This is a genomic window from Flavobacterium sp. JLP (genome assembly GCF_015350755.1).
Taxonomy (GTDB): Bacteria; Bacteroidota; Bacteroidia; order Flavobacteriales; family Flavobacteriaceae; genus Flavobacterium.
Genome location: NZ_JADKPS010000001.1, coordinates 519,042 through 576,712 on the forward strand (window position 1 = coordinate 519,042; position 57,671 = coordinate 576,712).

General features: G+C 32.5%; 54 protein-coding genes (2 of these 54 cut by a window edge). 18 read left to right on the plus strand and 36 right to left on the minus strand.

Features of this window, described 5'->3' with window-relative positions; genetic code table 11:
- The 3 genes from IRZ83_RS02365 to clpB all read right to left on the minus strand — a co-directional run.
- On the minus strand, positions 1–284 hold the 5' portion of the coding sequence (locus IRZ83_RS02365; RefSeq protein WP_194566575.1) for a DUF808 domain-containing protein. It extends 601 nt beyond the left edge of the window; only the first 284 of its 885 coding nucleotides appear in the window; the start codon lies at positions 282–284; the stop codon falls past the left edge of the window.
- Positions 285–338: 54 nt separating this feature from the next.
- On the minus strand, positions 339–461 hold the full coding sequence (locus tag IRZ83_RS19580; RefSeq protein WP_255526291.1) for a hypothetical protein: 123 nt from the start codon (positions 459–461) through the stop codon (positions 339–341).
- 177 nt (positions 462–638) lie between these two features.
- A complete protein-coding gene (clpB, locus tag IRZ83_RS02370; protein ID WP_029269677.1) occupies positions 639–3,242 on the minus strand; it encodes an ATP-dependent chaperone ClpB in 2,604 nt (867 codons plus the stop codon).
- Between the two features lie 207 nt (positions 3,243–3,449).
- Between clpB and ytxJ the strand changes: the two genes are divergently transcribed.
- Positions 3,450–3,839 carry a bacillithiol system redox-active protein YtxJ gene (gene ytxJ / locus IRZ83_RS02375; protein WP_194566577.1) on the plus strand — a complete coding sequence of 130 codons (390 nt, stop codon included), beginning with the start codon at positions 3,450–3,452 and terminating at the stop codon, positions 3,837–3,839.
- A 123-nt stretch (positions 3,840–3,962) separates the two neighbouring features.
- On the opposite strand, the gene IRZ83_RS02380 is transcribed toward ytxJ, so the two are convergent.
- Both IRZ83_RS02380 and IRZ83_RS02385 read right to left on the minus strand, forming a co-directional pair.
- The gene (locus tag IRZ83_RS02380; protein WP_194566579.1) at positions 3,963–5,129 is read right to left on the minus strand and encodes a hypothetical protein; all 1,167 of its coding nucleotides are present in this window, start codon (positions 5,127–5,129) and stop codon (positions 3,963–3,965) included.
- On the minus strand, positions 5,129–6,124 hold the full coding sequence (locus IRZ83_RS02385) for a DUF2157 domain-containing protein (protein ID WP_194566581.1): 996 nt from the start codon (positions 6,122–6,124) through the stop codon (positions 5,129–5,131). Before IRZ83_RS02385 ends, IRZ83_RS02380 begins: the two co-directional genes overlap by 1 nt.
- Positions 6,125–6,435: 311 nt before the next feature.
- On the opposite strand from IRZ83_RS02385, the gene IRZ83_RS02390 reads away from it, so the two are divergent.
- Positions 6,436–7,722, plus strand: coding sequence for a T9SS type A sorting domain-containing protein (locus IRZ83_RS02390; RefSeq protein WP_228520651.1), 1,287 nt, complete (start codon positions 6,436–6,438; stop codon positions 7,720–7,722).
- Positions 7,723–7,803: 81 nt separating this feature from the next.
- Here IRZ83_RS02390 and argH read toward each other — a convergent pair whose 3' ends face one another.
- From argH to IRZ83_RS02450, 12 genes are all read right to left on the minus strand, one after another.
- Complete coding sequence (gene argH / locus IRZ83_RS02395; RefSeq protein ID WP_194566586.1) at positions 7,804–9,084, minus strand: argininosuccinate lyase; 1,281 nt, start codon at positions 9,082–9,084, stop codon at positions 7,804–7,806.
- A 170-nt stretch (positions 9,085–9,254) separates the two neighbouring features.
- Positions 9,255–10,325, minus strand: coding sequence for a M20 family metallo-hydrolase (locus tag IRZ83_RS02400; protein WP_194566588.1), 1,071 nt, complete (start codon positions 10,323–10,325; stop codon positions 9,255–9,257).
- Between the two features lie 190 nt (positions 10,326–10,515).
- The gene (gene argB, locus IRZ83_RS02405) at positions 10,516–11,289 is read right to left on the minus strand and encodes an acetylglutamate kinase (protein ID WP_194566590.1); all 774 of its coding nucleotides are present in this window, start codon (positions 11,287–11,289) and stop codon (positions 10,516–10,518) included.
- A 98-nt stretch (positions 11,290–11,387) separates the two neighbouring features.
- Positions 11,388–12,335: an N-acetylornithine carbamoyltransferase gene (locus tag IRZ83_RS02410; RefSeq protein WP_194566593.1), complete on the minus strand. Its 948-nt coding sequence runs from the start codon at positions 12,333–12,335 to the stop codon at positions 11,388–11,390.
- A gap of 73 nt (positions 12,336–12,408) precedes the next feature.
- Positions 12,409–12,756 (minus strand): GxxExxY protein, encoded by a 348-nt coding sequence (locus tag IRZ83_RS02415; protein ID WP_317174543.1) that lies wholly within the window; start codon positions 12,754–12,756, stop codon positions 12,409–12,411.
- Between the two features lie 124 nt (positions 12,757–12,880).
- Complete coding sequence (gene proB / locus IRZ83_RS02420; protein WP_194566595.1) at positions 12,881–13,642, minus strand: glutamate 5-kinase; 762 nt, start codon at positions 13,640–13,642, stop codon at positions 12,881–12,883.
- A gap of 191 nt (positions 13,643–13,833) precedes the next feature.
- A complete protein-coding gene (locus tag IRZ83_RS02425) occupies positions 13,834–15,027 on the minus strand; it encodes a glutamate-5-semialdehyde dehydrogenase (protein WP_194566597.1) in 1,194 nt (397 codons plus the stop codon).
- A gap of 132 nt (positions 15,028–15,159) precedes the next feature.
- On the minus strand, positions 15,160–16,299 hold the full coding sequence (locus IRZ83_RS02430) for an aspartate aminotransferase family protein (protein WP_194566599.1): 1,140 nt from the start codon (positions 16,297–16,299) through the stop codon (positions 15,160–15,162).
- A gap of 89 nt (positions 16,300–16,388) precedes the next feature.
- A complete protein-coding gene (gene argC, locus IRZ83_RS02435; protein ID WP_194566601.1) occupies positions 16,389–17,366 on the minus strand; it encodes an N-acetyl-gamma-glutamyl-phosphate reductase in 978 nt (325 codons plus the stop codon).
- Entirely contained in the window at positions 17,359–18,552 is a 1,194-nt protein-coding gene (locus IRZ83_RS02440) for an argininosuccinate synthase (protein ID WP_029269650.1), read from the minus strand. Before IRZ83_RS02440 ends, argC begins: the two co-directional genes overlap by 8 nt.
- A 64-nt stretch (positions 18,553–18,616) precedes the next feature.
- Positions 18,617–19,258 carry a GNAT family N-acetyltransferase gene (locus tag IRZ83_RS02445; RefSeq protein WP_029269649.1) on the minus strand — a complete coding sequence of 214 codons (642 nt, stop codon included), beginning with the start codon at positions 19,256–19,258 and terminating at the stop codon, positions 18,617–18,619.
- A gap of 595 nt (positions 19,259–19,853) precedes the next feature.
- Positions 19,854–22,124, minus strand: a complete 2,271-nt coding sequence (locus IRZ83_RS02450; RefSeq protein ID WP_194566603.1) for a M1 family metallopeptidase — start codon at positions 22,122–22,124, stop codon at positions 19,854–19,856.
- A 186-nt stretch (positions 22,125–22,310) separates the two neighbouring features.
- Between IRZ83_RS02450 and IRZ83_RS02455 the strand changes: the two genes are divergently transcribed.
- From IRZ83_RS02455 to IRZ83_RS02465, 3 genes are all read left to right on the plus strand, one after another.
- Entirely contained in the window at positions 22,311–23,162 is an 852-nt protein-coding gene (locus IRZ83_RS02455; protein ID WP_194566605.1) for an aldose 1-epimerase family protein, read from the plus strand.
- An 8-nt stretch (positions 23,163–23,170) separates the two neighbouring features.
- Positions 23,171–23,722 (plus strand): GNAT family N-acetyltransferase, encoded by a 552-nt coding sequence (locus tag IRZ83_RS02460; protein WP_029269644.1) that lies wholly within the window; start codon positions 23,171–23,173, stop codon positions 23,720–23,722.
- Positions 23,723–23,857: 135 nt separating this feature from the next.
- On the plus strand, positions 23,858–24,412 hold the full coding sequence (locus tag IRZ83_RS02465; protein WP_194566607.1) for a DUF3575 domain-containing protein: 555 nt from the start codon (positions 23,858–23,860) through the stop codon (positions 24,410–24,412).
- Here the strand turns inward: IRZ83_RS02465 and IRZ83_RS02470 are convergent, their stop codons facing one another.
- The gene (locus IRZ83_RS02470; protein ID WP_029269640.1) at positions 24,413–24,640 is read right to left on the minus strand and encodes a VF530 family DNA-binding protein; all 228 of its coding nucleotides are present in this window, start codon (positions 24,638–24,640) and stop codon (positions 24,413–24,415) included.
- Positions 24,641–24,817: 177 nt separating this feature from the next.
- Here IRZ83_RS02470 and smpB point away from each other — a divergent pair, with 177 nt between their 5' ends.
- The 3 genes from smpB to IRZ83_RS02485 all read left to right on the plus strand — a co-directional run bounded on the left by smpB (position 24,818) and on the right by IRZ83_RS02485 (position 27,086).
- Positions 24,818–25,273 carry an SsrA-binding protein SmpB gene (smpB, locus tag IRZ83_RS02475; RefSeq protein WP_029269638.1) on the plus strand — a complete coding sequence of 152 codons (456 nt, stop codon included), beginning with the start codon at positions 24,818–24,820 and terminating at the stop codon, positions 25,271–25,273.
- A 79-nt stretch (positions 25,274–25,352) separates the two neighbouring features.
- Positions 25,353–25,994 (plus strand): hypothetical protein, encoded by a 642-nt coding sequence (locus IRZ83_RS02480; RefSeq protein ID WP_194566609.1) that lies wholly within the window; start codon positions 25,353–25,355, stop codon positions 25,992–25,994.
- Positions 25,995–26,078: 84 nt separating this feature from the next.
- Complete coding sequence (locus IRZ83_RS02485; protein WP_194566611.1) at positions 26,079–27,086, plus strand: helix-turn-helix domain-containing protein; 1,008 nt, start codon at positions 26,079–26,081, stop codon at positions 27,084–27,086.
- A 24-nt stretch (positions 27,087–27,110) separates the two neighbouring features.
- Here the strand turns inward: IRZ83_RS02485 and IRZ83_RS02490 are convergent, their stop codons facing one another.
- Positions 27,111–27,752 (minus strand): protein-L-isoaspartate(D-aspartate) O-methyltransferase, encoded by a 642-nt coding sequence (locus tag IRZ83_RS02490; RefSeq protein WP_029269632.1) that lies wholly within the window; start codon positions 27,750–27,752, stop codon positions 27,111–27,113.
- 211 nt (positions 27,753–27,963) lie between these two features.
- Between IRZ83_RS02490 and IRZ83_RS02495 the strand changes: the two genes are divergently transcribed.
- The 8 genes from IRZ83_RS02495 (at position 27,964) to IRZ83_RS02530 (ending at position 35,471) form a co-directional block, all read left to right on the plus strand.
- Complete coding sequence (locus IRZ83_RS02495) at positions 27,964–28,929, plus strand: Gfo/Idh/MocA family protein (RefSeq protein ID WP_029269628.1); 966 nt, start codon at positions 27,964–27,966, stop codon at positions 28,927–28,929.
- A 91-nt stretch (positions 28,930–29,020) separates the two neighbouring features.
- Positions 29,021–29,908 (plus strand): 3-hydroxyacyl-CoA dehydrogenase family protein, encoded by an 888-nt coding sequence (locus tag IRZ83_RS02500; RefSeq protein WP_194566613.1) that lies wholly within the window; start codon positions 29,021–29,023, stop codon positions 29,906–29,908.
- 15 nt (positions 29,909–29,923) lie between these two features.
- On the plus strand, positions 29,924–30,418 hold the full coding sequence (locus IRZ83_RS02505; RefSeq protein WP_194566615.1) for a hypothetical protein: 495 nt from the start codon (positions 29,924–29,926) through the stop codon (positions 30,416–30,418).
- Between the two features lie 7 nt (positions 30,419–30,425).
- On the plus strand, positions 30,426–31,085 hold the full coding sequence (locus tag IRZ83_RS02510) for a YggS family pyridoxal phosphate-dependent enzyme (protein ID WP_194566617.1): 660 nt from the start codon (positions 30,426–30,428) through the stop codon (positions 31,083–31,085).
- A gap of 63 nt (positions 31,086–31,148) precedes the next feature.
- Positions 31,149–32,510 (plus strand): exonuclease domain-containing protein, encoded by a 1,362-nt coding sequence (locus tag IRZ83_RS02515; protein ID WP_029269619.1) that lies wholly within the window; start codon positions 31,149–31,151, stop codon positions 32,508–32,510.
- A gap of 30 nt (positions 32,511–32,540) precedes the next feature.
- Complete coding sequence (locus IRZ83_RS02520) at positions 32,541–33,380, plus strand: ion transporter (RefSeq protein WP_194566619.1); 840 nt, start codon at positions 32,541–32,543, stop codon at positions 33,378–33,380.
- A 154-nt stretch (positions 33,381–33,534) separates the two neighbouring features.
- Positions 33,535–34,455, plus strand: coding sequence for a tRNA (adenosine(37)-N6)-dimethylallyltransferase MiaA (gene miaA / locus IRZ83_RS02525; RefSeq protein ID WP_194566621.1), 921 nt, complete (start codon positions 33,535–33,537; stop codon positions 34,453–34,455).
- A gap of 269 nt (positions 34,456–34,724) precedes the next feature.
- Positions 34,725–35,471: an acyl-[acyl-carrier-protein] thioesterase gene (locus IRZ83_RS02530; RefSeq protein ID WP_194566623.1), complete on the plus strand. Its 747-nt coding sequence runs from the start codon at positions 34,725–34,727 to the stop codon at positions 35,469–35,471.
- A gap of 238 nt (positions 35,472–35,709) precedes the next feature.
- On the opposite strand, the gene IRZ83_RS02535 is transcribed toward IRZ83_RS02530, so the two are convergent.
- The 12 genes from IRZ83_RS02535 to IRZ83_RS02590 all read right to left on the minus strand — a co-directional run bounded on the left by IRZ83_RS02535 (position 35,710) and on the right by IRZ83_RS02590 (position 47,637).
- The gene (locus IRZ83_RS02535) at positions 35,710–36,426 is read right to left on the minus strand and encodes a response regulator transcription factor (protein WP_029269611.1); all 717 of its coding nucleotides are present in this window, start codon (positions 36,424–36,426) and stop codon (positions 35,710–35,712) included.
- Positions 36,427–36,429: 3 nt separating this feature from the next.
- Entirely contained in the window at positions 36,430–38,016 is a 1,587-nt protein-coding gene (locus tag IRZ83_RS02540; protein WP_194566625.1) for a sensor histidine kinase, read from the minus strand.
- 59 nt (positions 38,017–38,075) lie between these two features.
- The gene (coaE, locus tag IRZ83_RS02545; protein ID WP_194566627.1) at positions 38,076–38,672 is read right to left on the minus strand and encodes a dephospho-CoA kinase; all 597 of its coding nucleotides are present in this window, start codon (positions 38,670–38,672) and stop codon (positions 38,076–38,078) included.
- 1 nt (position 38,673) lies between these two features.
- Positions 38,674–39,672 carry a glycosyltransferase gene (locus tag IRZ83_RS02550; protein WP_194566629.1) on the minus strand — a complete coding sequence of 333 codons (999 nt, stop codon included), beginning with the start codon at positions 39,670–39,672 and terminating at the stop codon, positions 38,674–38,676.
- A 120-nt stretch (positions 39,673–39,792) separates the two neighbouring features.
- Positions 39,793–40,983 (minus strand): enoyl-ACP reductase FabV, encoded by a 1,191-nt coding sequence (gene fabV, locus IRZ83_RS02555; protein WP_194566631.1) that lies wholly within the window; start codon positions 40,981–40,983, stop codon positions 39,793–39,795.
- A 105-nt stretch (positions 40,984–41,088) separates the two neighbouring features.
- A complete protein-coding gene (gene recN / locus IRZ83_RS02560) occupies positions 41,089–42,741 on the minus strand; it encodes a DNA repair protein RecN (protein ID WP_194566633.1) in 1,653 nt (550 codons plus the stop codon).
- 52 nt (positions 42,742–42,793) lie between these two features.
- Positions 42,794–43,678 carry a DUF4835 family protein gene (locus IRZ83_RS02565; RefSeq protein WP_194566635.1) on the minus strand — a complete coding sequence of 295 codons (885 nt, stop codon included), beginning with the start codon at positions 43,676–43,678 and terminating at the stop codon, positions 42,794–42,796.
- Positions 43,679–43,744: 66 nt separating this feature from the next.
- A complete protein-coding gene (coaBC, locus tag IRZ83_RS02570; protein WP_194566637.1) occupies positions 43,745–44,959 on the minus strand; it encodes a bifunctional phosphopantothenoylcysteine decarboxylase/phosphopantothenate--cysteine ligase CoaBC in 1,215 nt (404 codons plus the stop codon).
- Positions 44,960–44,968: 9 nt separating this feature from the next.
- Entirely contained in the window at positions 44,969–45,286 is a 318-nt protein-coding gene (locus tag IRZ83_RS02575) for a DNA-directed RNA polymerase subunit omega (protein ID WP_007807938.1), read from the minus strand.
- Positions 45,287–45,295: 9 nt separating this feature from the next.
- Positions 45,296–46,090, minus strand: coding sequence for an outer membrane protein assembly factor BamD (locus IRZ83_RS02580; RefSeq protein WP_194566639.1), 795 nt, complete (start codon positions 46,088–46,090; stop codon positions 45,296–45,298).
- 131 nt (positions 46,091–46,221) lie between these two features.
- The gene (gene dapA / locus IRZ83_RS02585) at positions 46,222–47,109 is read right to left on the minus strand and encodes a 4-hydroxy-tetrahydrodipicolinate synthase (RefSeq protein WP_194566641.1); all 888 of its coding nucleotides are present in this window, start codon (positions 47,107–47,109) and stop codon (positions 46,222–46,224) included.
- Between the two features lie 15 nt (positions 47,110–47,124).
- Positions 47,125–47,637: a DUF6913 domain-containing protein gene (locus IRZ83_RS02590; protein WP_194566643.1), complete on the minus strand. Its 513-nt coding sequence runs from the start codon at positions 47,635–47,637 to the stop codon at positions 47,125–47,127.
- Between the two features lie 47 nt (positions 47,638–47,684).
- Here IRZ83_RS02590 and IRZ83_RS02595 point away from each other — a divergent pair, with 47 nt between their 5' ends.
- Together IRZ83_RS02595 and IRZ83_RS02600 are read left to right on the plus strand one after the other, a co-directional pair.
- Positions 47,685–48,464 carry a 5'-nucleotidase C-terminal domain-containing protein gene (locus IRZ83_RS02595; RefSeq protein WP_194566645.1) on the plus strand — a complete coding sequence of 260 codons (780 nt, stop codon included), beginning with the start codon at positions 47,685–47,687 and terminating at the stop codon, positions 48,462–48,464.
- 53 nt (positions 48,465–48,517) lie between these two features.
- Positions 48,518–49,429 (plus strand): bifunctional metallophosphatase/5'-nucleotidase, encoded by a 912-nt coding sequence (locus IRZ83_RS02600; protein WP_194566647.1) that lies wholly within the window; start codon positions 48,518–48,520, stop codon positions 49,427–49,429.
- Here IRZ83_RS02600 and IRZ83_RS02605 read toward each other — a convergent pair.
- The 5 genes from IRZ83_RS02605 to IRZ83_RS02625 all read right to left on the minus strand — a co-directional run.
- A complete protein-coding gene (locus tag IRZ83_RS02605; protein WP_194566649.1) occupies positions 49,415–50,110 on the minus strand; it encodes a lysoplasmalogenase family protein in 696 nt (231 codons plus the stop codon). The genes IRZ83_RS02600 and IRZ83_RS02605 overlap by 15 nt on opposite strands.
- On the minus strand, positions 50,097–52,103 hold the full coding sequence (gene ligA, locus IRZ83_RS02610) for an NAD-dependent DNA ligase LigA (RefSeq protein ID WP_194566651.1): 2,007 nt from the start codon (positions 52,101–52,103) through the stop codon (positions 50,097–50,099). Before ligA ends, IRZ83_RS02605 begins: the two co-directional genes overlap by 14 nt.
- 244 nt (positions 52,104–52,347) lie before the next feature.
- Entirely contained in the window at positions 52,348–54,282 is a 1,935-nt protein-coding gene (locus tag IRZ83_RS02615) for an OmpA family protein (protein WP_029269579.1), read from the minus strand.
- Between the two features lie 11 nt (positions 54,283–54,293).
- The gene (locus IRZ83_RS02620) at positions 54,294–55,226 is read right to left on the minus strand and encodes a type IX secretion system membrane protein PorP/SprF (protein ID WP_029269577.1); all 933 of its coding nucleotides are present in this window, start codon (positions 55,224–55,226) and stop codon (positions 54,294–54,296) included.
- 47 nt (positions 55,227–55,273) lie between these two features.
- Positions 55,274–57,671, minus strand: partial view of a gliding motility-associated C-terminal domain-containing protein gene (locus IRZ83_RS02625; RefSeq protein WP_194566653.1) — the end only. Its footprint extends 7,286 nt past the window's final position; 2,398 of the gene's 9,684 nt are visible here — the last part of the coding sequence; its start codon lies off the right edge, out of view; its stop codon occupies positions 55,274–55,276.

Sequence of the window (57,671 nt, forward strand, 5' to 3'; positions counted from 1 at the left end):
AAGCCTCCTAAAACCAGAATTACTATTATTGCAATTGGTAAAAAGGCACTTAAAAGAAAAGCGATTGGCAAAATAATTATTTTATTAAGAAGCGAGCCTTTGCTAATTGCCCAAAGCACCGGAAGTTCTCTAGATGAAGCAAATCCTGAAGCTTTTTCGGCATTTACTGCCAAATCATCACCCAAAATACCTGCTGTTTTTTTTGCTGCAACTTTGCTCATTACTGCAACATCATCCATGATTGCAGCAATATCATCTAATAGTACGAAAAACCCTGATGCCATTATATTTTTTATTTGTGCGAATTTAATACTTTTTATTTAATTCATCCTTTAGAATTAACGGCTGCATTGCCCTAAAAGTACCCAAATGATTATAAAAACCAATACAGTTCCAAAGCATCCGCCTCCTAATTTTTTTGCACCGTAACCTGCTAATAATCCTCTAAATAAGTTGTTCATAGTATTTTTTTTTTATGTTATTATTTTTTAATTGTTTAAGTAAAGGTCAGAATTTAGCAAGAAAATCTTTTTATATTAATTTTATAAAAAGTTTCATGATTCACGGATTTTGTATATTTTAAAAAAAAACACCAGCCTTTCGACTAGTGCTTTTACCTCAAAAAAATAACCTAAGAATTATACGACAGGCTGTGTTTGATTTCTAAAAACCAATTTTCCGTCGAAAGCATCTAATAAAATAATACTGTCTGTAGTAATGTTTCCTGCCAAAATTTCTTTAGACAATTGATTTAATACTTCTCTTTGAACCACACGTTTTACTGGCCTTGCACCAAACTGCGGATCATATCCTTTGTCAGACAAATACTGAATAGCTTCTGGTGTTGCATCCATAGCAATACCTTGCAGTGCCAGCATTTTTGTAACACTTTTTAGTTGCAAGCCAACAATTCTCGAAATATTTTCGACTGTTAATGGCGTAAACATTACGATTTCGTCGATACGGTTTATAAATTCCGGACGGACAGTTTGTTTTAATAATCCCAAAACTTCAGTTTTTGCGGCTTCTGTTGCTGCTTCTACTCCACCTTTAAGATTTTCAAACTTTTCTTGTATAATCTGACTTCCCATATTAGAAGTCATAATTATAATTGTATTTTTAAAATCAGCCAAACGACCTTTATTATCTGTCAATCGGCCTTCGTCTAATACCTGCAATAAAATATTAAAAGTGTCTGGATGCGCTTTTTCGATCTCGTCCAGCAAAATCACAGAATACGGTTTTCTACGAACAGCTTCTGTCAATTGACCACCTTCATCATAACCAACATATCCCGGAGGTGCACCAACCAAACGGCTCACACTGTGGCGTTCCTGGTACTCACTCATATCAATTCTTGTCATCGCATTTTCGTCATCAAAAAGATATTCTGCTAAAGCTTTTGCCAGCTCTGTTTTACCAACCCCGGTTGTTCCTAAGAATAAGAATGTTCCAACTGGTTTTTTCATATCCTGCAAACCTGCACGACTTCTTCGAACAGCATCGCTAACTGCTTCAATTGCTTCTTCCTGACCTACCACACGTTTGTGCAATTCATCTTCAAGATGCAGCAGTTTTTCTCTCTCAGTCTGAAGCATTTTCATAACCGGAATTCCAGTCCATTTTGCAACAACTTCGGCAATATCTTCACGAGTAACTTCTTCTTTAATTAATGAATTACCTGATTGATATTCTTGTAATTGTTTCTGTAAAACATCAAGACGTTCTTGCGCTTCTTTAATTTTTCCGTAACGAATTTCAGCTACTTTTCCGTAATCGCCATCACGTTCTGCACGTTCTGCTTCGTATTTAAAATCTTCAATTTCTAATTTTACAGCCTGAATTCCGTCAACAACATCTTTTTCAGATTTCCATTTTGCATAGATTTCGTTTCGCTCTTCTTTTAAATTCGCCAAATCCATGCGTAAGATTTTAAGCTTGCTTTCTTCTTTTTCGCGTTTTATGGCTTCAATTTCAATTTCAAGCTGCATTATTTTACGATCCAAAACATCTAACTCTTCTGGTTTTGAATTGATTTCCATACGAAGTTTAGAAGCTGCTTCATCCATCAAATCGATCGCTTTATCTGGTAAGAAACGATTTGTAATATAACGTTGCGAAAGTTCGACTGCGGCAATAATTGCTTCATCTTTAATTTGAACTTTATGATGCGTTTCGTATTTTTCTTTAATTCCACGCAATATTGAAATCGCACTTTCCGTATCTGGCTCATCAATCAAAACCTTTTGAAAACGTCTTTCTAAAGCTTTATCCTTTTCAAAGTATTTTTGATATTCATCTAAAGTCGTTGCTCCAATTGCTCTTAATTCACCGCGAGCCAAAGCTGGCTTTAAAATATTAGCTGCGTCCATTGCACCTTCGCCTCCACCCGCACCTACAAGCGTGTGAATCTCATCAATGAATAAAACAATATCCCCTTCTGCTGCCGTAACTTCTTTAACAACTGATTTTAAGCGTTCTTCAAATTCTCCTTTGAATTTTGCTCCAGCAATCAGAGCTCCCATATCTAATGAGAAAACGATTTTATCTTTTAAATTTTCCGGAACGTCTCCATCAACAATTCTGTGTGCTAAACCTTCAGCAATTGCAGTTTTACCCACTCCAGGTTCCCCAACCAACATTGGGTTATTTTTGGTTCTTCTAGTCAGAATCTGCAGTACACGGCGAATTTCTTCATCACGTCCAATAACTGGATCTAATTTTCCTGTACGCGCTAATTCGTTTAAATTTTTAGCGTATTTGTTTAATGCGTTATATGTTTCTTCTGCAGAAGCAGATGTTACTCTTTCTCCTTTTCGAAGCTCTTCGATTGCTGCTTTAAGACCCTTTCCGGTTACACCTTGATCTTTCAGAATTTGAGAAACTTTGCTTTTAGAATCGAAAATTGCCAGAATCAAATGTTCGATCGAAACGTATTCGTCATTCATTTTTTGAGCAATAATTTCAGCTTCATTCAGTGCTTTATTTGCATCTCTGGAAAGTAAAATATCGCCTCCAGAAACTTTTGGAAAACTCTGAATTGTACTGTCTAATATTTGTAAAAACAACGGCACATTTACATTGAGTTTCTTCAAAATAAAAGGCGCTACATTTTCATCTACTTCAAAAATAGCTTTAAAAATGTGTTCGTTTTCTATTTGTTGCTGTCCGTTGCGTTGCGCCAATTGCTGTGAAAGCTGAATGGCTTCTTGCGACTTAATAGTAAATTTATTTATGTTCATATTTATTTGATTTGATTGATTTTTATTTGTTTGCTATTCAATAAGATTAAAGTTACAATTTATTGAGATAAAATTTTTGCTTCAAATAAGCTAACTTTGTACTCGGATAGACAAATTATATTCCATAGTAAAAATAAAGACAAAATGACGCTTAAAAAATGATTTATATCATATTTTAATGTCAAAAAGTCATAAAACAAGTCAAATATGAGTTTTTTAAATTCAATCTTCGGAAATTCAGAGAATACAGATTCTCCACAAAACAAAGTTAATTGGACCGAATTAACTGATATTCATCAATTAATGGAAATCGAAACCATATCAAATGAAAAGCCAGTTGTTATATTTAAACACAGCACAAGATGCAGTATCAGCCGTATGGCACTAAAACAATTTGAAAGAGAATTTGATTTGAACAATGTAGTTGATGCTTATTTTCTAGATTTAATAGCATATAGAGATATCTCAAATGAAATTGCTGATAGATTCAATGTTTATCATGAATCACCGCAACTTATCTTAATTAAAAATGGAAAAGCTGTTTACAACGTTTCACACAGCGATATTGATGCTGAAGCATTAAAAAGTAAAGTATAATTTTTTTTGTTGTGAAATGTGAAATGTAAGATGTGAGACTGTGAAGCAATACCTAGTTATTACTTCTCACATTTCACATTTCACATTTCACACTTCACATCTTACATTTCACATTTCACATTTCTAAAAACTTCCTCCAGAACCGCCTCCGCTAAATCCTCCACCTCCAAAATCCATTGGAGAACTTTGAGGTTTTACTTCTGGTTTTAATCCAAACGTCGATGCTACAATTAGAGCTTCGGCATTTAAAAAGGCGCTAGAATTATTGATTCTATCTGGTCTAAAGGTTAAACCGCTATCTTTCTCTTTCAATTTTTTGATTGAAAAATACGCTATTGCAAATAATATTGCTCCTCCAAGCGTCAACGCAACTTCAATTGGCAAAACTGAATAATAAAAACGGATCGTGTAAATTGAAAAACCTATGGCAAGAAAACTTATCCAAAGCATGATTCTGTCTTTTGTTTTTAAAGCCTGAACCAAATAAACAATCGGCACAATAAGTGTAAAGGCATAAAAGAAAACAGCAAAAGGAATATCAGTTCCTGGAAGTATTTCGTTTCCTAATAATAATACAGAAAGCTCTCTGACTACTAAGTAATTACAAGAAAGATAAAACAGAATTAAGCAAAAACTGTTCACTAACAAAAGACCGTTATAATAGTAGATTTCAGTCAAATTATGGATTGTTTTTTTAGTAAAGAAATAAAACACAGCCGAAAATAGCATCGTAACAAAAGGTAAAATGGTTTTTCCGATTGCGCCAAATTCAAAAAGACCATAAAATAAAATTGCTGAAGACGCTAAGCAAAAAACCGCCAAGGCCATTATATGCAAGTATCTTCTGTACATAAAAAAAGAGGCAACTGCAACAAAAACAGCAATTACTAATTCGTAACCATCTGTTGTAAAAGCAACAGCAAATCCTAAATTTAGAATAGCCCCCAGGATAAAAGCATCATCTAGCCCATGGTTTCTATAATTTTGATTTGCCAATAACTCTGCACCTCCAAAACCAACAGCGGCAAAAATATAACAGCATATTTTAAAATAAAAATCTTCTCCGGCCATTCCAATTAATGAAAATGCACCACAAATAGAGGAATATAAAAATGATCCTAATAAAAAGAATCCAAATCGTACCAAAATATTACCTTGACTTCTAAAAGCGGGTAACTCTTTTTTGATTAAATTATTTTGTTCCTTACTTATAAATCCACCGCTTTGCAAAGAGTTTGCTTCTTCTAGTAAAGCTTCATTATCTAATAAATTTTTATCGTGTACTATCATTATGCGATTTCTTTATTGAAGTTTTTAATCAGTTTAATAAATAATATAATTGAGCCAATGAAATAAGCTGGTAATATTAAAACAAACAAGGCCCAAACATCTGAAAAATCAATAAATTCAAAAATTCTAAATAAAAAGATATTTACGCCTATATAGGCGTAAATTATCATAAAAACATACAGGGAAATTGCTCTGATTTCATGACTGATTTTATAAAAATAATAAGATGAACCCGCTAATACAATTGCAAAAAGAAACCAAATACCGTCTTCATTATAGTCAACTAAATTACTGATCGATGCTATGCTTATTAAATGCAGGGCAAAAGTTAGATAGATGAGATTAAAATGAATTTTTAAATTTATTCGCAAGTTGTAAATAGTCCATAAAATAAGCAAACCACCCAGCAAGACAGCAGAATAACTTAAGTTTTGATGGCCATAAAAATCATTATTTAATAAATCCTGAGGCGTTACAGAAAGTCCGATATATGCTGCCAAACCCGTAATTGCAATCGTTAAAACACTTTTATTGTCGAAGTAATAGGCACAAATAAAACTGACTATTGTTGGAACTAAAGTAGCTAATCCGTAATGTGTACCAAAAGGTTTATATTGAAATTGAAGATAACCTATAAAAATACATGTCAAAATATTAGCCGCTAAAACCAAATATTCTATAACTGGGTTTTCAAAAGCAGTTTCTGTTTTTTGAAATCCTTTTGAATGTTTGAAACAATAATAAAAACACACTACAATAATGATAAGTAATATTGAAAGAATGGCAATATGGCCAATGGTATCTATATTCTGATATATTAATACTCCAATACCAGACGTGAAAAGCAAAACAGATAAGTATAGAAAGAATTTTAATTCTGCGTTTAAGGAAAAAATATTCAGATCACGATAAGCAACAATCTCATTAAATTGATTTTCTGTAATTAGATTTTTGTCTAGAAGCGATTTAGTAGCTTCAGTTTCAAATTTTACCATACTATTTGTTTAAATAACTATTTTCAAATATATGTATTTAGCATGAGTTTTCTGGTTTAAAATTGTATTAAAAAAAGACAATAATTATGTTTGCAAAAATGTTTTATCAAATTATTTCTATTTATTTTTTTATACAAATTGTAAGATTTAATCTTTTAAAAATCCAAAAACTCAAATATTTTTATCAAAAATAAAGCAGTTCAAAATTTATTATTTACATTCGTGTAATCGATTACATTAATAATAAACCACTTATTAAACCAAATAAATACACTTAAATGAAAAAAAATCTTTTTTTACTCATTTTCCTAATGAGTTTATCCTCACTTTCCGCGCAAAATTATTATTTAGCAGCACCAGAAGGTTTTGGCTCGAATACAACTGGCGGTGGAACAGCAACTCCAGTAACTGTTTCTACTTTGGCAGATTTAACTGCAAAACTTAAACTGACAACTCCACAGGTCATTTTAGTTTCTGGAACGATTAATTTTACGTATACGAGTTTATTAGTCAGTGATAAAACTATTATAGGATTGCCCGGAGCAAAATTGGTAAACAACGATCAAACTGCTACAGGATCTGGAATTCTGAATTTAAAAGCGGGATCAAATAATATTATTATTCGAAACTTAATTTTTGAAGGTCCAGGAGCTTATGATGTTGACGGTCATGATAATCTTACCTCTGAAGCTACAAATTTATGGGTGGATCATTGTGAATTTCAAGACGGAATGGATGGAAATTTTGATAATAAAGGAACTGCAGACAATGTCACAATTTCATGGTGTAAATTTACCTATTTAAAAGCTCCAAAAGCTGGAGGTTCTGGCGGTGCAGACGATCACAGATTTACGGATCTTGTTGGTTCAAGCAAAACGGATTATCCTGCAGATGGTCATTACAGCATTACTTTTAAAAATTGCTATTGGGCAGAGGGATGTAAAGAACGTATGCCTCGAGCTAGAAACGCAGAACTTCATATTCTTAATTGCTACTATAATACTTCGGTATCAGGATCACTGGCAATTGGTTTAGGTGGAGGCGATAAAAATTCTACCTGCTACATTGAAGGTACAGATTTTGCCAAAATTGGCACTGCATTTAAAAACTACATTAGCACTGACGGAGGTGTTGCAGGCGCTACATTTGTGAACAGCCTTAAAGCTCCGGCAGATTATGGTGATGCAGTTGCAAAACCTTCTTATGCTTACACCACAATTCCTGTTGCTGATGTTGCGGGTTATATAACGAATACGTCTTGCGGTGCGGGTGCAACACTTCAAGCTGCTGCGGATGGAAAAATTTCTTCAAGCTGTACTAATTTAGGCCTAACTGATAAATCGAGTCTTGATTTAGATTTAAAATATTATCCAACAGTTATTGACAGCCTATTAAACATTCAATTTTCAAATCATGAAAATGGAACTGCCATTATAAGTATTTTTTCTGCAAATGGATCTAAAGTTTACACAAACTCAAAAAATATATCCTCTGATGAAAAATTAGAATTGAATGTGGGAAATCTTGCCAAAGGAACTTACATCTGCAAAATTCAAATCGAGAATAGAATTAAAACTTTTAAAGTTGTAAAAAATTAAATCTCTCCTATAAAAAAAGGTCATTGAAACAAATCAATGACCTTTTTACTTTTTACATCCAACTTTTTACATTTCACAATATCAAAAAGCTGCCCTCATTTTATCTTTAATCGCATCTAAACATAAATTATTGATACTTCCTTCATGAGTATGTTTTGTTTCTTTTGGAGACTTGTATGTTCCCGCTTCTAATTGCTCAGCAACAGCTTTGTAAGCATCTCTAAACGGCATTCCTGCTACAACCATTTCGTTTAAAGTATCTACAGTAAACAAATAATCGTATTTTTTATCTTCTAAAATATGATCTTTAACTGTAATATCTTTTATAGAAAATATTGCAATATCCAAACAAGATTTTAAAGTCTGAATCGCTGGAAATAAACCTTCTTTTAAAAGCTGTAAATCTCTATGATAACCGCTTGGCAGATTATTGGTGATTAAAGTGATTTCGTATGGAAGCGCCTGAATCTTATTGCATTTTCCTCTGATTAATTCGAAAACATCAGGATTCTTTTTGTGGGGCATAATGCTTGAACCAGTTGTAAGATGTGCCGGTAAACCAATAAAATCAAAGTTTTGGCTCATATACAAACAAACGTCCATCGCAAATTTTGATAACGTCCCAGCCACACTTGTCATCGCAAAAGCAACTGTTTTCTCCGCTTTTCCACGGCTCATTTGTGCTGCAACGGCATTGTATTTTAAGGTTTCAAATCCTAATTCTTTTGTTGTAAATGTTCTATTGATTGGAAATGAACTTCCATAACCTGCCGCAGATCCTAACGGATTCTGATCTACGATTTTTGAAGCTGCGTTCAACATCGTAATATCATCAATTAAACTCTCTGCATAAGCAGAAAACCACATTCCGAATGACGATGGCATGGCGATTTGCAAATGTGTATAACCTGGCAATAAAACATTTTGATGTTTTTCTGCTGATTCCATTAACAAGTCAAACAATGTTTTAACTTGTTCTTTTATGGCTTTTAATTCGTCTTTTAGATACAAATGAACATCTACTAAAACCTGATCATTACGAGAACGCGCGGTGTGGATTTTTTTTCCGGCATCTCCCAGTTTTGCCGTTAATAAATATTCTATTTTAGAATGCACATCCTCGAAACTGTCTTCGATTTCGAAATTACCCACTACAATATCAGCGATAATTTCGTTTAACGCATCAACCAAAGAAGTTGTTTCTTGTTCAGTTAATAAACCAATTTGTCCGAGCATTTTAGCGTGAGCAATTGAACCTAAAGCATCGTATTTTGCCAGAACCAAATCCAGTTCACGGTCGTTCCCAACGGTGAATTGTTCGATTTGTTTATCTGTTGGTATTCCTTTTTCCCAAAGTTTCATAGGTAGATTTTTAGATTTTTAGACTACTTAGATTTTTAGATCTTCATAATCTTTGTATTTTTTTTATTATGAATGGCTCCTAGCCCCGATAGCAATGGAAATCCTTTTATTTTTTTTCTTTAAAAAAATAAAAGATTGGAACGGATAGCGGGATTAACTCCTAAAAAATATTATAATTTAAAGAAATCAGTTAGTATTTTGATATACAAATCGACTCCTTCTTCAATTTCATTTACAAAAATAAATTCGTCTGCTGAATGCGAACGTAACGTTTCTCCTGGCCCTAATTTTAAAGACTGACAGCTCAAAACCGATTGATCTGAAAGTGTTGGAGATCCATAAGTTGTTCTTCCTAAAGCAATTCCAGCCTGCACTAAACCGTGCGTAACTGGAATAGACGAAGCATTCAAATGCATTGATCTTGGCGTAACTTCTGCATTTACGTTTGCTTTTACTACTTCTAAAATTTCTGTATTTGTATAACGATCGGTTACACGAATGTCTACAACCAAGTCACATTCAGAAGGTACAACATTATGCTGTTTACCAGCATTAATCTGCGTTACGGTCATTTTTACTGGACCTAAAACGTCTGAGATTTTATCGAATTTATAGTTTTTAAACCACTCCATTACCGGAATTGATTTGTATAAAGCATTATCATCGTTTTGATGTGCGGCGTGGCTTGCGGTTCCTTTTACTTTTACATCCAAAACTAATAAACCTTTTTCGGCAACGGCTAATTGCATTAAAGTTGGTTCTCCAACAATCGCACAATCTAATTCTGGCAAATGTTTTAAAACGCTATTTAATCCATTTTTTCCGCTGCTTTCTTCTTCGGCGGAAGCCACAATAACAATATTATGCGATAGGTTTTGATTTTCGTAAAAATGCACAAAAGTTGCCAATAATGAAACTAGACATCCACCGGCATCATTACTTCCTAATCCAAATAGTTTTCCGTCTTTTTCGATCGCTTTAAACGGATCGTTTGTATAAGCCTGATTGGGCCTTACGGTATCGTGATGTGAATTAAGTAAAAGTGTTGGTTTATTTTCGTTAAAATATTTGTTGAAAGCCCAAACATTGTTGTTTTCTCTTTTAAAAGGAATTTCATTCTGATTGAACCAATTTTCGATTAAAAGTGCCGTTTGGTCTTCTTCACTTGAAAATGAAGGGGTTTCAATAAGACTTTTTAATAAACTAATTGCTTCCTGGGTAAGCGTTGCAATATTTTTCATAGTTTTGGTTTCTTTGCCACGAAGGCGAGAAGTCACAAAGTTTTAATTTAAATCTGTGACATTTTTGATTGGCGCAAATTTCTAAAATTAATATTTAAAATGCTCCGCACAATTCTATTTTTTTGCCACAGATTAAAAGAATTTCACAGATTTTTTAATCCTGCTAATCCTTTAATCTGTGATATCTATTTTATAACGTAATCGTTGTATGCAGAACATCTGGGTTTTGAAGCATTTTGTGATGCCCAATTTTGATTTTCTGTACACCTCTTGATAAACTATTGAAACAGTTATCCAGTTTTGGAATCATTCCAGAATGGATTACTTTTTCTTCTTTTAGCTTATTGTATAATGTTTCGTTGATTTCTGTTATTACAGATGAATCGTCTTCTGAATCTTGCAAAACGCCTTGTTTTTCAAAACAATATGTCAGCGTAACATCAAAAACTTCAGATAATGCAATTGATAATTCGCTTGCAATAGTATCCGCATTTGTGTTTAGCAATTGTCCGTTTTTATCGTGTGTAATGGCACAGAAAACAGGAACAACTCCAGCTTCTAACAAAGTTGCCAATAATTTGGTGTTGACTTGTTTTACATCGCCTACAAATCCGTAATCGATTGTTGGATGGTTTCTTTTTACCGACTGAATTAAATTCCCATCAGCTCCTGAAAAACCAATTGCATTATTGTCTTTGGCCTGCAATTGTGCCACAATGTGTTTGTTGATTTGTCCCGCGTAAATCATTACTACAACATCCAGCATTGGAGCATCTGTAATTCTTCGTCCGTCAATCATTTGCGGAACTAAACCAATACTCTGCGCCATTTTTGTAGCCGATTTTCCACCACCGTGAACTAGAACTTTATAGCCTTCAATTTTAGAAAAATCGGTTAAGAATTGTTCTAATTCTGCTGGATTGTCGATGATGTTTCCACCTATTTTTATTACTGTAACTTTCATAAGATTCTAAGGTTCTGAGATTCTAAGATACTAAGTTTTTCTGTGCGCAAAGTTTCTTAGCATCTTAGTAGCTTAGAATCTTAGCAACTTTAAAAAAATTATATTTTTTTAAGAATCTTCTGTAAAACTAATTGTGCTGAATACGTTCTGTTATTCGCTTGTTCAATTACAATTGAATTTTCGCCGTCTAAAACTTCATCGCTAACAATTACGTTACGACGAACAGGAAGACAGTGCATGAATTTTCCGTTGTTGGTTAAAGCCATTTTTTCGGCTGTAACGGTCCAGTTTGGATCGCTGTTAGTTACTTTTCCGTAATCGTTAAAATTACTCCAGTTTTTTACGTAAACAAAATCGGCATTTTCGAAAGCTTTGTTTTGATCGTATTCGATTGAGCAGTCTTTTGTAATTTCTGGGCTCAATTCGTAACCTTCTGGATGTGTGATTACAAAATCCATATCTTTTTGCATCTGCATCATTTCTACGAATGAATTAGCAACGGCTTGAGGTAACGCTTTTGGATGCGGCGCCCAAGATAAAACTACTTTTGGTTTGTGTTTTGTTTTGAATTCTTCCATCGTAATGGCATCTGCCAAAGATTGTAATGGGTGACGAACAGCACTTTCCATGTTTACGATTGGCACTGTCGCATATTTCAAGAATCCTGAAATTACAGTTTCCTGATAATCTTTTTCTTTGTCAACCAAACCTGCAAAGGCACGAATTGCAATAATATCACAATATTGAGAAACTACTTCTGCCGCTTCTTTAATGTGTTCTGAAGCACCAGAATTCATTATTGCTCCATCTTCAAATTCTAAAGTCCAGCCTTCGTTGGTAAAATTCATTACCATTACGTTCATTCCTAAGTTTAAAGCCGCTTTTTGTGTACTCAAACGCGTTCTTAAACTCGGATTGAAAAATAACATTCCTAAGGTTTTATTCTTTCCTAAACTTTGATTTTTAAGCGGATTCTTTTTGATTTTAATCGCTTGTTTTACCCATTTTGATAATGAGTTGATGTCTTTTATTGAGATATAGTTCATTTGTTTTTTTATTTTTGTTAGTTGTCTAAATTAGACGCTGATTATACTGATTCGCTATCGGGAATACACTGATTTATACGGATTTTTCTATTCTTACTTTGCGATTGTTTTCGAAAATTTTCCGCCTAAATTCTGGTTTTGCACCAAAATTTAAAAGCAAACCTACTTGGCAATTTGTTCCTCTTAGATAATTCAAAATTTGATTTTCAAATTCTTTCACTATGCAATCTGCTGCTTTTAATTCTAAAATAATTAAATCTTCTACTATTAAGTCGGCATAATATTGTCTAACTTCAATTCCTTTATAATAAACTTCTATTTTCTTTTGAGCTTCGACCTTTAATCCTTTACTTTTTAGTTCTAAGTATAATGAATTTTGATAAACTCTTTCTAAAAAACCATATCCTAATTCATTATACACTTCTTAAAAAGTTTTAATAATGATTTCGCTTAACTCCTGATGCAATAAATTCATATTTCAACATTTAAAAAATCCGTAAAATCCGCGTTTTCACGAAGTGAATCCGTGTCATCCGCGTATAAATCTACACAATTTTTGTGAAAGAAATTTCTTCCTTTAATGCTTTCAATATAAAATTATCATTTAATCCGTTTACGATCCAGGTTTCGATGTTGGCCGCTTTTGCGATTCCAGCTGCTTCTATTTTAGATTGCATTCCTCCTGTTCCGTGTGATGATTTTGATTCGCCGATTTCTTTTTCCAACGTTTTTAAATCATTTACCAATTTTATTGTTTCTGGATTTTCATCGTGAATTGAATCTTTAGTGTAAATTCCGTTTGTATTCGTGGCAATGATCAGAATATCAACATTTAGCAGCACCGCCGTTAAAGCTGCTAATTTATCGTTATCCCCAAACCGAATTTCATCTGTGGCAACAGTATCGTTTTCATTGATAATCGGAATGTAATTGTTTTTAACTAATACATTAATTGTATTTACAATGTTCTTTTTGGTCTGCTCTTTTTCGAAATCAGAATAAGAAAGTAAACACTGCGAAGTATTTAGTCCTAAATCCTTAAAATTTTCATTGTAAATCCGCATTAAATGAGGTTGTCCGATAGAGGCCAAAGCCTGCTTCACGAAAACATCTTTATCTTGATTATCCAGCTTTACAAATTGCTTTGCCGCAGCGATAGCTCCAGAACTGACTATAATAAATTCGTATTCGTCGTTTAGAGCCGCAATCTGAATTCCGAGGTCTTCAATCTTTCCCCGCGAAATATGATTGGTTTCTTTGGTTAAAGTATTACTTCCTATTTTTAATAAAATCCGCTTTTTTCCCATTGTTATAGTTTTGCCCGCGATTTTTTTTACCGCAAAGTCCGCAAGGTTTTTTTATATTGTTTGTGTTTACAAACGCTAAGTTCGCAAAGCTTTGTCCAAATAAATTCCAAATTCCAATATTCTAAAATCGTTAGTCATCATTCTAAAATCTAAAATTCTAAGAAGTCTAACAATCTAAGAAAGTCTAATAATTATCTAATTTGTCCTTCTCCGTAAACGTACCATTTGTTTGTTACAAGATGCTGTAAACCAATTGGACCGCGTTGATGTAATTTATCAGTGCTTATGGCTAATTCTCCACCTAAACCAAATTGTCCTCCGTCTGTAAAACGGCTTGAAGCATTTTGGTAAACAGCAGCAGCATCGACTGCGTCCATAAATTTTTTTGCAGCTTTGTCGTCTCTGGTAATTATTACTGCCGAATGTCCCCCGCAATATTTATTGATCTTTTCGATTGCATGTTCCTCAGAATCAATTGTTCCGATTACAATTTTATAATCTAAAAACTCTTCGTACCAAATATCTTCTTTTTGAAGTGTTTCTGTATCTTCAAAATTTTCCAGAGATTTGTCAACGATAACTTTAACATTTGATTCTTTTAATGTTTCTATTAAAATAGCTGTAAAACCTTCAAAATTGGGCAATTTAGCATCAATTAAAACTTTGTCTACTGCATTGCAAGCTGAGATTTTAGAGGTTTTAGCATTCAAAATTACTTTTAAAGCCAAATCAGTATCTGCATCTTTATGAACGTAAACAAAATTATTACCTCGTCCGCTTACGATTACCGGACAAGTCGCGTGTGCTTTTACAAACTCAATTAATTTTTCTCCCCCTCTTGGCACAATTAAATCGACTTTTTGAGTTGGTTTTTCTAAGAAAGCCTGAGTTTCTGCACGATTATAATTTAAATATTCAACCCAGTCTTTCGAAACTCCATTTTCTTCTAAAGCTTTATGCCAAAGACTTACAATTTTCAAATTGGATTTTAAAGCTTCTTTTCCTCCTTTTAATAAAATTTTATTTCCGGATTTGAAAGCAATTCCTCCCGCTTCGATTGTAACGTCTGGACGAGATTCGTAAATAATTAAAATCGTTCCAAAAGCGGCCGTTTTATTAATAACTTTTATTCCATTATCATGCGTAAAATGAAAACGCTCAACGCCAACGGGGTCTTCTTGAGAAGCTAATTGGTTTAAGGATAAAATCATCTCATCGACTTTTTTATCATCTACTTTTAAGCGTTCTTCCATCGCTAAATCTGAGCCGTCGTAATCGGCAAGATCTTCCTGATTGGTTAGGATAATCTCATTCCGCTCCTGCTCGACCAGCTTTGCCATAGAGCGTAAAACCAGATTGCGTTTTTCAATTGATAATGGATTCATAATTTCTAGTGGTTGGTTGTTTTTTGGCTGTTTCTTTTTATCGAAACTTTATTGATACCTAACAGGTTTTAAAAACCTGTTAGGATACTATACTTTGTCTTTCGAAACCTGACAGGTTTTAAAAAACGAGAATTAGTTTTTTAATTCTTCTAAACTTTCTTTTAAAGCTTTTACAAACGTATCAATATCAGCTTTTTTCACAGTCAACGGGGGTAAAATTCTCAATAGATTTTTATTGTTGGCGCTTCCTGTAAAAATGTGTTTTTCCATGATTAGCTTTTTTCTCAAAGCTGCAACATCAAAATCGAACTCCACTCCAAGCATTAGGCCTTTTCCTTTTACTTGTTTGATGCCGTCAACTTCTTTGATTTTTTCTAAGAAATATTCATAAACTTCGTTTACATTTTTTTGTAAATCCAGTTTTTCAATTACATCCAAAACGGCAATTCCTGCTGCACAAGATAAATGGCTTCCGCCGAAAGTAGTTCCTAACAATCCGAAACTTGCTTCAAATTTTGGAGAAATTAAAATAGCTCCAACCGGAAAACCGTTACCCATTCCTTTTGCAACTGAAATAATATCAGCGTTGATTCCGTGATGTTGGAAAGCGAAGAATTTCCCGCTTCTTCCGTATCCTGATTGTACTTCGTCTAAAATCAAAACGACATCATGTTTTTTACATGCTTTTTCTAAAGCTTGAAAAAATTCCGTTGTTCCTTGGTCTAAACCTCCAACTCCTTGAATTCCTTCGATAATTACAGCAGTTACATCTCCTTTAGCCAGTTCAGCTTCAACTAATTCGATTTGGTTTAAAGGTAAAAATGTAACTTCTTGCTGCGCATTTAATGGGGCAACAATCTTTTTATTGTCTGTAACCGCAACAGCTGCAGAAGTTCTTCCATGAAATGAATTATCAAAAGCCACAACTCTTGATTTTCCGTTATGAAAAGAAGCTAATTTCAAAGCATTTTCGTTTGCTTCAGCTCCAGAACTACATAAAAACAATTCGTAATCTTCTAAACCAGAAAGTTTTCCTAGTTTCTGAGCCAATTCAACCTGTAAAGGATTTTGAATTGCATTTGAATAAAATCCTAAATGGTCTAATTGATTTTTAAGTTTAGCTACATAATCAGGCTGTGTGTGTCCGATAGAAATCACACCATGTCCACTGTATAAATCTAAGTATTCTACTCCTTTGTCGTCTGTAATTGTACAATCTACTGCTTTTACTGGAGTTATGTCGTATAATGGGTAAACGTTGAATAAGTTCATGAGTTTTTTTGTTTAAAGTTTCATGTTTCATGTTTCAAGTTGCGCACAGAACGTGAAACTTGAAACTTAAAACCTGAAACAAATTTTTTCTAAAATCCGCTTGGTTTCAAATGTAAACCTGTGGTTTCTTCAAGTCCGAACATTAAATTCATGTTTTGAATCGCTTGTCCTGAAGCACCTTTGGTTAAATTATCTATAATTGATGTTATGAGAACCCGGTTTCCTTTTTTCAATAAACTAATGATACATTTATTCGTTTGCACCACCTGTTTCATGTTGATGTTTGTTGTGGTTACGGTTACGAAAGGTTCATTTTTATAGAAATCTTCGTATTTCGCAACCAATTGTTCCAAACTATCATCTGAAAGTGTGTATAGTGTTGCAAAAATCCCTCTTGGAAAATCTCCTCTGTTCGGAATAAAAAGTAATTCGCTTTCGAAATCTTCTTGCAGCTGCACCAAACTTTCTGAAATTTCTCCTAAATGCTGGTGTTCAAAAGCTTTGTAATGCGACATATTATTGTTTCTCCAGCTAAAGTGCGAAGTTTCAGAAAGACTTACGCCTGCACCCGTACTTCCAGTTGTTGCGTTAATATGAACATCATTATTCAATCCGTTATTCTTAGCCAAAGGCAATAAAGCCAACTGAATCGCTGTAGCAAAACAACCTGGATTTGCAATATAATTTGCTTTTTTAATTTCAGCTTTGTTTAATTCTGGCAAACCATAAATAAAATCTTTTCCTTCGAAATGAGCATCTTTATTCAATCTGAAATCATTTCCTAAATCAATGATTTTTGTATGGCTTGCGAATTTATTTTCCTGTAAGAACGAAATTGATTTTCCGTGTCCCAAACATAAAAAAACCACATTTATGTCAGGATTTATTACATCAGTAAAATTCATTTCTATATCACCCATCAAATCGTGGTGCGCCACAGAAAGTGGTTTACCTGCATTTGTCGTACTGTAAACAAAATCGATGTTTACATTAGGATGATACATTAATATTCTGATGAGTTCTCCGGCTGTGTAACCAGAACCACCAATTATTCCGACATTAATCATGATCTAAATGATTTACAGATGAAAATATATTTTGAGCATTTCCTAAAATCTTAATAAATCCTTTTGCATCGTCAGATGTCCAGGCATTGTTCATTTCTCCATATTGACCAAAACCTGTATTCATTAAATCATTATCGGATTCAATTCCGTCAAGCGAAAAATGATATGGTTTTAAAGAAACGGTAACTATACCATTTACAGTATTTTGCGTGTCTTGTAGGAACGTTTCGATGTTTCTCATAACAGGATCTAAAAACTGACCTTCGTGAAATAACATTCCGTACCAGTTTCCTAATTGTTCTTTCCAGTATTGCTGCCATTTACCAAGAGTATGTTTTTCTAATAAATGGTGCGCTTTGATAATGATTAAAGGCGCAGCAGCTTCAAAACCAACTCTTCCTTTAATTCCGATAATCGTGTCACCTACGTGAATATCTCTTCCAATTGCAAAAGCATTTGCTAGTTTTTCAAGTGCCACAATATTATTTGAAGGTTTATCAAACTGACCGTTTAAACCAACTAATTCTCCTTTTTCAAAATGCAATCTTACTTTTTCTTCGCCTTCTTTTTGTAATTGTGAAGGATAAGCGTCACTTGGCAATGGCTGGCTTGAAGTTAATGTTTCTTTACCTCCAACACTTGTTCCCCAAAGTCCTTTATTAATAGAATATTGGGCTTTTTCCCAAGAATAGTGAACTCCATTTTTAGATAAATAATCAACTTCTTCTTGTCTTGAAAGTTTTAAATCTCTAATTGGCGTAATAATTTCGATTTCTGGAGCGATGGTTTGGAAAATTAAATCAAAACGAATTTGATCATTTCCTGCACCTGTACTTCCGTGTGCTATAGCGCTTGCACCAACTTTTTTAGCGTATTTTATAGCTTCAATTGCTTGAAAAACACGTTCTGCGCTTACTGATAAGGGATAAGTATTGTTTTTTAATACGTTTCCGAAAATCAAATATTTTATAGCTTTATCATAATATTTATCTACGATTGTAAGGTTTGCGTGCTGTGCACTTCCTAACTCGTAAGCTCTTTTTTCAATTGCTTCTAATTCTTCAGCATCAAATCCTCCTGTATCTACAAGTACGGTATGAACTTCGTATCCTTTTTCATTTTTTAAATATTTCAAACAATACGAGGTATCTAATCCTCCACTATAAGCTAATACAACTTTTTTCATTTTTTATAATTTAGGCTAATACTTTCGTATTTAGCAAGTTTGAGATTTCATTTTTTTTATATTCTTAAGATAAAAAACCAAAAGACAATATTTTATTTAAGAATAAAGCTTGTTTAATTTTTTTTAATCTTTTCAAAACAGCTTCATTAAAAGGATGTCTTGGAGGATCTTTTTGTTTTTCTTTAGGATCGTATAGCATTCCGGTGCAAAGACACATTTTGTTTTCTTTGCTTTTTAGAATTTCATAGTTTGTACAAGTTTTACAGCCTGACCAAAAACTTGGATCTGTAGTAAGTTCAGAGAAAGGCACTGGTTTATATCCTAAATCAGAGTTGATTTTCATTACTGCCAAACCTGTTGTTATTCCAAATATCTTAGCATCAGGATATCTCTTTAAAGAATAATCAAAAACTTTTGATTTTATCTTTTTTGCGAGACCTAAACTTCTATAATCCGGATGTACGATTAAGCCTGAGTGCGCTACGAATTTACCGTGCTGCCAACTTTCGATATAACAAAAACCTGCAAATTTTCCATCTGCCAGAGCAATCATCGCATCACCGTTCGACATTTTTTTCTGAATGTATTCAGGAGTTCTTTTAGCAATCCCCGTACCTCTTAACAAGGCAGATGATTCTATTGTATCGCAAATTTCCTGTGCGAATTTGAAGTGTTCTTCCTGAGTAACAACAATAGAGATTTTCATTTCAATAGTTGAAGTTAGAGTTAAAAATTAAAGCGTATTGTTTAGTTTGAAATCTAGAAATCAATCCAATAAAAATAGACAAAATAGAAGTAACATTCTCAAAATCAAAAACTTGATTAAGAAAATTTACAAAATAATATATACTTTTAGGATATGTTTGTCCAATGGACAAATGGTGTGATTTCAAAATGAAAAATGAATATAAATAAATACGCGGCGAAAAACTCTGTGAATACTATAGAGATAGCATCCGTACTTCGGGAGAAGTAGCAGGTGAGTTTGTCCGTGACAAAGAAGTTATATGTAAACTTATTTTATTCATCGGTTGCAAAATTACACTATTTTTTAATTCACAAAACAAAAAATTAAAATTCTAACATTTTTTTAATGTATTGTTAATTTCTTAAAGCACAAAGGTTGTGCGGTATTAAGATGCTAAGGTTTTTAGTTTCTGAGTTTTATTTAGAGTTTAAAGCCTTAAAAGATCAAGTGTCAACTTTAAATATTAAACTTGGAAAACTCAAAACAAATTAAAATAAAAACCCGATAGTTTTTTACAACTATCGGGTTTTAAATATTTTATAAATTGATATTTTTATTTCTTTGTAAAGGGAATCGTTTGTCCGTTACCTAAAAAGATCAAATCAACGCCTGTTTTAGCTTCATTAAATTTAAATTTAACTCCTGCTCTTTTTGATTGAAAAGTATCTTTTTCACCTTCAACCGGCTCAATAGCAAATTTTGGATAGTTTGGCAATTCAGCATATAATACACTATTTTTCTCAGTAAGCTCAATTGTAATTGGTGCTTTTGCAGTAGTATAATTTCCTATATAGCTGTCTAAAATAATATCTTTTTCAAGCTTGCCTTTTGCAGCAGTCCAAACATTGTTAGTTAAATTATAATCCGGAAAAACATGATCAGGATCAAGAGTTATACTTTCAATTTCTTCAGTCGAATTATATTTAAAAGACCAGTCATTATTACGCTGCCAAATTTCTACAGGCAATTTAACTCTAGACACTTTTCCACTTTTTGTTTTTACATCTAAAATAACTGGCATTGGCATTTTTTCAAAATTCTCAACTGCAATTACAACTCCTTTTGCTGGATCGTTTTTTACATATTTAATAGAATTTATTCCTTGATCAAATCTCCAATTATTTACAAACCAGCTTCTCCAGAACCAGCTTAAATCTTCTCCAGCAACATTTTCTATTGTTCTGAAAAAATCATCTGGAGTTGGGTGTTTATATGCCCAACGCTCTACATAAGTACGCAAAGCTTTATCAAAACGCTCTTCTCCTAAAATTTGTTCTCTTAAAATAACTAATCCTGAACTTGGTTTAGAGTAGCATAAAAGGCCAATATTAGCTTCCTTCATATTATCAGGAGAACTCATTATTGTCTCAGTTTTTGGATTTGTATAACGATCTGCTAATTCATGCAAATCTTCTGGATCTTGTTTGTATTCTCCTTTATTAAAATCATATGAACTTACTGAGTTGATAAAAGTATTAAAACCTTCATCCATCCAAGCAAATAAACGCTCATTTGAACCTACAATCATTGGAAACCAAATGTGCCCGAATTCGTGATCTGTAACTCCCCATAAATCATCTCCTTTAGATTTCCATCCGCAAAAAACAATTCCTGGATATTCCATTCCACCTTCATTTCCTGCTACGTTTGTTGCAACAGGATAAGGATATTCAAACCATCTTTTAGAATAATTTTCGATTGATGATTTTACGTATTCTGTAGAACGTCCGTAAGCATCATTTCCAGCACTTTCAACTGGGTAAGCAGATAAAGCCAAAGCTTTTTTGCCACTTGGCAAGTTTATTTTTGCTCCATCTAAAATAAAAGCCGGAGACGAAGCCCAAGAAAAATCACGGGCATTTTTTATTTGATAATGCCAAGTGTTCTCAGATGTTACATTTGAATTTGCAGTTGCAGCAACTTCATCAGCAGAACGAATCATAACTGTTTTATCGCTTTGAGAAGCTTCTTTATAACGTTTAAATTGCTCAGCAGGCAAAACTTCTGCTCCATTTAATAATTCTCCAGAACCCACAACATAATGATTTGCTGGAACAGTAATGTTGACATCAAAATCGCCATATTCTAAATAAAACTCAGACGCACCTAAGTAAGGAGCTGTGTTCCAACCACGTATATCATCATAGACACACATACGCGGATACCATTGTGCGATTGTAAATATTTTACCGTTTTTAGTTTCTAAAACTCCCATCCTATCAGATCCCTCAAACGGAGCAATAAATGAGAATTCGATTTTAATTTTTACAGCACCGCCTTTTGAAGCCAGCTCTTCAGGAAGAAAAATCTGCATTCTGGTATCTGTAACGATATATTTTGCTTCAACTTCAACTTTTTTCTTTCCAATAGAAATTACTTTTACTGATTTTATTTTATTTCCGCCATCAAAAACTTGACCTTGCGCTCCATTGCGACTGCCAGATAATGGCACTACGGCATTTCCTCTCGAATCTTCTTTGAATAAATTTTGATCTAAATTAAGCCAAACAAATGACAATTTATCTGGGCTGTTATTGGTGTATGTAATTTCATCAGTACCAATAATTTCATTTGTGGTTCCGTTTAACTTTGCCGTTAATTGATAATCCGCTCTATTTTGCCAATATTCTACGCCTGGCTGACCGCTCGCAGAACGAGTTGACGTTCCGTTTTTAGTGTAAAAATGTGGTGCAAAAGCATCATGATAACTGTAATTATTAACTGGATTTACTGCTGTTGTCGCTGGCGTTTGTTGTGCCGAAACAGAAGAAATCCCAACAAACAAAGCCATGGTTAGTAAGGCTTTTGAGGATTGAATTTTCATATTTTTTAGCTGTTTATATAGCAAATTAATGAAAAAAAAAGCTATTTACAGAGAAAACATGAGCTTTAAATTTATTTTTATCAAAATTTTAATAGAAAAAATAATTTAAGTCATTTCTTTCAAAAACTAAAATTTATAAAATATATTTACGTCAACATTAAATTAATTTATATCAATATCAATATTTTGAACACAACCATCTCAAATTCAAAACTTAAAGCCTCTATAAAACATTCTGGAGCTGAATTGTTTTCATTAAAGAACAACCAAGACAAAGAAATTATCTGGGAGGGAAATCCTGATTTTTGGGGAAAGCATTCTCCTGTTCTTTTTCCGATTGTGGGTACTTTAAAAAATAATACTTATACCATTAATGAAAAAGAATATCAATTATCACGTCATGGTTTTGCTCGTGATATGGAATTTGAATTGATTGCAAAAACGGATAATAGCGCGGCATTTTCATTAAAATCTAATGAAGAAACGCTAAAAAAATATCCTTTTAATTTTGAATTGCAGTTGATTTATACACTTGAAGAAACTTCTTTAGAAATTGCATATAAAGTTATTAATAAAGGTGAAACCCAAATACCTTTTTCGATTGGGGCTCATCCTGCTATTGCACTGCCTGAAAACTTTGAAAATTATGCTTTTGAATTTGAAAAAGAAGAAATTTTAAGATACAATCTTTTAGAAAATGATCTAATTTCGAATAAAACAGAAATCTTAGCAGCAAAAGAAAATCTAATACCTTTAAACTATAAACTTTTCGAAAACGATGCTTTAGTTTTTAAAACTTTACAATCAAATTCTCTTACCATTCTTGAAAATTCAAAACCGTACGTAAAAGTTGAATTTGAAGATTTTCCTAGTTTAGGCATTTGGACTAAAGATCAAGCACCTTTTGTATGCATTGAACCTTGGTTTGGATATTCGGACACTGCAGATAATTCAGGAGATTTATTTAAAAAAGAAGGAATTATAATTTTGGATGTGCATCAAACTTTTCATTCAAAATTCAGTATCACAATCTTATAATTAAAAAAATGCTAGAATTTAACTTTCACCCATTTCCGGTAATAGAAACAGAGCGATTGCTTCTAAGACGAATTACAAATGATGACGTAAATGAAATTTTTGAATTGCGTTCGAATCCAGAAACCATGAAATATATCCCAAGGCCTTTAGCAAAAAATACTGAAGACGCCTTAGAACATATAACCGTTATTGAAGATAAAATTGTAACAAACGTTGGAATCAATTGGGGAATTACTTTAAAAGACAATCCAAAACTTCTTGGTATTATTGGTTATTACAGAATGCAGCCTGAAAATTACAGAGCAGAAATTGGCTATATGTTATTGCCCGAATTTCACGGAAAAGGAATTGTCCCAGAAGCCGTAAATCGCCTTATAACGTATGGTTTTGATGATTTAAAATTACACTCAATCGAAGCTGTAATCGCTCCCGAAAACTTAGCATCTGAAAAAGTACTTCAAAAGTGCGGCTTTATTAAAGAAGCTCATTTTAAAGAATCAGAATTTTACGAAGGCCGTTTTTTAGATAAGGTAATATACTCATTATTAAACACTAAGTGATTTAATGATTTATTATACCAAAATATTCATGTTAAATTAAGGTTTTTAAATAAAACTAAATAAAGGTTTACGTTATATTTGCAGGCAAAATAAGTAATCATCTCTTATTTTTAATACCACGAAAACCTATTTTTTATGAAAAAATATTTAGTTCTAATTGTTCTTTTCTTCTCAATTCAGTCTCAAAGCCAGACTTTTATAAAATTTAATGGAGCAACGGCTTTGTTTGCAATACCCAATATTGGAATTGAAACAAGCATTGGAGAAAAAACAACTTTTAGTGTTGATGTGATGGCTTCTTTTTGGGAATCTTTCAATGGACACAACCCTATGAAATTTTACACCTTAACTCCTGAAGTTCGTTATCATTTTAAAGAAAAATATAATGGATTTTACTTAGGTGCACATGCAGGACCAGATGTATACGAATTGCAAAAATGGAATTATTGGGATAGTAATAAATATGAACATGGTTTTGGTTACCGATTAGGAGTTACAGCCGGTTATAATCTTAAGCTAAGCGATAAGTTTTTATTAGACTTTTTTGCTGGAGCCGGATGGCATCAAGGTTTTTATCACGGGTATTACAATGATGGAACGCCTGGAAGATATGAAAGAGCAAAAAACTGGAATAAAAGTGGTGAATGGCTTCCGTATCGTGGAGGTGTTATGATTTCGTATAAATTATAATTATTCGGTAAATTTAGGAAGGGATTTTACGTATAAATCTTCGACTTTTTTGCGCGCCCAATCAGTTTTTCTTAAAAAAGTAAGACTCGATTTTATACTCGGATTTGATAGAAAGCATTTTACAGGAATGAGTTCGCCTAAAGTATCAAAACCATAATGTGCTACTAATTTTTCAAGTATATTTTGAAGTGTGATTCCGTGCAGCGGATCTTTAGATTGATTTTGCATTTTATTATTATTAAAATATATAATAAAAGACCATACGTTAAAAAGGTATGGTCTTTCTTTTTTTACAAAATTAGTAAATTGAGATTTAAATTATCCATTCAAGTCATAGATTAAAAAATATCTTTAATTATCTTAGATTACATTAAAGTTTTTCAATTTTGTTTTACATTTGCTACTATGTTAAAATCAGTCAATATATTAAATAAAAGAGCCCGATTCGATTATGAGATAATCGATACTTACACGGCCGGAATCGTTTTATCTGGAACCGAAATTAAATCTATACGTTTAGGCAAAGCTAATATTACCGAAAGTTTTTGTGAATTTAGCAACCTTGAGCTTTTTGCAATCAATACTTATATCGAAGAATATTCATTTGGAAATCAGTTCAATCACAAATCAAGAAGTGAAAGAAAATTGCTTTTGAATAAAAAAGAATTAAAAACACTTCACAAAAATGTTCAGGCAAAAGGACTTACTATTGTCCCTCTAAAATTATTTACTAACGAAAAAGGTTTGGCAAAACTGCAAATTGGTCTTTGTAAAGGAAAGAAAAACTACGACAAACGCGAGTCTCTAAAAGAACAAGACACAAAACGAGATTTGGACCGTATTAAAAAAGCTTTCAACTAAAAAACCTTTAATTTTCTGATAAGCAGATATTTATTAATATTTTATAGCTAACTTTATATAAACAATTTAACTATAAAATATGAAAAAGTACTTAATTCTGTTGATTGCTGTAATCTCACTTTTTAGTTGTGGCAGTAATACTTCTATAGTAAATAGCTGGAGAGATCCAAAAATAACAGTCGCTCAAGAAAATTTCAAAAAAGTTTTGGTTGTCGCTTTAGTCAAAGATGAAGCCTCAAGAAGAACTGCGGAAAATCGAGTTGCAGCAAGTAATCCTATTTTTAAAACATCTTATCAGTATTTAAACGAAACCACTTCGCAACTTACACAAGAGCAAAAGTTAAAAATATTACATGACGAAAACTTCGACGGAGTTGTTACAATGCGTTTGGTAAGCAAAGAAAAAGAAACGAATTATGTTCCTGGAACTTATACCGGAATGTATTACGGAGGATTTGATGGGGTTTATACAGGAATGTACGGATATGGTTTTGGAAATTGGTATGGAATGTATTCGCCAAACTTCTACGATCCAGGATATTACCAAGAAACCACTTCTTATATGGTTGAAACGAATATTTTTTCATTGAAAGAAAACAAATTAATCTGGACCGGAACTACAAAATCTGAATATGTAACTGATTTAGGCCAAACAGTTGATGCAATTATGCAGGCAGTTGTAAAAGAAATGAGAAAAGACGGCTCTCTGCCTCCAAAATAAAACTAAAAAAAGCAACTTATAATCTGTTGCTTTTTTTATAAAACAAAAATTGACTAAATTTGTCAAGACCAGAATAATCATATAATGAAATTACTTCTTAAAAATGCTCGCGAAAGAAAAGGTCTAAAAACTCGCGAAGTTGCACAGCTTTTAGGTATTGACCAGGCGCTCATCAGTAAATTTGAATCAGGAACAAGAAAACCAACCAAAGATCAAATTTCAAAATTGGCTAAGCTCTTAGAAATTGATCTTGAAACTTTAATGATTGCATGGCTAAAAGAAAAAATTCTATATGAAATTGGCGATGAAGAATTTGCTTTGAAAGCATTGATTTTAGCTGAGCAGGAAATTCAAAAAAACAAAAAAGAGACAAACTCAATAATAATATCTTCTTTTCAAACTATTTTAGATGAAATTGAAATATTAAAAAATAAAATTCAATCTTTTAATCATTTTGAATTACGTCAAATTTCAAAGACTTTAGAATTAGAATTCATCTTTAAAAGTATTTTTTTAAACGGAAATCCTTTAACAATGGAAGAAACTAAATTAGTCATAAATGATGGATTGACAATTAACGGCAAAAGCATGCATAATCATCTTGAAGCGATTAATTTTCAAGAGACAATATTATATATCAAGGATTTAAGTCAAAAAAAAACAGCTCTTAATGAAAAAGAATTTCTCTTCATACATAATTTAATTTTTAGAGGAATTGAATCTGAAAATTCAGGAAAATATAAAAACGATTTATTGATTACGCGTGAAATGAATTTATTTTTCAATTGGTATGAATCGCATAAAAATAATATTCACCCCATAATTCTTGCAGCTGAAGCACATTTAAAAATACTTGAAATTAATCCTTTTGAAACCGGAAATCTTCAAATGGCACATTTGACATTAAACTGGATTTTACTTCAAAACAACTACACATATACTTCAATAGAAGGAAATCAAAATAGTATAACTGAATATTTTTCTGTTTTGGAAGAAAGCAAAATCAAGAATGATAAATCGATTTTTATTCATTATATCCTTAGAATTGAAAAACAAAATCTAAAACGAGCTGTGCAGTTATCTGAAAAATAAAAGCCCACGTAATGGGCTTTATTCTTAATTTTTATCTTCTAGCAAAGGAACAAATCGAAACTCTCCAAACTCATGTTTTTCAAATTGCGTTTCATTTTTTCTTATTAATAAAGTCATAATCTGAACATCTTCACCAAGCGGAATAACCAGCCTTCCTCCTATTTTTAATTGCGCCATTAATGGCTGTGGAATAATAGGAGCTCCCGCCGTAACAATTATGCTGTCAAACGGAGCGTAACTAGGTAATCCTTTATAACCGTCCCCAAAAGATAGATGTTTAGGACGAATATTTAATTTAGGAAATAAATTTGAAGTAGTTTTAAACAATTCGTTTTGTCTTTCAATACTATAAACTTTGGCGCCTAACATACACAAAACAGCAGTTTGATAACCAGAACCTGTTCCTATTTCAAGAATTTTATGTTCTTTTTTAACCTCTAACAATTGCGATTGAAAAGCAACTGTATAAGGCTGTGAAATTGTTTGCCCTGCTCCTATAGGAAATGCTTTATCCTGATAAGCATAATCTTCAAAACTTGAATTCAAAAAAAGGTGTCTTGGGATTTTTTTTATCGCATCTAAGACTGCTCTGTCAGTAATTCCTTTTTGTTCTAAAGTGCTTACTAATTGATTACGAAGTCCTTGATGTTTGGCAGTGTCTTTCAAAATGGGTAGGTTTTATTTTGGCAAAAATAAGAAACAAAACAGTAAATCAAATATTGATTTTTAATTATTAAATTAATAATGTCAAAAGTGAAAAGCCGAAAGTCAAAAGCCCTAGCTGATAATTTATAATTCATAATTCACAACTCACAATTAGTTAAATTCATTTTTACATTCAACAAATAAATTCTATTTTTGTTTAAAATACATTCTCATGTTAAAAGTAGGAGTTTTAGGTGCTGGTCATCTTGGTAAAATACATTTACGCTTATTACAACAATCTGACCAATACGAATTAGTTGGATTTTACGACGAAAATCAGGAAAATGCCGAAAGAATTTCAAAAGAGTTTGGCTATAAAAACTTCAGCACAATTGCAAAATTAATACATGCCGTGGATGTTATTGATATTGTAACTCCAACACTTTCACACTACAAATGTGCAAAAGTAGCTATCAAATCTGGAAAACATATTTTTATAGAAAAACCTATTGCTAATACTGTAGAGGAAGCAGAAGAAATTATAGCTTTAGCAAAAGAATACAATGTAAAAGGTCAAGTTGGTCACGTAGAGCGCTTTAATCCAGCTTTTATTGCGACAAAAAATATGATCGAAAATCCCATGTTTATTGAGACACATCGTTTAGCTGAATTCAATCCGCGTGGTACAGATGTTCCTGTAGTTCTGGATTTAATGATTCATGATATTGATGCCATTTTGAGTGTTGTACATTCTAAAGTAAAAGATATTCATGCAAGTGGAGTTTCTGTAATTAGTGATACTCCAGATATTGCCAATGCCAGAATTGAATTCGAAAATGGTTGTGTTGCCAATTTAACCGCCAGCAGAATTTCGATGAAAAACATGCGTAAAACACGTTTTTTTCAAAGAGATGCTTACATTTCAGTTGACTTTTTAGAGAAAAAATGTGAAGTGGTTCGTATGAAAGATGCACCGGAAGTTCCAGGAGATTTTGATATGATTCTGCAAAATGCTGAAGGTGTAAAAAAACAAATCTATTTTACAAATCCTGATGTAGAGCAAAACAATGCTATTCTTGATGAATTAGAATCTTTTGCAAATGCAATCAATACAGATACAACTCCAGTTGTAACTCTTGAACAAGCTACAGATGCGTTGCGTGTAGCGTATCAAATTATTGATTGTTTCGACAAATAAAATAAGTAATTTTTAAATAAAATTAGCCACGAGTTCACGAAATAATTGGTGAATTCGTGGCTAAATCATAAATATAATACCAATATATAAAATGAAAACTATAGCTGTAATTGGTGCGGGAACAATGGGTAACGGAATCGCTCATACCTTTGCACAAAGCGGATTTACTGTAAAATTAATCGACGTTTCTGAAAAATCATTAGATAAAGGAATGGCAACTATTGCCGCCAATTTAGATCGAATGCTGTCTAAAGGCACAATTACTCAGGAGGATGTTGCGAAAACAATTACTAATATTATCACTTATACTGATATTAAAGATGGCGTTGTTGGTGTTGATTTAGTTGTAGAAGCGGCTACTGAAAATGTCGAACTAAAACTTAATATTTTCAAGCAATTAAACGAAGCTTGTTCTCACAATACGATTTTAGCAACCAATACTTCTTCTATTTCAATAACACAAATTGGTTCTGTTGTTACACATCCTGAGCGCGTTATCGGAATGCATTTTATGAATCCGGTGCCAATTATGAAATTAGTTGAAATCATCCGTGGTTATAACACAAGCGATGAAGTCACAAAAATCATCATGGATTTATCTGAAAAACTAGGAAAAACTCCTGTTGAAGTAAACGATTATCCTGGTTTCGTAGCCAACAGAATTTTAATGCCAATGCTAAACGAAGCAATCGAAACGTTATACAATAAAGTAGCTGGTGTTTATGAAATTGATACTGTAATGAAATTAGGAATGGGGCATCCAATGGGACCGCTTCAACTAGCTGATTTTATTGGTCTAGATGTTTGTCTTGCTATTTTAAATGTAATGTACGAAGGTTTCAAAAATCCAAAATATGCACCTTGCCCTCTTTTAGTTAATATGGTAAGAGCAGGAAAACTAGGCGTAAAATCTGGCGCAGGTTTTTATGATTATAGTGAAAGTAAAAAAGCAGAGAAAATCTCTAAGCAATTTTTATAAAATCTCGCTTATTCAATGAAAAAAATATTTTTATTAGTCATTTTAATAATTTTTAGTTTAGTTGCTCTTTATTATTACAAACCAGTGATTATTAATTATTTCTTTGGAATAGCCCGAATTTTAAAACAAGAAAACGGTTATCAATTAGATATCAATAACAAAAAGCACGATAACTGTGTCTTTAAAAGCACCGAGAGTTTTGATAAAAAACGAAAACACAATTTTTTAATTTTATATTTAAGAGATTTAGATATAAAATCAAACTTTGAAATAATAGTTGTAAATCTTGATGAAAAAGTAGTAGGTTATACTTGTGGTTCCTTTGATTGCTATGATAAAGTATTCGGGAGTCTTTTTCAAAGTGATATGGGATCGTTTTATACACCTTTAGAAGATGATGCAAAAGGTCCTGGATTCGATACTCAATTAAAAATGGAAAACAAAAAGATCGATTTTTACATTCCATCGGAAAGAAAGGAAAGATTACATATTCTGCTTTCAAAAAAATAAAATAAAAATGTCAATAGCATCAAACTTAAATACAATCAAAGCTAGTTTACCTGAACACGTAACTCTTGTTGCCGTTTCTAAAACAAAACCTGTTTCAGACTTAATGCAAGCCTATGAAGCGGGACAGCGCATTTTTGGAGAAAACAAAATCCAGGAAATGACGGAGAAATGGGAAGAAATGCCAAAAGACATTCAATGGCATATGATTGGTCATGTTCAAACCAATAAAGTTAAATTTATGGCACCATTTGTGAGCTTAATTCATGGTGTTGACAGTTTGAAATTATTACAGGAAATCAACAAACAAGCTTTAAAAAATAATAGAATAATAGATTGTCTACTTCAAATATATATTGCAGAAGAAGAATCTAAATTTGGTTTAGATGAAAATGAATTAAATGAATTATTATCTTCAAAAGAGCTCAAAGAAATGAAAAACATTCGTATCTTAGGGTTAATGGGGATGGCAACTTTCACAGAAGATCAAAACCAAATTAAAAAAGAATTTACCCATTTAAAATCGATTTTTGATTCAATTCAAACACTGCAAACTGAAAACTGCAAACCAAATACTATTTCCATGGGAATGTCTGGAGATTATCAATTAGCAATTGAATCCGGAAGCACAATGGTCCGAATAGGAAGCAGCATTTTTGGAGGAAGATAATATTATTAACAATGTAAAGAAGCAGTTTTCTGCGACTCTGCAAACTGAGACTGAATACTAAATTTGTACGCAATACTAGACATAGAAACTACTGGAGGCCAGTTTAATGAGGAAGGAATTACTGAAATCGCCATTTATAAATTTGATGGTCACGAAGTAATTGACCAATTCATTAGCCTTGTTAATCCCGAAATTCCGATTCAGCCTTTCGTAGTAAAGCTAACCGGAATAAATAATGCTATGCTGCATTCTGCCCCAAAGTTTTTTGAAGTTGCAAAACGAATTATAGAAATCACTTCAGATTGTATTATTGTAGCTCACAATGCCTCTTTCGACTACCGAATTTTACGAACCGAATTCAGACGTTTAGGTTATGATTTTGAAGCCAGAACCCTTTGTACAGTTGAATTGGCAAAAAAATTAATTCCAGAACAGCCTTCTTACAGTTTAGGAAAATTAGTTCGTGCTTTAGGTATTCCTATGGCAGACAGGCATCGTGCCAGCGGAGATGCAATGGCAACGACAAAGTTGTTTAAAATGCTTTTAGAAAAAGACTTAGAAAAAACAATTGTAAAAGATTTTATAAAACTAGAAGTTGAAAAAGGTATTGCTCCAAAATTTTTAGACCTTTTAAGCCAAATGCCAGCTAAAACAGGTATCTATTATATTTATAACGAAAGTGGCAATTTGATTTACATTGGCAAAAGCCAAAATATAAAAAAAAGAATAAATCAGCACTTTACCGGAATTACAACAAAAAGCAAAAAAATTCAAGCCGAAGTTTTTACTATTACTTATGACGAAACGGGCAGTGAATTGATTGCCCTTTTAAAAGAAAGCGAAGAAGTAAAAATCAACCGACCAAAATATAATCGTTCTCAGAAAAAAACGTTTTTCCCTTATGCTTTGTATTTAGAAAAGGATGCAAATGGCTATCAGAATTTAAAAATTGAAAAAGCAGACGGTCGAAAAAAGGAAATTACGTCTTTTACTTCTATACAAGAAGGTAAAAATTTACTTTTCAAATTCACAGCAAAGTATCATCTTTGTCAAAAGCTGACTGGATTATATCAAAGCAAAAAAGAGTGCTTTCAATATAAAATAAAAGAATGTGACGGTGCCTGCATTGGCAAAATAAGTACAGAAGAATACAATATTCGCGTTCAGCAATTTATAACTGAAAACAGTTTTGACAACAAAAGCATGATCTTGCTCGATAGAGGCCGAAACGTAAACGAAAGAAGCGCAATTTTAATAGAAAATGGAATATATAAAGGATATGCATATTACGATCTAAATTACCAGATTACTAATATTGAAATCTTAAAAAATATTTTAATTCCAATGCAGCATAATCGCGATGTAAAAAACATCATTAACAATCACATCCGTAAAAGCAAATCGCTAAAAATTCTTCATTTTTAACAAAACAAAACTTTCATTATCTTCGCCGATATGAAAAAATCGAAACCAAAATACGAAATATTCAGAGAAAAAATCAAAGTAATTCTATATGGTACAAACACCATCTTAGGAAGAATGTTCGATTTAGTTTTACTGGGATTGATTTTGCTAAGTGTTCTCTTAATCATGATGGAAACCGTTCAAGGAATCAATCAAAAATATCATTCACAACTTATTATCTGTGAATGGATTATAACTGCATTTTTTACCATAGAATATTTTTTGCGTATTATTTCGATTCAAAAACCAATAAAATACATCTTTAGTTTTTACGGAATTATCGACTTGCTTGCAGTTTTGCCAATGTATTTGTCGATATTTTTTCCAGGCGCCAGTATTTTATCTATTGTAAGAGCACTGCGTTTCTTTAGATTGTTTAAGATATTGCATATTCCTCAAATCTCACATCAGTCTGTACAATTGCGCGAAGCGATTGAAGCCAGCAAAGAAAAGATATTAGTTTTTATCTATTTTGTTTTGATCAGTACTATAATAATTGGTTCGATAATGTACTTGGTCGAAGGCAGAGAGTCTGGATTCACAAGTATCCCCATGAGTATTTATTGGACAATTGTAACTTTAACAACGGTTGGATATGGCGATATATCACCACAAACACCATTAGGGCAATTTATTGCTGCTTTAGTCATGATATTAGGTTATGGGATCATAGCCGTACCAACGGGAATCGTAACAGCAGAATTTGCAAAAAGCAGTTTAAGAAATAGCGCAGTAAGTACAAAAAAAATATGTACAAATTGTAATTCCCAAGTTCATTTTGACAATGCAAAGTATTGTTATGAATGCGGAAACGAATTACCAAATAATTAATTTAAGCAGCAATTCCAGCTTTACATTGTAACTCCTCCTTATCTTTGTTGTTTTTTTTAAGGCATAAAAAGAGCTTCTGAGGTCGCTCTTTTACACCAAAAAAAAACCGAACAAATATAAGTTCGGGGTTTCCATTTCCATCTGGCTAAAAAATATGAAATACCTAATCACCATAGTCGGACCAACAGCAATAGGCAAAACAGCCTTAAGTATTACTTTGGCACAACATTTTGAATGCGAGATCGTTTCTTGCGACAGCCGTCAGTTTTTTAAAGAAATGACTATTGGTACAGCCGTCCCCAATCAAGAAGAATTAAATTCTGTAAAACATCATTTCATTCAAAATAAATCTATTTTTGAAAATTACACTGTTGGCGATTACGAAAAAGAAGCTTTAGCTAAAATTGAAAAGCTCTTTCAAACCAACGATTTTGTAATTCTTATTGGCGGTTCTGGACTATATGTAGATGCAATTTTAAAAGGTTTTGACGAATTCCCAGAAATCAATCCTGAAGTTCGATCTGAAGTAAATTCAAATTACGAAAAACTGGGGATTGAATATCTTCAGGAACAACTAAAAAACTTAGATCCAGATTATTACCAAAAAATAACTGTCGAAAATCCTCAAACATTACAAAACCCTCAGCGAATGATGCGTTTTGTAGAAGTTTGTATTGGAACAGGAAAACCGTATTCTTCCTTCTTAAATCAGAAGAAAAACAATAGAGACTTCACTCCTATTTTAATTGGTTTAGATGCTGAGAGAGAAATCATTTACAACCGAATCAACCAGCGTGTTGACATTATGATGAACGAAGGCTTACTTGAAGAAGCAAAATCTTTGTATCCTAATAAAGCGTTAAATGCACTTCAAACGGTCGGTTATCGAGAATTATTTAGTTATTTTGACGGAGAATTTACATTGCCATTCGCGATAGAAGAAATCAAAAAAAATACAAGAAGATTCTCCAAAAGACAATTAACGTGGTTCAAACGAAATGAAAACACAAAATGGTTTGATTACGCGACAGATAGAAAAGAAATTATAGATTACATTGAAAATATATTAGAATGAAATTTTTAAAGTTATTAGGAAATCTTTTATTTCTTTTTTTTACAAGCGTTTTAGTTATCGCATTCTCTATAGCATTAAAAGAAAAAATTGAAAGGCCACATTTCAAAAATTTAAATACAACAGAATTTATATTTTTCGGAATAATATTATCGAGTATAATTTTCATTAGTTATAAAATAATAAGTTCATATTTCAAAAAAAAATAAAAAAACAGAGTCTTTCCTCTAGCTTCTTTATTCTATTCTCTAAAATAAATCCAAAATTACAAAATGCCAATATCACCAAATTTTACATCAGTTTTAAGTAAAGACTGGGAAATCAATTTCACACAATGTACACCAGCAGGATTTTTAAAATACACTGATTTGTGTAATATTTTACAATTAACTGCTGCGGCACATTCAGAAGTTGGAGGCATCAGTTTTTATGATATGCAGGAATTTCATCAAGCATGGGTTTTAAGCCGAATGCGCGTAGAAGTTCACGCTTTACCAAAATGGCAGGATATTGTAACGGTAAAAACTTGGATTAATAGTTTAGAGAATTCACGCTCCGTTCGCGCTCTCGAAATGTATGTAAACGGAAAAAAAATTGTAGGATGCGAAACCTATTGGGCAGTTTTCAATACGCAGGCAAGACGTCCGGAAGCTTTGGCATTACCTTACGAGCATTTTGAACTATTCCCTGCAAACAGAGCAACAGAAGAAGGTTTTTCTAAAATAAACATCAATCACGAAAAAGGAGCCATTTTTGAAAAAACAGTTTATTTATCTGATTTAGATATTGTCAATCACGTCAATAACGTAAAATATCTAGAATGGTGTTTAGATCATGTTGATCCAAAAAGAATAATGAAACAAGAAGTAAAAAGCTTCGAAATGAACTTCATGAAAGAACTTTCATTACAAGATAATGTTGTCATTCACGAAAGTGAGGATGACGATCATACAACAGCAACATTCAGTATTACAAAAGGCGAAAAAACATGTTTTGCTTTGGAGTTGCATTGGAAATAAATAAACCACAGATTTAATGTATTAAACTGATTAGGACAAATTTTTTATATTCATAGTGTTAATAGTTCAATTCTTGACAAATATAGAAACTATGCAAAATTTCATTCTATTTTAAATCCTCTAAACAGAAATTATGCTATAAATTAAATCAAAAAGATTCAACATATATTTTAAATAAAATTATTATTCATAAAAAAAGCTCTGATTTCTCAGAGCTTATATTTTTTTTGGTGAATTATTATTCAGTTACTTTGCTTTTTACAACTAATCTGAAACCTTCTCCGTGTATGTTCAAAATTTCAACATCTTCGTCAGATTTTAGATATTTTCTAAGCTTAGCAATGTAAACGTCCATACTTCTTGAAGTAAAGTAATTATCATCTCTCCAGATTTTAGTCAATGCTAATTCTCTTGGCATTAAGTCATTTTCATGAAGAATCAACATTTTAAGCAACTCATTCTCTTTTGGAGATAATTTTATTGGCTCTTCATTTTCGAATGTTAAAAATCTAAGTTTAGAATTTAAATGAAATTTACCAATATTAAATTCGAACTGTACTTGCTCTGCTTTTGTATCAGCAGATTTTCTTTGAATGATTGCTTTGATTTTCATCAATAAAACTTCAGAATCAAAAGGCTTATTCAAATAATCATCCGCTCCTGCTTTATATCCTTTAAGAACATCCTCTTTCATAGATTTCGCAGTTAAGAAGATAATTGGCACTTCACTGTTTTTCTCTCTAATTTCTTTTGCTAAAGTATAACCATCCTTATAAGGCATCATTACATCAAGAATACATAAATCATATACATCTTTCTTGAATTTCTCGAAACCTTCCATACCGTTTTTAGCTAAAGTAACTTCAAAGTCATTTAACATTAGATAATCTTTAAGAACTGCCCCAAAATTAAGGTCATCTTCTACTAAAAGTATTCTTTTGTTATTATTTTCCATATTTTAATTTATTAATGGTATTTTTATTATAAAGGTGCTACCTTTTCCTTTTTCGCTTTCAACATATACTTGACCATTGTGGTCTTCCACTATTCTTTTTACATAAGCAAGTCCTAAACCATGTCCTTTTACATTATGTAAATCCCCAGTGTGTTCTCTATAAAATTTCTCAAAAACCCTTTTTTGAGCAACTTTACTCATACCCAGACCATTATCTTTAACTTTTATCAGAATCATGTCTTTTACATTTTCTGTAAAAATTTCAATTTCAGGAACATCTGGCGAATACTTAATTGCATTCTCTAAAATATTAACCAAGACATTTGTAAAATGTACTTCATTAATCAAACATGTAGTTCTAGACGCATTTAAGTGTTTTACAACTGTTCCGTGTCTGTCTTCTAAAATCAAATTTACGTGCTCAATTGCATCATCAATTATATCATGAATAGCAGTTGGTTCTTTAGAAATATCAAGTTCTCTTTTTTCTAATTTAGAAATACGAAGAACATTTTCAACTTGTGCATGCATTCTTTTATTTTCATCCCTAATCATTTGGAGATAACGAAAAACTTTTTCTTTATCTTCAATAATTTTAGGATTCTTAATAGCGTCGAGCGCTAAATTTATGGTCGCAATTGGAGTTTTAAACTCATGCGTCATATTGTTTATAAAATCTGTTTTAATCTCAGATATATGCTTTTGGCGCAGCAATTGATTCAAAGCACTTGTGTAAGCAACTATTATAATAAGCGTAAAAACAATAGATAATATTGTGATGCTTAATAACTCTGATAATAAAAATTTCTTTTTATTAGGAAAGGTAATGTATAGCTCATATCTGCTGCTTCCTTCATTATCTGTATAAATTGGGATATGATAACTTAAATCTTTATCATAATGAAATCCATCAGATTTTACTTTAGTTGGCAAACCGCTGTTAAGAACTCCAAACTCAAATTTGGTCTTAACCCCATATTCCTGTAATTCTTTTTTTAGAAGACTTTGTAATTTATCTTTAGAGATTCTTTCTTCTAAAGGCAATGCATCTGCAGCGTCTTTAATCGAAATTTCCATTTGAACTTTATTTAAAACATCCAAACTTCCAGATTTTTCGATTTTCAAATCAGGAATAATATTTTGCCCTAAAGCATTATTGTCAATACCGTTATTGTTGTTATAAACTTCAGTTACGCGTTTTGAGCTGAAATTTTTAAATCTATCACTGCTGAATTTTTTATTAAAAAGCGAACCGCTTATATCATAATCTTCAGATGTAAGTGTATTAGAATATACAATCGTTTTATTTGTCTTAGTATTTCTTTGAACGTAAAGAACCTCTAATAAATCTTCTTTTTTTGGAATTTTACCAGTACTGTCTCTTAAACGATTATATTTGTCGTAAAAGCTATATTCTTCCTGCTGTTCAAGCTTATCAGCAACATTGCCAATTACTTGGGTTACGTGGTATTTAAATTGTTCGTCATTATTTTTGAACGAAGAGTTGAACCAAAACACTTGAACCAGAATAATCCCAATTAGGGACAAACTCATAAGCAAAACAAGTATTCTAAAAAATAATTTATTCATCGAAACAAAATTAATATTTTAACAATATACTAAATAATACATTAACCAAATATTAACATTTAAGACTGATTTTGTTTAATATTCAAAATTTTAAGGATTTTAACAACTTCTTCCTTAGCAATTTTAAGATTTACGTTATTAATAATAAAATTACTTCTAGAAATACGATCTTCGTCTTTCCATTGCATTTTCATTCTGCTTAAAACTTGGGCTCGAGTGGTATTATCTCGTTTTAAGACTCTGTCTATTCTAACTTCTTCGGGGGCAGTAACAGTTATAATAGTATCGCAGTCTTTGTATCGACCGCTTTCAAATAAAATTGCAGCTTCATAAATTACGTATTCGCAATTATCATGCTGCTTTAACCATAAATCAAAATCTTTTTTTACAGCCGGATGAACTATTCCATTAAGCTGTGCAAGCTTATCAGTATTATTAAATACAATTTCTGCAAGCTTTGCTCTGTTTAAAATATTATTTTCAAAAAGTGATTCACCAAATTCTTTTTTTATTTTTTCGATGACTTCTTCAGACTGCATTACTTTTCTGGCTCCATCATCAGCGATATAAACAGGAACACCCATTTCTTCGAAATAGTTTGCAATAGTTGTTTTTCCGCTTCCTATTCCTCCTGTTAAACCTATAATTTTTGTCATCTTATACTTTAAAAAACATACGAGGAAAAGCTTCCTGCGGTTTTTTCTTTAAAAGAATTATTTTTACAAATGATTCAAAAAACCCCGTTCCGTAACCATAAAATTGTTTCCAAACTGCAATTACAGAATAGTAGCCAATTTTGATGCTTTTATTTTGAATACTTGCTGTAAGAAAAATTATAACGAAATATACAAAATATAATTGTAATAAAATATCAATATTAAAAATTAATAGTAAAAAAGCTAATAATAATCCTAATATGAAAACCGTAGGAAAGAAAAAAGTCAGTTTGTTATGTTCTGGATACCAGCTATTTAAGATAGGTCTTGCAATTCCAAATTTATGCACTTGAACAGAAAATTTTTCCCAGTCGATTCTACGCTTATGATAAACGTAAGCTTCTGAAAATAGACGAGTTTGAAATCCCAAATTCCATAAGCGAATAGACAAATCTGGATCTTCTCCTGGATGAATATTTCCAAATCCGTTTGAAGCAATAAATGCTTTCTTAGAAATTCCCATATTGAAACTTCTGGGCTGGAATTTATTAATCTTTTCAGAACCGCCTCGAATTCCTCCTGTAGTCAAAAAAGAAGTCATTGCAAAATTTATTGCTTTCTGAATATTCGAAAAACTGTTCAGCGCTCTATCTGGCCCACCAAAACAGTCTACATATTCTTTATTTAATTCCTTTCTAACTTCTGTCAAATAATTCGCTGGAATAATACAATCTGAGTCAAAAATGATAAAATAATCACCTCTAGCCTTTTGCATTCCAAAATTTCTTGAATCTCCCGGGCCTGAATTTTCTTTAAAATAGTATGAAATATTAAGTTTTCCTTGATAGGTCATAACTACATCTTTACACGGAATTGAGGATCCATCTTCTACAAGAACAATTTCAAAAGGTTCATTATAATCAGATTTTGAGAGACTTTCTAAAAGCTCATCTACTTCATCTGGACGATTATACACGGGTATAATTAAAGAAAAAATCATAACGGAATGTGCGGTATTAAAGTGGCAATTTCTAAATTCAAAATTTTAACAAAGATAGGTCATATTCATAAAAAAACCACCAACTTTTGGTTGATGGTTTTTATTTATTGCTTTATGTTTTTAGTTGATACTTTCAATCTCAACAACTTCATTTGCTTCAGCTTTATAATCAACTCCTGCAAATTCAAATCCAAACAAGTTTAAGAAATCATTTCTGTATCCTGCTAAGTCTCCAATAGCCGGCAGCGTTTCAGTTGTAGCTTCTAACCAAAGTTTAGCCACTTTTTCCTGAACATCCTCACGCATTTCCCAATCATCGATTCTTATTCTTCCTTTTTCGTCTACAGGAACTTCAGATCCGTTGTATAATCTGTCTTGAAACAAACGCTGAATTTGCTCAATACAACCTTCATGAATACCTTCTTCTTTCATAATTTTATATAAAAGAGAAATATACAAAGGAATAACTGGAATTGCAGAACTTGCTTGTGTAACTAATGCTTTGTTTACAGAAACATATGCCTTACCTCCAATAGATTTTAAACTATCTGTAATAGTAAACGCCGTGGCTTCTAAATCATCTTTTGCTCGTCCGATTGTACCTTTACGGTACACTGCTTCAGTCAAAGATGGCCCAATATATGAATAAGCAACAGTTGTAGCTCCCTCAGCTAGCAAATCTTCTGCTTTTAAAGCATCAATCCACATTGCCCAGTCTTCACCACCCATTACAGCTACTGTATTTGCAATATCTTCTTCATTTGCCGGAGCAATAGAAACCTCAGTTACATTTCCTGTATGAAAATCTACAGTTTTGTTTGTAAATGTCTGGCCAATTGGTTTTAGAACAGAACGATGCAACACTCCCGTAAGAGGATGTAAACGCACCGGAGAAGCTAGACTATAGATAACTAAATCAACTTGGCCTAAATCAGCTTTAATTAAATCTAGAGTCTGTCTTTTTATTTCGTTTGAAAAAGCATCTCCATTTATACTTTTTGCATATAGACCTGCTTTATGAGCTTCAGTTTCAAAAGCAGCAGAATTATACCAGCCTGGAGAAGCAGTTTTACCTTCAACCGGTGGTTTTTCAAAAAACACTCCAATAGTTGCAGCATCAGATCCAAAAGCGCTTGTAATTCTTGAAGCCAATCCAAAACCTGTTGAAGCACCAATAACTAATACTTTTTTAGCACCCGCAATTGATCCTTTTGATTTGATATATTCTATTTGATTTTTTACATTTTGCTCAGCTCCTTTTGGGTGTGATGTCAAGCAAATAAATCCTCTCATTCTAGGTTCTATAATCATATAATTCTGTTTTTTCGTTAATCTGATAATTGTATATTAAGACAAATGATCAACTTATTTACGTTTGTTTAATTAGTTTTAAGATGACAAATATAAAGTATTTCTTTAGTTCAACAAGGCTTTAGCATGATTTAAAGCCGAATCAGAAACGACTGCTCCAGATAACATTTGAGCAATTTCGATAACTCTTTCGTCCTGAGACAGAAGCTTTAATTCTGATTGTGTATCATCATCAACTGTCGATTTGAAAACTTTAAAGTGCGAATCGCCTTTTGCCGCAATTTGAGGTAAATGTGTAATGGCAAAGATCTGCATGGTCTTACTCATTTCTTTCATAATTTCTCCCATTCTAATGGCAATTTCTCCCGAAACACCAGTATCGATTTCATCAAAGATTAAAGTAGGAAGTTTTGAATATTGTGCCAAAATTGCTTTAACAGCGAGCATAATACGAGACATTTCTCCTCCTGAAGCTACTTTTTTCAATAAACCAAAGTCAGTTCCTTTATTGGCAGAAAACAGAAATTGCAATTCATCTTTACCATTATTAAAATAAGTTTCAGATGGCAAAAGTTCCATATTAAAACGCACGTTTGGCATTCCTAATGTTTCTAAAATCGAAATTAATTTATTCGATAAAACAGGAATAGCGTTTACTCTATTTTGATGAATCACTGCTGAAAGAGCATCTAATTCAAGTACTTTTTGCTCTATTAATTTTGATAAGGAAGCTATTTCTTCTTCGATATTATCTAACTCCAGCACTTTATTAGAAAGTTCTGCTTGAATTTGAATTAATTCATCTACAGAAGTTACCTGATGTTTTTTCTGAAGATTATATATCAATTGCAGTTTTTGGCTGATCAATTCTAGTTGCGCAGGATCATTTAATAGCTTTTCTGAAGCATTCTGCAGTTCTTTAGAAACATCATCAAATTCAATTGCAACACTGGTAATTCTTTCAAATAAATTTTGATATTCTGGTGAAAATGTTGCTATTTTTTGAAGTGAAGCTTTTATTTCATTCAAATTATGAAAAACACCAAATTGCTCTTCATTTGCAATTACTAAAGATTTATCTATTGATTCTTTAATAATTTCAACGTTATTTAACTTCTCAAAATCAGATTCAAGTTCTTCTTGTTCTCCAGATTTTAATTTAGCAACAACCAATTCATTCAAAAGAAATGTATTGTATTCTTGTTCTTTACCAGAATCACTTTGTTTTTTTAAGAGAGCATTCAGTTTCGATTTATCTGATTTATATACTTTCAATAATTTCTGATACGATAAAATTGTTTCAGCATTACTTGCAATAGCATCAATTATTTTAAACTGAACACCTTCGTCTGACAATTCCTGTGTTTGCTGCTGTGAATGAATATCGATTAGAAATAGACTTAAATCTTGCAATTCCTGAAGATTTACAGGGCTGTCATTTATAAAAGCACGTGATTTTCCTGAAGGCAAAATTTCACGCCTTATGATAGTCTCCTCTTCGTAGTCAAGATCATTTGCTTCAAAAAATTCTTTTAAATTATATTTAGAAATCTCAAACTGTGCTTCGATAACGCATTTTTCTTCTTTGTTTTTTAAAGAAGTAAGATCAGCTCTTTTTCCTAAAACCAATCCTAACGCTCCTAATATAATAGATTTACCCGCACCTGTTTCACCTGTAATTATAGAAAAACCTTTTGAAAAATCAATCTTGAGTTTTTCAATCAGGGCATAGTTTTTAATCGACAGTGAAGTAATCATAAGATAAATATGTGAATATAAAATTAATGAAGAAAGTGAAACTAAAAATCAACTAAAATTTAATTTGTGCCCATTTTGTGGTATTTAAGGGCGAAACTTTATTTAAAACATCTGTTAAATCTGAGACTGTAACACTTGGACCGCCTGAAAAAATAGAAACAATCTCATCTGATTTTGCATCAAAAAATACTCGGGTTAAAAAAGCATTCGGCTTAACCGAATTTAATTTCCCAGTAATCATTACTGCGGTTTTAATTTTTTCTTTGGCTCCTTTTAGATCCGTACTCATTGTATCTAAACCTGTATGATACAAATATGAGACTTGACGTAAATCGCTGTATGTTGGCGAAATCATATCATTTATCAAAAAGTATCGATTCTGAATTCCGTCGGCTTGGCTCCAGCCTTTAAAGCCACCTTGCTGTGCAACATTTGCAATATTTTGAGCTGTTTCAAGATATTGATTTCCAGCACCCATTTGAAACGTGTCCGCATCCATTCCTAAAATTAAATAACTGTAAAAAGACACTACAGAAACTAAATTCGATTCGAAAGTAGTTGGATTAAACAACAAAGGCTCATATTCTGTATACCTGAAACTAAAATCTTTATCGTTATAATTTAATACTGGAGAAGAATAAGTAGAATTAAAAATCAATCGCGACGACTGAACTTGAATTGTTCCTGTAAACTGATCTGAACTGTTAGATGATAAAGTGATATACATCGAGCAGTTAATTCGCTCATTTTGTTTTAAGACTGATCCTGTCCAATCTGTTTTGTTTACAAACTCAGACAATGAAGTCTGCAAAGTTTTAAAAACTTGCTGATTCGGATTTGGAAGTCTTTCAGTATTGATAGTTACGGTACAATTTAGCTGTTGTGCCTGTGCAAAACCAAAAATAAAAAAAACTAAAAGAGCAACTATTTTATTCATACGAAGATACTATTTGTGTTAGCGTGATTATCGCTTTAGATGCTTAACTGATATTTTTAAAAATTATTATAATTTCTTAAAATGAGAAAGCACTTTATTTAAAATATCAACAGCAACTGATTCTTTTGATTTTAATTCCATTGGTTCAATCTTAAAATTTTTATCAATAAAAGTAATTTTATTGGTTTCTTTTTTAAAACCTGCACCTTCATCCTGCAAGGAATTTAAAACAATCAAATCTAAGTTTTTTTTCTGAATTTTCAGCTTAGCATTTTCAATTTCATTTTGAGTTTCTAAAGCAAATCCAATTAAAAATTGATTTTTTTTGATCGCTCCTAATGATGCTAAAATATCTTTTGTTTTTTCAAGTTCAATTGAGAATTCATCAGTTGTTTTTTTAATCTTTTGCAAAGCAACAACTTTTGGTCTGTAATCTGCAACGGCGGCGGCGGCAATCATAACATCAGCTTCATCATAATACAAATGACAGGCATCGTACATCTCTTGTGCTGAAATTATATTTACAACCTCAATTAAATTGTTTTTAACTTTAAGATGCGTTGGTCCAGCAACTAAAATTACCTTAGCGCCTAATTTTGCAGCTTCATTTGCGATATCAAAACCCATTTTACCAGAAGAATGATTTCCTATAAATCGAACAGGATCTATTGCTTCGTATGTTGGTCCGGCAGTAACTAATATTTTCTTTCCTTTGAGAGGCAATTTGCTTTCTAAATCAGCTTCAAGAAAAGCAATAATGTTTTCTGGCTCAGCCATTCTTCCTTCGCCAGACAAACCACTGGCAAGTTCACCACTTTCAGCCGGAATCATTACATTTCCGAATTGTTTTAAAGCTGAAAAACTAGCTAAGGTTGATGGGTGTTTGTACATGTCTAAATCCATTGCCGGAGCAAAATAAACAGGACATTTAGCTGATAAATAAGTAGCTATTAAAAGATTATCACAGTTTCCTGTAGTCATTTTAGACAACGTATTTGCAGTTGCTGGAGCAATTAACATGAAATCAGCCCAAAGTGCTAAATCGACATGATTGTTCCAAACAGCATCTTGATCATCTTCATTAAAGAAACTGGAATGTACGGGATTTTTTGATAACGTAGATAACGTAAGTGGAGTTACAAAATCCTTAGAAGCAGGTGTCATTATCACTTGGACATGTGCACCTGCTTTTATAAAAAGTCGTACTAATGAGGCTGTTTTATAGGCTGCAATTCCACCAGAAACTCCCAGTAAAATTTTCTTCCCGTTTAAAACTGACATTGTACTATATTATTTGTTTGAACCTCTGTGGTAAGTTTTACCATCTAACCATTCTTGAACGGCTAAAGCGTGTGGCTTTGGTAATTTTTCGTAAAATTTAGACACTTCAATTTGTTCTTTATTTTCAAAAACTTCTTCAAGACTGTCATTGTAAGTAGCAAACTCTTCTAGTTTCTCAGTTAATTCTTTTTTAATTTCAGAATTAATTTGATTTGCTCTTTTAGCCATAATGGTAATTGCTTCATACACATTTCCTGTTGGCTCTTCAATAACTGTTTTATTGTAAGTTATTGTATTTACAGGAGCATTCGTCTTTTTTAAATCCATGACTTTATTTTATTTAGTAAATTTTTGTAAATCAGTTTCAACTCTAGCATTCATTTCGTCTGCTTCTTTTTTATATTTCGTGTCGCTTTTAAACTTGATTAAGTTATTATAAGCCACTTTTGCAACATTTAAACGCTCTTCCATTTTTGATGGAATACTGTTTATTGCCAATTTATATGCCGAATCGTATTTGTAAAACAACGCATCTTCCTTAAAAGGCGTTCCAGGAAAATCAGCTATAAAATTATCAAAAGCAACTAATGCTGATTTATAATCTGAAATTGTATTGTAACCTTTCGCGTTTTCGTATGCTTTTTTCTCTAATTTGCCATTCAAAACTTTTACAGTTTCATTGGCTTGAGCAACATATTCAGAATTTGGATAACTGTCTATAAATGCTTGTAATTTCTCTAATGCTTTTACAGTATCAGCTTGATCTAAACTGTAAACTGGAGCTAATTTTGAATAACTGTAAGCACCTAGAAAAGCTGCTTCCTGTACTTTTTCACTTCGTGGATAACCTGAAACAAAACTTTCGAATTGGTAACCTGCTAAATAATACTGTTTTGTTTTATAATAAGATTGTGAAAACATATAAAAAAGCTTTTCAGCTTGAGGTTTACCTCTATAAGAAGGAGCTAATTGCTCGAAAAGACGAATTGCTTTCGAATATTTTCCTGCCTCATACATTTTTGTTGCCATTTCAAATTTCGCTGCAACATCTTCATTTTTCAATACCTTTTGGTAATCACTACAAGAACAAAAAAGGACAACAACAATTAATAGAGATACTATTTTTTTCATTTTCTTACTTTTATTATGATTTCTTAGACAATTATGCCAAAGCAAAATCACACCGAAGTTCCGGTGGCAAATTTAGTTATTAATTTAGCTACTACAAAATATTTTTTTGGTATAATAAAATACCGCTAATCTTACTCTACTTTAATACTGCTTTTTACAAAATCATTCAATCTCGAAGCTAAAGAATCATCAACAGTTACCAGTGGCAAGCGCACTGTGTTGTCAGCAATTCCAAGGGCTTGAAAGATTTGTTTGATTCCTGCAGGATTTCCCTGCTCAAAAATCATATCAATACAATCTGATAAAAAGTATTGTGTTTTAAAAGCCTCATTTACTTTTCTGTTTAATCCTAAACGAATCATTTCTGAAAATTCCTTTGGAAAACCTTGCCCAATTACAGAAATCACTCCTGCTCCACCCGCTAAAACGATTGGTAAAGCAATCATATCATCTCCTGAAATAACGAGAAAATCTTTTGGTGCATTTTTAATCAATTGTAAGGCTTGAGCCATATCTCCAGCTGCTTCTTTTATAGCAACAACGTTACTGAAATCATTCGCCAGACGAATTACTGTTGATGGCAACATATTACTAGCAGTTCTTCCTGGAACATTATATAAAATTACCGGAATTGGAGATGCCTCAGCAATAGCTTTAAAATGCTGATAAATTCCTTCTTGTGTTGGTTTATTATAATAAGGTGAAACTGAAAGTATAGCCTCAAAAGCTGAAAAGTCTCTTGTTTTTAATTCCTCGACAACTTGCATTGTATTATTACCCCCAACTCCAAGAACCAAAGGCAATCTTCCTTTATTTATGTCAATTACTGTTTTTATAACCAACTCTTTTTCGGCTTGAGTCAAGGTAGCATTTTCTGCCGTTGTACCCATAACTACAAGATATTCAACTCCTCCGTCAATCGAAAAATTAACGATACGCTGCAAAGCTTCGATATCAACTGAAAAGTCTTTTTTAAATGGCGTAACAAGCGCAACACCAGTTCCTATTAATGATTGCATATTCTGATTTATAATTTATTTTATACTTTTTAAATACTTAAACAATTCGGATACGAAAAGATTATAATTTTCCATATCAGTATTGATCATCCAGCGATTTATTCTTTGATCAACCGACGAAAATCCTAACTTAAATTTAGCTTTTGATTTGCTTGTTACCAGCATTAAAATCGATTTTTCGATTTCATAGTAACTTATCAAAAGATCAAATTCTGTTTCTGTGAATTCATTTAAGAAATTTTCGGCTATATCACCTTTCCAATCGATATGTTTTTTACCAAAAGTAGGTCTTGAATACTCCTTTTTCTTCTCAAATTTTTCTCTGTACGCAACAATTTTTATGTTTTCCGGAGCAATTCCATGTTGAACTAATTCATTAATTAATTCCGTTGAATGGCGAAATTTACTTTCATCTACCAATAAACCAATTGTTTGCACGTTGCTTGTAAAGACTTCGTTTTTGACATTATGCAGGTTATTTTTTAATGATTTTTTTACAAAAAATTCCTTTATATAATTTAAAAACATAGTACTTTTACTAGATTACAAAATTAATTATTTAAGTCGCATTTAAGATGGTAAAACTAAAAAAGTATAACGGATTTTTAAAACTTTTTGTTATATTCTTAACACTTTTTTTTATATTTTCCTGTAGTCAGAAGAATTATAATTTGACGAAGATAGAAGGAAAACAGCTTCCAATAACTGAAAAGGGCGCAGAAACTCCAGAAATTGAAAAATTCATAACGCCATATCGCGATCATATCAATAAGGACCTGGACAGCGTTCTAGCTTACTGCCCTGAAACTCTTGATAAAAGTACGGGTAAATGGCAAACTACAATTGGAAATCTAATGGCAGATGCATGCCTGCAACGAGGAAATCTTGTATTTAAAGCTAGAGAAAAAAAAGATATTGATTTTTGTCTTTTAAATCACGGCGGCATTAGAGCGATCCTGCCAAAAGGAAACGTTACTACAAGAACTGCTTTTGAAATTATGCCCTTTGAAAATAGCTTAGTTGTAATGGCTTTAAAAGCAGATCAAGTTCGAGAAATAGCTTCTTATATTATTAAGGTACAAAAAGCACAGCCACTTGCCGGAATGACTTTTACAATTGCAAAAGACCATACTGCTAAAAATATTTTAATTCAAGGAAAACCGATCGACGACAACAAAATCTATTATGTGGCGACCAATGACTATTTGGCAAATGGCGGAGACAACATGAACTTTTTCTTAAAAAGCAGTCAGAAATACGATTTGAATTATAAGCTTCGAAACGTATTGATCGACTATTTTAAAGAAGTAGATACCATTCCGGTCTTAAAAGATATTCGAATTACAGAAGAATAATAGATTAAAGAAAATTAGAATAAAACTTAAGCGTTACGCAAAAAACATATATCATGAAAAGAAGAGAATTTATCGAAAAAACAGCTGCAAGTACTGCTTTATTGAGTTTAGGTTTGTCATTGAGCAGTTTTAAAACTGACGATATTAAACACTTAACTATTCTGCATACTAATGATGTACACAGCCACATAGATCCCTTTCCGGCTGATGATCCGCGTAACGCGAATAAAGGCGGTGTGTCTCGTCGTGCTGCTCTTATTGAAACCATTCGTCAAGAAAATCCGAACGTGCTTTTATTAGATGCTGGAGATATTTTTCAGGGAACTCCTTATTTTAATTATTATGGAGGTGAACTTGAGTTTAAATTGATGAGCATGATGAAATATGATGCATCGACAATAGGGAATCATGATTTTGATAATGGTCTGGATGGCTTATATGCACAAATGCCACACGCTACTTTTGAATTTATCAATTCTAATTATGACTTTAAAAATACAGTCATGAACGGACTAGTTAAACCTTATAAGATTTTTAATAAAAACGGAATAAAAGTGGGTGTTTTTGGATTAGGAATTGAACTTAACGGTTTAGTCGACAAACAAATGTACAAGGAAACTGTTTATAACGATCCTGTTGAAATTGCTCAGGATATGACTCAATTATTAAAAAAGGAAGAAAAATGCGATTTAGTAATCTGTCTTTCGCATTTAGGATATAAATACAAAGAGGAAGAAGCAAAAATATGTGATTTAAAATTAGCCGAATTAACTCAAGATATTGACTTAATTATTGGAGGCCACACACATACTTTTTTAGACAAGCCAACCATTGTAAAAAATAAGGCTGGTGAAAATGTTTTAGTAAATCAAGTGGGGTGTTATGGAATAAATTTAGGCAGAATTGATTTTTACTTTGATAAAAACAAAGCACACACCAATCAAGGAAAGTCAATTATTGTATAAGACCTTTTTCTGCACTTTTACTTTTTCAAGAAAATATTCGACCATAAAATAGTACGCTAAAACTTGAGTTATATCGCGGACTAAAACCAGCACAACAGAATATGAAAAATATTCGTTGAAGATGTAAAATATGTCTGAAAAAATATAACAAACTGCCATTAAAGACATTAAAAGCGCCAAATGCGTTCCTTTAGTTATATAACTAACGAAAGAATAATAACTTAAAACACTCAATACTATTCCGTAGAAAGTATAAAGTGCATTAAATTTTTTCATATTATCAAATTGAAGGCTTAATACAGAAACCAACAAATAAGCAATAAAAATAACTACTATTGAAACCGGCAGAATATCTTTTCTCCTTAATTTTATTCTTTCATGGTCGATTATGAAAAGCTTCAAAATCAGTAAATAAACAAATAAAAAGCTAACAGCTCCGCCTATCTCAGAAACCTCAACATCCATAAGATTAAACACTTGCCCTACAAAGCAGAAGAAAAAAATTAAGCCCTCTGTTTTTCCGATCCTAAATTCACTTGTAATAATGAAGTAGAAAAAAATTGCAGGCAAGACAACAGCTTTAGCATAAATTGCTAAAATATCGTATTGCAGACAATCAAAAACGATTGTTACAAGCAATGCTAAAAAGAATAAAATCAACGATGGCTTATTCGCTTTCATTTAATTTATTTATAAAATCTTCCTCTGACAAGATAGGAATATTTAATTTAGTAGCCTTATCTAATTTTGCCGGTCCCATATTATCTCCTGCGACAACAAAATCAGTTTTTGCAGAAATTGAGCTTCCTACTTTACCACCATTATCTTCAATAGTTTTCTTTAATTCATCTCTTGAAAATTGAGTAAAAACACCTGAAACAACAAATGTTTTTCCGATGAACTTTTCAGTAGCATTCGGGTTTATTTTTTCTATAATTTCAAATTGAACTCCGTAACTTTTCAAGCGTTCAATTATTATTTTATTTTCTTGGTTTTCAAAAAATTCAATGACACTTCTTGCAATTCGTTCGCCTATTTCATCTACTAAAATTAAATCCATTAAGGAAGCCTGACTTAGTGCATCGATGTTTTTGTAATGCTTAGCTAGTTTTTTAGCTACTGTTTCTCCAACAAAACGAATTCCGAGTGCAAACAAAACACTTTCAAACGGAATTTCTTTTGATTTCTCAACGCCATTTACCAAATTTTCAGCTGATTTTTGCGCCATTCTTTCTAAGTGCAAAATATCTGATACTTTCAATTCATAAAGATCAGCGTAATTATGAACTAAGCCGTTTTTAAAAAGCAATGCAACAGTTTCTCCTCCCAGACCTTCAATATCCATGGCCTTTCTTGAGATATAATGCTGAATTCGACCAATAATCTGCGGAGGACATCCGTAAAAATTAGGGCAATAATGATTTGCTTCGCCAGCGTTTCTAACCAATTCGGTCTGGCATTCCGGACAATGCGTGATGTATTGTGTTTCTTCTGAATTTTCAGGTCGTTTGTCTAGATCTACAGCAATAATCTTCGGAATAATTTCGCCCCCTTTTTCTACAAAAACAGTATCATTTATTCTAATATCTAATTTTTTAATTTGATCTGCATTGTGCAAAGAAGCTCTTTTTACAATTGTTCCAGCTAATTGTACTGGCGCTAAATTTGCAACTGGCGTAATAGATCCCGTACGGCCAACTTGATAAGTGATAGAATTTAATTTAGTCGAAACCTGTTCTGACTTAAATTTATAAGCCATTGCCCAGCGCGGTGATTTTGCAGTATAGCCCAGTTCTTCCTGATGCTGAATACTGTTTACTTTTATAACAACTCCATCTGTTTCGTATGGTAATTGGTGACGATGAACATCCCAATAATCAATAAATTCAAAAACTTCTTGCATATTATGGACCAACTTCGCTTCATTCGGAACCTTAAATCCCCATTTTCTAGCTGCTTCTAATCCTTCACTCTGTGTAGAAAATGGCAAATTGTTTCCTGCAACAAAATACAGTAAACATTCTAAAGGACGTTTAGCTACCTCAGCACTGTCTTGTAGTTTTAAACTTCCTGAAGCCGTATTTCTTGGGTTTGAATAAGGCGTTTCTCCAATTTCAATCAATTCTTGATTCATTTTTTCAAAACCTTTATAAGGCAGAATAATTTCTCCTCTGATATCAAATCTTTCAGGATAATTTCCTTTTAATTGAAGTGGAATCGATCTTACAGTTTTAATGTTATTGGTAACCTCATCACCTTGAAAACCATCGCCACGCGTCAAAGCCTGAACGAGTTTTCCGTTTTCGTAAGTAATACTTATTGAGGCACCATCGTATTTTAATTCACAAGTATATTCCAGATTTACATTTCCAAGTACTCTTTGAATTCGGTTTTCCCAATCTAATAAATCTTCTTTAGAATAAGAATTATCTAAAGAATACATTCTGTATTGATGCGCTATCGTTTTAAAATTTTTCGTAACCGTTCCTCCTACTCGTTGTGTTGGAGAATGCGCATCAAAAAATTCTGGATGTTTATTTTCTAAATCTTGAAGTTCTTTTAGCTTAATATCAAAATTATAATCAGAAATTGTAGCATTATCGAGCACATAATAATTGTAATTGTGCTGGTTAAGTTCATTTCTTAAAGTTTGAATGGTTTCTTGAATACTCATAAAATATTAAAAATAATGCAGATTGTAATTAGAATAACTGAACATCAAAATTAGGATTATTTTTTTTCAAAAACATCAAAAAGCAAAAGTTTTAAAAATCAAAAATCAGGCGGCAAAAGATTGCAGCCTGATTTTCTTCTTGTCCATTATTCTTAAAAAGAATTAAACAAAACCAACTTCCAAATGGTTTCTTTGTTTCATATTTTTAGACTGATTATCAAATAATTAGACAATAAATATAAAACTATTTTTGGATAATAATAAAGTCAGAACGTCTATTTAACAAATGCTCTTCTTCAGTACATTTTACACCATTTTTACATTTATTAATTAATCGCGTTTCTCCATAACCAATCGCACTATCGATTCTTGAAGCATCAATTCCTTGTGAGATAATATAATCTCGTGTTGATTTTGCTCTGTTATCAGAAAGTTTCAGGTTATAAGCATCTTTCCCGCGAGAATCTGTATGCGATTCAATTTTAATTCTGATGTTTGGAAATTTCTGCATAATGAAAACTACTTTCGATAATTCTTCAATAGCTAAAGGCGTAATATCAAATTTGTCGTAATCGAAATAAATTGGATTTACATCTACTTTTTCGACACCTTTCTTTTTAACTACTAAATCATCATAATTGCTAAGTTCAAAATTAACATCTCTAATTTCACCTTCATTTTCACTTGTTGTCTGAACCGTTTTTTCATCACTGCTGTAATTCGGTTTTGCGGCAATCATTTTAGCTGTTTTTCCACACGGCACTACGATGGCATATTTTCCTTCGTAATTTGTTTTTGTCTCGCCTAAAATTTCAGTAAATGAATTGTATGCCATGACCGTAACATCAGGAAGCGGCAATTTTGTTTTTCTATCTATTGCCATACCTGAAATGCTTTGATTACAAACCGGTTTGCCTTTAATAAAAGAATAAATATCGTCATCACCCTTACCACCAGCTCGGTTTGAAGAAACATAACCGTAAGTATCTGCACTGTCAATTACAAAAGCAAAATCGTCTTTATTGCTATTGATTGGAGCGCCAAGATTTTTAGGAGTTGAGAAGGTTCCGTCAGATAAAAATGAACTTTCATAAACATCTAAATCTCCCCAGCCATAATGTCCATCAGAAGAAAAATAAAGTTTTCCGTTGCGGAAGAAAGGGAAAAGGTCATTTCCTATTGTATTGATTTTTGGTCCAAGATTTACTGGCGAACTCATTGTTCCGTCTGCAGCAATTCTTACATAATACAAATCGGTTTCACCATAACCACCTGGCATATCTGATGCAAAGAAAAGCCATTCTCCATCAGGACTTAAAGATGGATGCCCAACAGAATAATCATCACTGTCAAAGAAAACTTTTTGTGGATTTTCTAATTTATTGTTTACAATATCGCCTTTTACAATCTGAAAATTATTCGTTTTTGATTCGTCAATCACCAGTTTATTTTTTTTGACGATGTTGGTCGAATAATAAATTATTTTTCCGTTTGCATCAAAAGTGGCCGTTGCTTCATGATATTTTGTCATTACGTTTGGCAAAAATAATGATTCATTAAACAAACTTCCATCTGCTGGATTTCTTTCAGCAACATATAAATTTAGAAAAGGCTGATTGTTCCAAGTATACAGTTTTTCACTAAATTTTGTAGTGTCTCGTGCAGACGTAAAAACAATTTTGTCTTGAAAAAAAGTAGCTCCAAAATCAGATTTACTTGTATTGATATCAAGATTTTTGATCGTATACAGCGATTTTGCTTTAGCCAAACTATCCATTTGTGTTTTTTGAGCAACATATCTGTTTACTTCTTTTTGATCGCCTTTTTTATTTAAATATTCTTTCGTCATTTTATCTGCTTCATCATAATCCATAACGGCTTTCAGCGACTGAATATAACGCAAATAGTAAATATCAGTAAGATTATTGCCTTGGACTTCGTATAATTTTTTATACCATTTTAGCGCATTTCTGGCATCTGAAATAAAATAATACGAATCGGCAGCATTCTTTAGCGTTTGTGCTGATGGACTTTTGATGTTCTGTAAAATTTCTTCGTAAGCCTTTGAGGCATCTACGTAAGCATAATTTTTGAACAAGGCATCTGCTTTTTTTAAATTAGTCTGAGCAAAACTAAACGTAAAACTCAATACTAAACTTAGGATATATAATTTTCTCATAGGTTTTAAATTTAGAAGAATCGAGGAGATTTAATTTTACTTTCGCCTTTGTTAAACTGATAACGCAAGATTACTTCGTGCGATCCATCGTTGTATTTATTCAGATCGCTAACGGTGTAATCGAAAGCGTATCCGATATAAAAACTTTTAGATATTTGAAAACCTGCCAAGATGCTTATAGAATCATCTGTTCTATAAGAACCCCCTATTACAAATTTTTCAGCAATCATGAAATTCGCAGAGACATCTGCAGTAATTGGAGCTCCAGTTACTGCTTTTACTAAAAATGCAGGTTTGAATTTTAAATTCGGATTCAAATCAAAAACATAACCTCCCATTAAATAATAATGCAAACGGTCATAGTCTATAGATTCCTGAACATCATCGTAATAATTACTTTGAATAAAACTCGGAATTGAAAGACCTAAATACCATTTATCAGTATAATAATATATCCCGGCTCCAACTGCCAATTTCATTTGGTTGTCGATATTTTGATTTAACAAAACATCATTTGGATCGTAATATCTCCCTTTTGACCAATCTACATTTAACATTCGCATACCTGCTTTTAGACCGAATGCTAATCTTTTTTCATATCCTAAAGGGATTGAATAAGAGAAGTTTCCGTCAAGATAAAGTTCGTTTGATGGGCCAATTTTGTCATTAACAATACTTAGTCCTAAACCAACTTTCTCATTTCGAAGCGGTGCGTGAATAGAAAAAGATTGTGTTTCTGGTGCTCCAGAAATTCCAACCCATTGAGAGCGGTACAAAAGTGCTGCTTCTAAAGTGCCGGTAGATCCAGCATAAGCTGGATTTACCGCCATAGTGTTGTACATATATTGCGTGTACTCCGGATCTTGCTGTGCACTGGCACAAACTGTGATAAAAGAACATATTAAGATAAAATACGTTTCTAATGATTTTATATATAGTTTCATAACGATACTTATTTAGTTTAATTAATTAGATGATTAATTCAGTCTGCTTATCTCATTATAGATAACCATCCTTTTTTAACCGTTCCGTTTCCAATGTCTATCACATAAAAATAAGTACCTGTTGGCAACATATCTCCTCTATTTATAACTCCAGATACATTGGCAGTTCCGTTCCAATCATTTTCATAACCTTTTTTGCTGTATACTAATGCGCCATATCTATTGTATACTTTCAGCTCGTTGTTTGGATATGATTCGATACAATCAATTCTGAAAAGATCATTAGCTCCATCATTGTTTGGAGTGAATTCATTGTAAACTGTCAGACAAATTGGTTCAACAGAAGCTGAAGCCGTATTGTTGGCCGCATCTATATCTAAAGGAGTTGAAATTTCAATAGTTGCAACATTTAGATAATCACCACCTGGCAAGACTTCAGCAACAATTGTAAGTACTACGCTTTGTCCAGCATTTAGTGTTGGAATTGTCCAAAGTCCGGTTAATGGATCATAAGTCCCAGAAGTTGTACTTGTGCTTACTAAATCATATCCGCTAGGCAATAAATCACTTACAATAGTATTTATAATATTACCTTGTCCCACATTATTAACCGTTATCGTAAATGTTATTTCTTCACCAAAATTAGGCGTTGGATTACTAACTGTGTTTGTGATGGTTAAATCTGAACAGGTTGCCACGGTAACATTTAATGTTTTTGTTGTCGTTTCGTTACATGTATTAATATAAGTAACGGTAACTTTACCAGGCCCGATATCTGACCATGAAACTGTTACATTTCCATCTGCGGTTCCTCCGCCAGAAACAATTGTTCCGTTGGTAATTGACCATACATAATTTGATTTTCCATTTGCTATTGAATAAGTAACACCTTGGAAAACACATGGCGTATCGTCATTAGAAGTTATAGGAACCAAAGCATCGTTTTCAAAACTTACAGTTATTGCTAATCTAGTAGCGCTATCACAACCATTCGTTGTATTACTAAGGGCTCCAGCATAATACGTTGTAGCAATTAGCGGTGTATTTGCTGCTAACGGTGTACCGCCTGTAGCAGAAGCATACCAAACAACATTTGCTTCGTTTACCAAAATGTTTGCAATTGTTGGTGCTGCAGATAAACAGAATGTTTGATTTGTTCTAGGTGTTGTTATAACACTTGGCGTATTTACATTTACTGCAACTGCTAATCTAACAAGATTTTCACAACTAATTGCACTTGAAACAACTCCATAATAAGTTCCTGTAGCTAAAGGTGTAGTTGCTGGAATTGCTGTTCCTCCTGTTGCAGTAGTGTACCAAATTACGTTAGCTTCATTTACCTGAATATTGGCTACTGTTGGCGAATTTATCGAACAGAAGTTTTGAGTTGCATTATTAGTTGTTGGTGTTGGTGCCGGACTTGTAACAGTAACTGTTACCTGTAAACGAGTTGAGCTTTCACAGCCTGTTGTTGCATCTACAATATTTCCATAATAAATACCAGAAGTCAAAGCTGTAGTAGATGGAATTGCAGTTCCGCCTGTGGCACTGCTAAACCAAGTTACGTTGCTTTGGTTTACCTGAATACTTGCTATCGTTGGAGAAGCAGTTGTACAAAACGATTGTGCACTATTGTTTGTAGTAGGGTTTATTGTATTTCCTACTGTAACATTTATCTGCAATCTTACACTACTTTCACAACCAGTAGCTGGATCTTTTATAGCTCCATAATAAATCCCTGTTGCTAAAGCTGTTGTTGATGGAATTGCGGTTCCGCCTGTAGAAGCACTATACCAAACTACATTTGCTTCATTTACTTGAATACTGGCAACCGTTGGTAAAGTCCCTGAACAGAAAACTTGAGCTGTATTTGTAGTTGTTGGCTTAGCAGGATCTGTTATTGTAACTGCAACTTGTAATCTTGTTGTGCTTTCGCATCCTGTTATTGGATCTTTTATAGCTCCATAATAGGTACCAGCAGTTAAAGCTGTTGTTGACGCGAATGCAGTTCCTCCTATGGCTGCACTATACCAAACCACATTTGCTTCGTTAACTCGAATACTTGCAAATGTTGGTGCATTCACTAAACAGAAGTTTTGAGCTCCAACAGTTACCAATGTTGGTGTGCCTGGATCATTTACATTTACATTAACCTGTAATCTTGCAGCGCTTTCACAAGTTGTTGCTGGATCTTTTATTGCAGCAAAATAAACACCGCTTGTCAACGGTGTAGTCGAAGCTATGCTGTTTCCTCCAATTAAAGCATCATACCAAACGATATTTGCTTGGTTAAATTGAACACTTGCAAATGTTGGTGCATTCACTAAACAGAAGTTTTGAGTTCCTGCATTTACCAATGTTGGTGTGCCTGGATCATTTACATTTACAGTAACCTGTAATCTTGAAGCGCTTTCACAAGTTGTGATAGGATCTTTTATTGCAGCA

Coding starts and splice junctions, on each gene's coding strand:
- IRZ83_RS19580 (WP_255526291.1), bottom strand. CDS start 461: ATGAACAACTTATTTAGAGGATTATTAGCAGGTTACGGTGCAAAAAAA.
- clpB (WP_029269677.1), bottom strand. CDS start 3,242: ATGAACATAAATAAATTTACTATTAAGTCGCAAGAAGCCATTCAGCTT.
- ytxJ (WP_194566577.1), top strand. CDS start 3,450: ATGAGTTTTTTAAATTCAATCTTCGGAAATTCAGAGAATACAGATTCT.
- IRZ83_RS02380 (WP_194566579.1), bottom strand. CDS start 5,129: ATGATAGTACACGATAAAAATTTATTAGATAATGAAGCTTTACTAGAA.
- IRZ83_RS02385 (WP_194566581.1), bottom strand. CDS start 6,124: ATGGTAAAATTTGAAACTGAAGCTACTAAATCGCTTCTAGACAAAAAT.
- IRZ83_RS02390 (WP_228520651.1), top strand. CDS start 6,436: ATGAGTTTATCCTCACTTTCCGCGCAAAATTATTATTTAGCAGCACCA.
- argH (WP_194566586.1), bottom strand. CDS start 9,084: ATGAAACTTTGGGAAAAAGGAATACCAACAGATAAACAAATCGAACAA.
- IRZ83_RS02400 (WP_194566588.1), bottom strand. CDS start 10,325: ATGAAAAATATTGCAACGCTTACCCAGGAAGCAATTAGTTTATTAAAA.
- argB (WP_194566590.1), bottom strand. CDS start 11,289: ATGAAAGTTACAGTAATAAAAATAGGTGGAAACATCATCGACAATCCA.
- IRZ83_RS02410 (WP_194566593.1), bottom strand. CDS start 12,335: ATGAACTATATCTCAATAAAAGACATCAACTCATTATCAAAATGGGTA.
- proB (WP_194566595.1), bottom strand. CDS start 13,642: ATGGGAAAAAAGCGGATTTTATTAAAAATAGGAAGTAATACTTTAACC.
- IRZ83_RS02425 (WP_194566597.1), bottom strand. CDS start 15,027: ATGAATCCATTATCAATTGAAAAACGCAATCTGGTTTTACGCTCTATG.
- IRZ83_RS02430 (WP_194566599.1), bottom strand. CDS start 16,299: ATGAACTTATTCAACGTTTACCCATTATACGACATAACTCCAGTAAAA.
- argC (WP_194566601.1), bottom strand. CDS start 17,366: ATGATTAATGTCGGAATAATTGGTGGTTCTGGTTACACAGCCGGAGAA.
- IRZ83_RS02440 (WP_029269650.1), bottom strand. CDS start 18,552: ATGAAAAAAGTTGTATTAGCTTATAGTGGAGGATTAGATACCTCGTAT.
- IRZ83_RS02445 (WP_029269649.1), bottom strand. CDS start 19,258: ATGAAAATCTCTATTGTTGTTACTCAGGAAGAACACTTCAAATTCGCA.
- IRZ83_RS02450 (WP_194566603.1), bottom strand. CDS start 22,124: ATGAAAATTCAATCCTCAAAAGCCTTACTAACCATGGCTTTGTTTGTT.
- IRZ83_RS02460 (WP_029269644.1), top strand. CDS start 23,171: ATGCTAGAATTTAACTTTCACCCATTTCCGGTAATAGAAACAGAGCGA.
- IRZ83_RS02465 (WP_194566607.1), top strand. CDS start 23,858: ATGAAAAAATATTTAGTTCTAATTGTTCTTTTCTTCTCAATTCAGTCT.
- IRZ83_RS02470 (WP_029269640.1), bottom strand. CDS start 24,640: ATGCAAAATCAATCTAAAGATCCGCTGCACGGAATCACACTTCAAAAT.
- smpB (WP_029269638.1), top strand. CDS start 24,818: ATGTTAAAATCAGTCAATATATTAAATAAAAGAGCCCGATTCGATTAT.
- IRZ83_RS02480 (WP_194566609.1), top strand. CDS start 25,353: ATGAAAAAGTACTTAATTCTGTTGATTGCTGTAATCTCACTTTTTAGT.
- IRZ83_RS02485 (WP_194566611.1), top strand. CDS start 26,079: ATGAAATTACTTCTTAAAAATGCTCGCGAAAGAAAAGGTCTAAAAACT.
- IRZ83_RS02495 (WP_029269628.1), top strand. CDS start 27,964: ATGTTAAAAGTAGGAGTTTTAGGTGCTGGTCATCTTGGTAAAATACAT.
- IRZ83_RS02500 (WP_194566613.1), top strand. CDS start 29,021: ATGAAAACTATAGCTGTAATTGGTGCGGGAACAATGGGTAACGGAATC.
- IRZ83_RS02505 (WP_194566615.1), top strand. CDS start 29,924: ATGAAAAAAATATTTTTATTAGTCATTTTAATAATTTTTAGTTTAGTT.
- IRZ83_RS02510 (WP_194566617.1), top strand. CDS start 30,426: ATGTCAATAGCATCAAACTTAAATACAATCAAAGCTAGTTTACCTGAA.
- IRZ83_RS02520 (WP_194566619.1), top strand. CDS start 32,541: ATGAAAAAATCGAAACCAAAATACGAAATATTCAGAGAAAAAATCAAA.
- miaA (WP_194566621.1), top strand. CDS start 33,535: ATGAAATACCTAATCACCATAGTCGGACCAACAGCAATAGGCAAAACA.
- IRZ83_RS02530 (WP_194566623.1), top strand. CDS start 34,725: ATGCCAATATCACCAAATTTTACATCAGTTTTAAGTAAAGACTGGGAA.
- IRZ83_RS02535 (WP_029269611.1), bottom strand. CDS start 36,426: ATGGAAAATAATAACAAAAGAATACTTTTAGTAGAAGATGACCTTAAT.
- IRZ83_RS02540 (WP_194566625.1), bottom strand. CDS start 38,016: ATGAATAAATTATTTTTTAGAATACTTGTTTTGCTTATGAGTTTGTCC.
- coaE (WP_194566627.1), bottom strand. CDS start 38,672: ATGACAAAAATTATAGGTTTAACAGGAGGAATAGGAAGCGGAAAAACA.
- IRZ83_RS02550 (WP_194566629.1), bottom strand. CDS start 39,672: ATGATTTTTTCTTTAATTATACCCGTGTATAATCGTCCAGATGAAGTA.
- fabV (WP_194566631.1), bottom strand. CDS start 40,983: ATGATTATAGAACCTAGAATGAGAGGATTTATTTGCTTGACATCACAC.
- recN (WP_194566633.1), bottom strand. CDS start 42,741: ATGATTACTTCACTGTCGATTAAAAACTATGCCCTGATTGAAAAACTC.
- IRZ83_RS02565 (WP_194566635.1), bottom strand. CDS start 43,678: ATGAATAAAATAGTTGCTCTTTTAGTTTTTTTTATTTTTGGTTTTGCA.
- coaBC (WP_194566637.1), bottom strand. CDS start 44,959: ATGTCAGTTTTAAACGGGAAGAAAATTTTACTGGGAGTTTCTGGTGGA.
- IRZ83_RS02575 (WP_007807938.1), bottom strand. CDS start 45,286: ATGGATTTAAAAAAGACGAATGCTCCTGTAAATACAATAACTTACAAT.
- IRZ83_RS02580 (WP_194566639.1), bottom strand. CDS start 46,090: ATGAAAAAAATAGTATCTCTATTAATTGTTGTTGTCCTTTTTTGTTCT.
- dapA (WP_194566641.1), bottom strand. CDS start 47,109: ATGCAATCATTAATAGGAACTGGTGTTGCGCTTGTTACGCCATTTAAA.
- IRZ83_RS02590 (WP_194566643.1), bottom strand. CDS start 47,637: ATGTTTTTAAATTATATAAAGGAATTTTTTGTAAAAAAATCATTAAAA.
- IRZ83_RS02595 (WP_194566645.1), top strand. CDS start 47,685: ATGGTAAAACTAAAAAAGTATAACGGATTTTTAAAACTTTTTGTTATA.
- IRZ83_RS02600 (WP_194566647.1), top strand. CDS start 48,518: ATGAAAAGAAGAGAATTTATCGAAAAAACAGCTGCAAGTACTGCTTTA.
- IRZ83_RS02605 (WP_194566649.1), bottom strand. CDS start 50,110: ATGAAAGCGAATAAGCCATCGTTGATTTTATTCTTTTTAGCATTGCTT.
- ligA (WP_194566651.1), bottom strand. CDS start 52,103: ATGAGTATTCAAGAAACCATTCAAACTTTAAGAAATGAACTTAACCAG.
- IRZ83_RS02615 (WP_029269579.1), bottom strand. CDS start 54,282: ATGAGAAAATTATATATCCTAAGTTTAGTATTGAGTTTTACGTTTAGT.
- IRZ83_RS02620 (WP_029269577.1), bottom strand. CDS start 55,226: ATGAAACTATATATAAAATCATTAGAAACGTATTTTATCTTAATATGT.